At 63.5% G+C, this 54,179-nt stretch carries 49 protein-coding genes; 10 read left to right on the top strand and 39 right to left on the bottom strand.

Annotation, left to right across the window (positions count from 1 at the left end; translation table 11 throughout):
* Positions 1 to 448 precede the first annotated feature (448 nt).
* The gene (locus F6X59_RS17000) at positions 449 to 3,379 is read left to right on the top strand and encodes an aminotransferase (protein WP_152957222.1); all 2,931 of its coding nucleotides are present in this window, start codon (positions 449 to 451) and stop codon (positions 3,377 to 3,379) included.
* A 3-nt stretch (positions 3,380 to 3,382) separates the two neighbouring features.
* On the opposite strand, the gene F6X59_RS16995 is transcribed toward F6X59_RS17000, so the two are convergent.
* Positions 3,383 to 4,642: an NAD(P)/FAD-dependent oxidoreductase gene (locus F6X59_RS16995; RefSeq protein ID WP_152957221.1), complete on the bottom strand. Its 1,260-nt coding sequence runs from the start codon at positions 4,640 to 4,642 to the stop codon at positions 3,383 to 3,385.
* Positions 4,643 to 4,695: 53 nt separating this feature from the next.
* Here F6X59_RS16995 and F6X59_RS16990 point away from each other — a divergent pair, with 53 nt between their 5' ends.
* The gene (locus F6X59_RS16990) at positions 4,696 to 5,601 is read left to right on the top strand and encodes a LysR family transcriptional regulator (RefSeq protein ID WP_152957220.1); all 906 of its coding nucleotides are present in this window, start codon (positions 4,696 to 4,698) and stop codon (positions 5,599 to 5,601) included.
* Positions 5,602 to 5,604: 3 nt separating this feature from the next.
* Here F6X59_RS16990 and F6X59_RS16985 read toward each other — a convergent pair whose 3' ends face one another.
* From F6X59_RS16985 to F6X59_RS16920, 14 genes are all read right to left on the bottom strand, one after another.
* Positions 5,605 to 6,300, bottom strand: coding sequence for a response regulator (locus F6X59_RS16985; protein WP_152957219.1), 696 nt, complete (start codon positions 6,298 to 6,300; stop codon positions 5,605 to 5,607).
* On the bottom strand, positions 6,297 to 8,951 hold the full coding sequence (locus F6X59_RS16980) for a sensor histidine kinase KdpD (protein ID WP_152957218.1): 2,655 nt from the start codon (positions 8,949 to 8,951) through the stop codon (positions 6,297 to 6,299). Before F6X59_RS16980 ends, F6X59_RS16985 begins: the two co-directional genes overlap by 4 nt.
* A gap of 59 nt (positions 8,952 to 9,010) precedes the next feature.
* Positions 9,011 to 9,556 (bottom strand): potassium-transporting ATPase subunit KdpC, encoded by a 546-nt coding sequence (kdpC, locus tag F6X59_RS16975; protein WP_152957217.1) that lies wholly within the window; start codon positions 9,554 to 9,556, stop codon positions 9,011 to 9,013.
* 10 nt (positions 9,557 to 9,566) lie between these two features.
* Positions 9,567 to 11,621 carry a potassium-transporting ATPase subunit KdpB gene (gene kdpB / locus F6X59_RS16970; protein ID WP_152957216.1) on the bottom strand — a complete coding sequence of 685 codons (2,055 nt, stop codon included), beginning with the start codon at positions 11,619 to 11,621 and terminating at the stop codon, positions 9,567 to 9,569.
* A gap of 10 nt (positions 11,622 to 11,631) precedes the next feature.
* Positions 11,632 to 13,326 carry a potassium-transporting ATPase subunit KdpA gene (kdpA, locus tag F6X59_RS16965; protein ID WP_152957215.1) on the bottom strand — a complete coding sequence of 565 codons (1,695 nt, stop codon included), beginning with the start codon at positions 13,324 to 13,326 and terminating at the stop codon, positions 11,632 to 11,634.
* A 9-nt stretch (positions 13,327 to 13,335) separates the two neighbouring features.
* A complete protein-coding gene (gene kdpF, locus F6X59_RS16960; protein WP_033696222.1) occupies positions 13,336 to 13,425 on the bottom strand; it encodes a K(+)-transporting ATPase subunit F in 90 nt (29 codons plus the stop codon).
* A gap of 174 nt (positions 13,426 to 13,599) precedes the next feature.
* Positions 13,600 to 14,652, bottom strand: coding sequence for an AI-2E family transporter (locus F6X59_RS16955; RefSeq protein ID WP_152957214.1), 1,053 nt, complete (start codon positions 14,650 to 14,652; stop codon positions 13,600 to 13,602).
* Positions 14,653 to 14,664: 12 nt separating this feature from the next.
* Positions 14,665 to 15,459, bottom strand: coding sequence for a DUF4892 domain-containing protein (locus F6X59_RS16950; protein ID WP_152957213.1), 795 nt, complete (start codon positions 15,457 to 15,459; stop codon positions 14,665 to 14,667).
* A gap of 109 nt (positions 15,460 to 15,568) precedes the next feature.
* Positions 15,569 to 16,423, bottom strand: a complete 855-nt coding sequence (locus F6X59_RS16945; protein WP_152957212.1) for an alpha/beta hydrolase — start codon at positions 16,421 to 16,423, stop codon at positions 15,569 to 15,571.
* A complete protein-coding gene (locus tag F6X59_RS16940) occupies positions 16,420 to 17,208 on the bottom strand; it encodes an alpha/beta fold hydrolase (RefSeq protein ID WP_152957211.1) in 789 nt (262 codons plus the stop codon). Before F6X59_RS16940 ends, F6X59_RS16945 begins: the two co-directional genes overlap by 4 nt.
* Positions 17,209 to 17,301: 93 nt before the next feature.
* Complete coding sequence (locus F6X59_RS16935; RefSeq protein WP_152957210.1) at positions 17,302 to 17,676, bottom strand: hypothetical protein; 375 nt, start codon at positions 17,674 to 17,676, stop codon at positions 17,302 to 17,304.
* Positions 17,677 to 17,786: 110 nt separating this feature from the next.
* Entirely contained in the window at positions 17,787 to 18,245 is a 459-nt protein-coding gene (gene sixA, locus F6X59_RS16930) for a phosphohistidine phosphatase SixA (RefSeq protein ID WP_346653778.1), read from the bottom strand.
* A complete protein-coding gene (locus F6X59_RS16925) occupies positions 18,242 to 18,589 on the bottom strand; it encodes a DUF4389 domain-containing protein (protein WP_152957209.1) in 348 nt (115 codons plus the stop codon). Before F6X59_RS16925 ends, sixA begins: the two co-directional genes overlap by 4 nt.
* A 15-nt stretch (positions 18,590 to 18,604) precedes the next feature.
* Entirely contained in the window at positions 18,605 to 19,630 is a 1,026-nt protein-coding gene (locus F6X59_RS16920; protein ID WP_079228990.1) for an NAD(P)H-dependent glycerol-3-phosphate dehydrogenase, read from the bottom strand.
* A 131-nt stretch (positions 19,631 to 19,761) separates the two neighbouring features.
* On the opposite strand from F6X59_RS16920, the gene F6X59_RS16915 reads away from it, so the two are divergent.
* From F6X59_RS16915 to fabB, 5 genes are all read left to right on the top strand, one after another.
* Positions 19,762 to 21,909 carry a TonB-dependent siderophore receptor gene (locus tag F6X59_RS16915; RefSeq protein ID WP_152957208.1) on the top strand — a complete coding sequence of 716 codons (2,148 nt, stop codon included), beginning with the start codon at positions 19,762 to 19,764 and terminating at the stop codon, positions 21,907 to 21,909.
* Positions 21,909 to 22,799, top strand: coding sequence for an ABC transporter substrate-binding protein (locus tag F6X59_RS16910; protein ID WP_152957207.1), 891 nt, complete (start codon positions 21,909 to 21,911; stop codon positions 22,797 to 22,799). The genes F6X59_RS16915 and F6X59_RS16910 overlap by 1 nt, the downstream gene beginning before the upstream one ends.
* Entirely contained in the window at positions 22,796 to 24,739 is a 1,944-nt protein-coding gene (locus F6X59_RS16905) for an ATP-binding protein (protein ID WP_152957206.1), read from the top strand. Before F6X59_RS16910 ends, F6X59_RS16905 begins: the two co-directional genes overlap by 4 nt.
* A 203-nt stretch (positions 24,740 to 24,942) precedes the next feature.
* Entirely contained in the window at positions 24,943 to 25,458 is a 516-nt protein-coding gene (fabA, locus tag F6X59_RS16900; RefSeq protein ID WP_012315334.1) for a 3-hydroxyacyl-[acyl-carrier-protein] dehydratase FabA, read from the top strand.
* A gap of 11 nt (positions 25,459 to 25,469) precedes the next feature.
* Positions 25,470 to 26,687, top strand: a complete 1,218-nt coding sequence (fabB, locus tag F6X59_RS16895) for a beta-ketoacyl-ACP synthase I (RefSeq protein WP_152957205.1) — start codon at positions 25,470 to 25,472, stop codon at positions 26,685 to 26,687.
* Positions 26,688 to 26,758: 71 nt separating this feature from the next.
* Here fabB and F6X59_RS16890 read toward each other — a convergent pair whose 3' ends face one another.
* The gene (locus F6X59_RS16890; protein ID WP_152957204.1) at positions 26,759 to 27,766 is read right to left on the bottom strand and encodes an amidohydrolase family protein; all 1,008 of its coding nucleotides are present in this window, start codon (positions 27,764 to 27,766) and stop codon (positions 26,759 to 26,761) included.
* Between the two features lie 115 nt (positions 27,767 to 27,881).
* Between F6X59_RS16890 and F6X59_RS16885 the strand changes: the two genes are divergently transcribed.
* Entirely contained in the window at positions 27,882 to 28,745 is an 864-nt protein-coding gene (locus F6X59_RS16885) for a pirin family protein (RefSeq protein ID WP_152957203.1), read from the top strand.
* 71 nt (positions 28,746 to 28,816) lie between these two features.
* On the opposite strand, the gene F6X59_RS16880 is transcribed toward F6X59_RS16885, so the two are convergent.
* The 4 genes from F6X59_RS16880 to F6X59_RS16865 all read right to left on the bottom strand — a co-directional run bounded on the left by F6X59_RS16880 (position 28,817) and on the right by F6X59_RS16865 (position 32,538).
* Positions 28,817 to 29,542 (bottom strand): dienelactone hydrolase family protein, encoded by a 726-nt coding sequence (locus F6X59_RS16880; protein WP_152957202.1) that lies wholly within the window; start codon positions 29,540 to 29,542, stop codon positions 28,817 to 28,819.
* Between the two features lie 63 nt (positions 29,543 to 29,605).
* On the bottom strand, positions 29,606 to 31,513 hold the full coding sequence (gene htpG / locus F6X59_RS16875; RefSeq protein ID WP_152957201.1) for a molecular chaperone HtpG: 1,908 nt from the start codon (positions 31,511 to 31,513) through the stop codon (positions 29,606 to 29,608).
* A 69-nt stretch (positions 31,514 to 31,582) separates the two neighbouring features.
* The gene (locus F6X59_RS16870; RefSeq protein WP_152957200.1) at positions 31,583 to 32,065 is read right to left on the bottom strand and encodes a PaaI family thioesterase; all 483 of its coding nucleotides are present in this window, start codon (positions 32,063 to 32,065) and stop codon (positions 31,583 to 31,585) included.
* On the bottom strand, positions 32,062 to 32,538 hold the full coding sequence (locus F6X59_RS16865) for a PaaI family thioesterase (RefSeq protein WP_152957199.1): 477 nt from the start codon (positions 32,536 to 32,538) through the stop codon (positions 32,062 to 32,064). Before F6X59_RS16865 ends, F6X59_RS16870 begins: the two co-directional genes overlap by 4 nt.
* Before the next feature lie 154 nt (positions 32,539 to 32,692).
* Between F6X59_RS16865 and F6X59_RS16860 the strand changes: the two genes are divergently transcribed.
* On the top strand, positions 32,693 to 32,977 hold the full coding sequence (locus F6X59_RS16860) for a hypothetical protein (protein ID WP_152957198.1): 285 nt from the start codon (positions 32,693 to 32,695) through the stop codon (positions 32,975 to 32,977).
* Between the two features lie 67 nt (positions 32,978 to 33,044).
* Here F6X59_RS16860 and F6X59_RS16855 read toward each other — a convergent pair whose 3' ends face one another.
* The 11 genes from F6X59_RS16855 to sdhC form a co-directional block, all read right to left on the bottom strand.
* Positions 33,045 to 33,794, bottom strand: a complete 750-nt coding sequence (locus tag F6X59_RS16855) for a DUF599 domain-containing protein (RefSeq protein WP_152957197.1) — start codon at positions 33,792 to 33,794, stop codon at positions 33,045 to 33,047.
* A gap of 187 nt (positions 33,795 to 33,981) precedes the next feature.
* Positions 33,982 to 35,295, bottom strand: a complete 1,314-nt coding sequence (brnQ, locus tag F6X59_RS16850) for a branched-chain amino acid transport system II carrier protein (protein ID WP_152957196.1) — start codon at positions 35,293 to 35,295, stop codon at positions 33,982 to 33,984.
* Between the two features lie 373 nt (positions 35,296 to 35,668).
* Complete coding sequence (gene sucD, locus F6X59_RS16845) at positions 35,669 to 36,553, bottom strand: succinate--CoA ligase subunit alpha (RefSeq protein WP_016393102.1); 885 nt, start codon at positions 36,551 to 36,553, stop codon at positions 35,669 to 35,671.
* Positions 36,553 to 37,719, bottom strand: coding sequence for an ADP-forming succinate--CoA ligase subunit beta (gene sucC, locus F6X59_RS16840; RefSeq protein ID WP_028632226.1), 1,167 nt, complete (start codon positions 37,717 to 37,719; stop codon positions 36,553 to 36,555). Before sucC ends, sucD begins: the two co-directional genes overlap by 1 nt.
* A 172-nt stretch (positions 37,720 to 37,891) precedes the next feature.
* Positions 37,892 to 39,328, bottom strand: coding sequence for a dihydrolipoyl dehydrogenase (lpdA, locus tag F6X59_RS16835; RefSeq protein WP_152957195.1), 1,437 nt, complete (start codon positions 39,326 to 39,328; stop codon positions 37,892 to 37,894).
* Between the two features lie 93 nt (positions 39,329 to 39,421).
* Positions 39,422 to 40,639, bottom strand: coding sequence for a 2-oxoglutarate dehydrogenase complex dihydrolipoyllysine-residue succinyltransferase (odhB, locus tag F6X59_RS16830; protein ID WP_152957194.1), 1,218 nt, complete (start codon positions 40,637 to 40,639; stop codon positions 39,422 to 39,424).
* Positions 40,640 to 40,681: 42 nt separating this feature from the next.
* Complete coding sequence (locus F6X59_RS16825; protein WP_152957193.1) at positions 40,682 to 43,513, bottom strand: 2-oxoglutarate dehydrogenase E1 component; 2,832 nt, start codon at positions 43,511 to 43,513, stop codon at positions 40,682 to 40,684.
* A 246-nt stretch (positions 43,514 to 43,759) separates the two neighbouring features.
* A complete protein-coding gene (locus F6X59_RS16820) occupies positions 43,760 to 44,464 on the bottom strand; it encodes a succinate dehydrogenase iron-sulfur subunit (RefSeq protein WP_152957192.1) in 705 nt (234 codons plus the stop codon).
* Between the two features lie 11 nt (positions 44,465 to 44,475).
* A complete protein-coding gene (sdhA, locus tag F6X59_RS16815) occupies positions 44,476 to 46,248 on the bottom strand; it encodes a succinate dehydrogenase flavoprotein subunit (protein ID WP_060512814.1) in 1,773 nt (590 codons plus the stop codon).
* A gap of 3 nt (positions 46,249 to 46,251) precedes the next feature.
* A complete protein-coding gene (sdhD, locus tag F6X59_RS16810) occupies positions 46,252 to 46,620 on the bottom strand; it encodes a succinate dehydrogenase, hydrophobic membrane anchor protein (RefSeq protein WP_027921320.1) in 369 nt (122 codons plus the stop codon).
* Positions 46,614 to 47,000 carry a succinate dehydrogenase, cytochrome b556 subunit gene (gene sdhC / locus F6X59_RS16805; RefSeq protein WP_012315350.1) on the bottom strand — a complete coding sequence of 129 codons (387 nt, stop codon included), beginning with the start codon at positions 46,998 to 47,000 and terminating at the stop codon, positions 46,614 to 46,616. Before sdhC ends, sdhD begins: the two co-directional genes overlap by 7 nt.
* Positions 47,001 to 47,351: 351 nt before the next feature.
* Here sdhC and gltA point away from each other — a divergent pair, with 351 nt between their 5' ends.
* Positions 47,352 to 48,641 carry a citrate synthase gene (gene gltA / locus F6X59_RS16800; RefSeq protein ID WP_054884059.1) on the top strand — a complete coding sequence of 430 codons (1,290 nt, stop codon included), beginning with the start codon at positions 47,352 to 47,354 and terminating at the stop codon, positions 48,639 to 48,641.
* Positions 48,642 to 48,706: 65 nt separating this feature from the next.
* Here the strand turns inward: gltA and F6X59_RS16795 are convergent, their stop codons facing one another.
* The 8 genes from F6X59_RS16795 to F6X59_RS16760 all read right to left on the bottom strand — a co-directional run.
* On the bottom strand, positions 48,707 to 49,312 hold the full coding sequence (locus tag F6X59_RS16795; RefSeq protein WP_152957224.1) for an START domain-containing protein: 606 nt from the start codon (positions 49,310 to 49,312) through the stop codon (positions 48,707 to 48,709).
* 33 nt (positions 49,313 to 49,345) lie between these two features.
* Positions 49,346 to 49,600, bottom strand: coding sequence for a YkgJ family cysteine cluster protein (locus F6X59_RS16790; protein WP_152957191.1), 255 nt, complete (start codon positions 49,598 to 49,600; stop codon positions 49,346 to 49,348).
* Positions 49,601 to 49,724: 124 nt separating this feature from the next.
* Positions 49,725 to 50,201 carry a hypothetical protein gene (locus F6X59_RS16785; protein ID WP_152957190.1) on the bottom strand — a complete coding sequence of 159 codons (477 nt, stop codon included), beginning with the start codon at positions 50,199 to 50,201 and terminating at the stop codon, positions 49,725 to 49,727.
* A gap of 68 nt (positions 50,202 to 50,269) precedes the next feature.
* Positions 50,270 to 51,712, bottom strand: a complete 1,443-nt coding sequence (locus tag F6X59_RS16780; protein WP_152957189.1) for a PLP-dependent aminotransferase family protein — start codon at positions 51,710 to 51,712, stop codon at positions 50,270 to 50,272.
* Between the two features lie 193 nt (positions 51,713 to 51,905).
* The gene (locus tag F6X59_RS16775) at positions 51,906 to 52,718 is read right to left on the bottom strand and encodes an OmpA family protein (RefSeq protein ID WP_152957188.1); all 813 of its coding nucleotides are present in this window, start codon (positions 52,716 to 52,718) and stop codon (positions 51,906 to 51,908) included.
* A complete protein-coding gene (locus tag F6X59_RS16770; RefSeq protein WP_372240422.1) occupies positions 52,715 to 53,068 on the bottom strand; it encodes a DUF4398 domain-containing protein in 354 nt (117 codons plus the stop codon). Before F6X59_RS16770 ends, F6X59_RS16775 begins: the two co-directional genes overlap by 4 nt.
* A gap of 9 nt (positions 53,069 to 53,077) precedes the next feature.
* On the bottom strand, positions 53,078 to 53,899 hold the full coding sequence (locus tag F6X59_RS16765; protein ID WP_152957187.1) for an ABC transporter substrate-binding protein: 822 nt from the start codon (positions 53,897 to 53,899) through the stop codon (positions 53,078 to 53,080).
* Positions 53,900 to 53,979: 80 nt separating this feature from the next.
* Positions 53,980 to 54,179: FAD-binding protein (locus F6X59_RS16760; RefSeq protein WP_218572253.1), on the bottom strand; the 200-nt coding region annotated here is incomplete at its 5' end.

The following is a 54,179-nucleotide window of genomic DNA, read 5'->3' as shown; positions in this document are numbered from 1 at the left end:
GCGCCTGTGAGATCGAGCGCCGCCCGCGCGGCGCATCGCGAGCAAGCTCGCTCCTACATCTGTTTCGGGCCAGTCTCTCCTGTACCGCCAACAGGGCCCGCCTTGGTGCATGACTGCAGAGAGATGGAGCGGCATCAGCGCCCACCGAGATGTATTGCCATGCCAACAGGGCGGTCCCTGTTGGCTTCACAGGAATGATTGGCCCGAAACAGATGTAGGAGCGAGCTTGCTCGCGATGCGCCGCGCGGGCGGCGCTCGATTTCAGCCCCACTGCAAAAACCAACTCATACACCTGTCAGCCCTGCTGCGATTCCACGACAGTCCCGCTCACCTGACCTAAGCCCAAGCACACCAATCATCAGAAATTCTGATCACGATCGTCTTTCATCATCAGCCAGACAGGGAATAGATTCTCCTCAGTCAACTCCAGCAACAACGGTAGAGCCCCATGCCCAGCCAACAACAAAAACCCGCCTCCCCTGCCCTCGCTACGCTGATCCAGCGCTCCGCCCTGCCCAGCCCTGCGCTCAGCGAAGCCCAGGCGCATGCGCTGCTGCAGACGCACTACGGCCTGGATGGCGACTTGACGGCGCTGGGCAGCCAGCAAGACCTGAACTTCCGTGTGGACGCGGCGCAAGGGCGCTTCGTGCTCAAGGCCTGCCACGGCAGCTACGCCCAGATCGAACTGCAGGCGCAACATGCCGCCCTGGCCTTCTTGCGCGAGCAGAGCCTGCCAGTACCCGCCGTGCAAGCTGCGCAAAGTGGCGAAACCTTGCTGGCGGTGAACATCGACGGGCAACCCCTGCGGGTGCGCCTGCTCGACTACATCGACGGCCAGCCCGTGACCCGCCTCAAACACATGCCGCCACGCCTGATGGCTGAACTGGGCAGGCTGTGCGCACGGCTCGACAAGGCCTTGGCCGACTTCGACCACCCAGGCCTTGTACGCACCCTGCAATGGGACCCGCAACATGCCCAGGCACTGATCGAGCACCTGCTGCAGGTGCTGCAGGACGCCGGGCAACGCACCCGCATCGAGCAGGCCACGCGCCTGGCCAGCGAGCGCCTGGCCCCCTTGGCCGAGCGGCTGCCGACTCAGGCCGTGCACCTGGACATCACCGACGACAACACCGTGTGGGCCCGCGACGACCAGCGCCAATGGCAACTGCAAGGTGTGATCGACTTCGGCGACCTGTCGCGCACCTGGCGCATCGCCGACCTTTCGGTGACCTGTGCCGCGCTGCTGCACCATGCCGAAGGTGACCCACTGCGCATCCTGCCAGCGGTCAGCGCCTACCAGGCCCTCAACCCGCTGACCGAGGCCGAGCTGCGTGCCTTGTGGCCGTTGGTACTCAACCGTGCAGCGGTGCTGGTGCTGAGCAGCGCGCAGCAATTGGCCGTGGACCCGGACAACCAGTACACCCGCGACAACGTCGCCCATGAATGGGAAATCTTCGATACCGCCACGGCCGTACCGTTCGCCTTGATGGAGGCGGCCATTCTGCAGGCGGCCGGCCTGCCAACCGATGCAGCCGACCTGTCTGGCTGTGCGCCGCTGCTCCCCGAGTTGGCCGGGCAGCCGGTCAAGCGCGTCGACCTGGGCGTGCTCAGCGCGCACTGCGAAGCCGGCAACTGGGAACAGCCGGGCTTCGACCAGCACCTGCTGAGCGCGCAACCGGCGCCGGCCTGCAGCCTGCACGGCCAGTATCGCCTGTCACAAACCCATGTCGATCGCCCCGAAGAACCGGCGACCTGCGCGCTGGGCGTAGAGCTGCATGTGCCCAATGGCAGCCCGCTTCAGGCGCCCGAAGCGGGCATCTGGCAACGTCACGGCGACGGCCGCGGCTGCCTGCGCACGCCACGCTGGGCCTTGTGGCTGCAAGGCCTGGAAGATGCCCCGGCGGATGGCCAGGCCGTGGCCCAAGGGCGATCCCTGGGCAGCAGCTGCGGCTTCCTTGGGGTCCAGCTGTGCCTGGACACCGGCATCCAGCCGCCATTGTTCGCCAAACCGTCCCAGGCTGCCGCGTGGCTGGCCCTGTGCCCGTCGCCCGCCGCGCTGCTGGGCTTCGATTGCGATGCCGAACCGTTGCCCGACCCGCAGGCCCTGCTGGCCCGTCGCGACGCCAGCTTCGCTCGCTCGCAGAAGCACTACTACGCGCAACCGCCGCAGATCGAGCGCGGCTGGCGCAACTACCTGATCGACCTGCAAGGCCGTTCGTACCTGGACATGCTCAACAACGTCGCCGTGCTCGGCCACGGCCACCCGCGCATGGCTGCCGAATCGGCACGCCAGTGGTCGCTGCTCAACACCAACTCACGCTTCCATTACGCCGCCATCACCGAGTTCTCCGAGCGCCTGCTCGACCTCGCGCCCGAGGGTTTCGACCGGGTATTCATGGTCAACAGCGGCACCGAAGCCAACGACCTGGCCATCCGCCTGGCCTGGGCCTACAGCGGTGGCCGCGACCTGCTCAGTGTGCTGGAGGCCTACCACGGCTGGTCGGTGGCCACCGATGCCATTTCCACCTCCATCGCCGACAACCCGCAGGCCCTGGAAACCCGCCCTGACTGGGTGCACCCGGTGGAGGCGCCGAACACCTTCCGCGGCCGCTTCCGGGGGGCCGACACGGCCGCCGACTACCTGCGCGACGTCGACGCCAAGCTGGCCGACCTCGATGCCCGAGGCCGCCAGCTGGCCGGCATCATCTGCGAGCCGGTGTACGGCAATGCCGGGGGCATCTCGCTGCCGGCCGGTTACCTGCGCCAAGCCTATGCCAAGGTCCGCGCCCGCGGTGGCGTGTGCATCGCCGACGAGGTGCAGGTCGGTTATGGCCGCCTGGGCGAATACTTCTGGGGCTTCGAGGAACAGGGCGTGGTGCCCGACATCATCACCATGGCCAAGGGCATGGGCAACGGCCAGCCGTTGGGTGTGGTGATCACTCGGCGTGAGATCGCCGAGGCCCTGGAAGCCGAGGGCTACTTCTTCTCCTCGGCCGGCGGCAGCCCGGTCAGCTGCCGTATCGGCATGGCGGTGCTGGACGTGATGCAGGAGGAAGGGCTGTGGGACAACGCCCGCGACACCGGGCGCTATTTCAAGGCGCGCCTGCAGGCGCTGGTCGACAAGCACCCGCTGGCTGGGGCGGCGCATGGTTCGGGCTTCTACCTGGGGCTGGAGCTGGTGCGCAACCGTGACACCCTGGAGCCGGCCAGCGAAGAAACCATGCTGCTGTGCGACCGCCTGCGCGAACTGGGCATTTTCATGCAACCGACCGGCGACTACCTGAACATCCTCAAGATCAAGCCGCCGATGTGCACCACCCGGGCCAGCGTCGACTACTTTGTCGACAGCATCGACCGGGTGCTTGGCGAAGGGCTGTAACTATCAAGGTGTGGGCCCCAGCGCTGCGGCCCACGCCTGTAACGCCTCGCAGGCAGCCATGGCGATCTGCTCGTCGGTGCGCCCGGTGAACTGCCGCTCGATTGCATCGGCGGCAATCAACCCGGCAATGGTGGGCTTGCCCACCGCGTCGGTCAGATCCAGCCACTCCCCCCAACTGGCAGGCTCGTCGTACCAGCGCAGGTAACCCGAGGGTGAGCGCGGCCACCAGCGCTCATCGAATTGCAGAATCACCTTTTCCAGCTTGCCCATGGCCAGATGTGCCAGCGCTTGTTGCTGTGTGTCGGGTAGCGCAGGGTTGAAACGCAGCGTTCTCAACACGCCCACGGGGACTGTGCAAATGCAGAAATCACACAGCTGGTCATTGACCACAACCTTCGCGCCTGACCAGTCGATGGACGTTACCGGACTGTTCAGGCGGATATCCAGCCCCTGCGCCAGGCAATCTACAAGTTCGCTGTAGCCACCGGGCAGCATGCGATCTCCATGCCCGACACCCTCTTCGTCCAGAGCGCAGACCGACAACTGCGCCACGGGCAGGCACGCTTCCAGTACCAGGTTGCCGTCGATGGCGAATTGCGTCGCGCGTACGTGCGCGGGATCGAGGCTGGCCATGTAGCGGGCGATGGCATCAGACAAGGAGAACCGCCGATCGATAGTTTCAGTCAGGGCCAACCAAGCGCCGTCGATGTCAGGCAGCACCCCGCCGCGTGCAGCAGCGAGCGGGTTGGCGAAGTCAGTTTCGACGCAAGCCAGCCCCTGTTGCAGGGCAAGGGTGGCCAATGGGTTGTCGGCGAAATGCTGGAGCCATGCGGCACCTTCATCTGCCCTCACGCCACCCAGTTCGACGGTGTGCGTGCGCCCACCCGTTCGCCCCCTGGCTTCCATAACGACGCATTGGATACCTTGCTCATGCAAGGACCGCGCAGCCGCCAGCCCCGCGCAACCAGCACCGATCACGATCACCTTGCTAGCGCCGGCATGCAAAGCCGCCTCGGCAGCACGCAGGCCATCGTCCCATGCTCCATGGGTCATCGCCGGAGCAGTGGCGCTACAGGCCTCCCCGGCGATGACCAGCCGCTTCTCCAGCACCTGGCCGAGGATTGCCCGGTGCTGCCCGGTACCCCCTGGCAGCAACGCGCTGTAGGCACCGAGGCTGAACGGGTCTGCACTCCAGTGGGTGACATGCCAGGCGGTGGGTTTATGCACGTTGTTGTCCTTGGTGGGATTGTCCAGTCCGTGCATTAATGTTCATAATTTCCAACCACAAAAGACAATTATCATCAGGTTCACTGACAATGGCGTTTACCAGCGACTCCCTGGCCATTTTCCTTGCTGTCATGGATGCCGGGTCGTTCTCAGCAGCGGCTCGCAAGCTGGGGCGTGTACCGTCGGCCGTGAGCATGGCGATCGCGCAACTGGAGGCCGAGCTGGACCTGGCCCTGTTCGACCGGGCCACACGCAAAGCCGTTCCCACCAGCGCCGCCCTGGCCCTGGAACCGCAGGCGCGGCAGGTAATCTGCCAGCTCAACCTGCTCGACGCCCAGGCCCTGCAACTGCACCAGGGGCTGGAAAAGCGCCTGACCATCGCCATGGCCCCGGAGCTGCAGACCGGCCGCTGGAGCCAGCCGCTGGAAACCCTGGCGAAGGAGTTTCCCAGCCTGGAGATCGAAGTACGCTCGGCGACCCAGACCGAGGCGGTGCGCTTGCTGCATGAAGGCAGCGTGCAACTGGCGCTGGTGTTCGAGCGCCCTGGGATCGATGAGCGCGAGTCCTTTCTCGAAGCCGGCAGCCAGCTGTTGGTGGCCGTCGCTTCACCGCGCCACCCCGCCAGCAGCAACAGTGGCACGCCGCTGCCTGAGGAAGCGTTTGCCGAACAACGGCAGATCATCGTGGCCTCGGGCAAGGCCACTGGGTCGGACCCGCGCATGGTGCTTTCGCGGCGGATATGGTTGACCGACAGCTACCTGGCGACGCTCGATCTGGTGCAGTCCGGCCTGGGCTGGGCCTACTTGCCGCAGCCGCTGGTGGAGCCGTTGATTGCCTCGGGTGCGCTGGCCGAGGTGCGCTTTGACAACATGGCCAGCCGCTTGCGGCTGTGGGTCGACATCATCTGGCTGAAGCCACGACCGTTGGGGCTGGGCGCCAGGCGCTATCTGGAAGTGATGCGCCAGCTGTTCGACAAAGAACCACCCAGGGCTTGAGCTCTAGTGCCCCGGCGCCACCAACCGATACCCCACCCCGGCCTCGGTAATGATAAACCGCGGCGCTGTCGGGTCATCGCCAAGCTTCTGCCGTAAATGCCCCACCACGATCCGCAGGTAATGGGTGTCGTCGACATGGGTCGGCCCCCAGATGTCCTTGAGCAATTGCTGCTGGGTAATCACCCGCCCTGGATGCCCCGCCAACTGCGCCAGCAGTGCGTACTCCTTGCGCGTCAGCGCGATCTCCACACCCTCCAGGGTCACTTTGCGGAAGGCAAAATCCACCACCAGCGGCCCGAAGCTCGCCGTCACTTCGCTACCACCCGACTGCGGCACCTGGCGCAACAGCGCGCGCACCCGGGCAAGGAACTCCTGGATGCCGAAAGGCTTGGTCACATAGTCATTGGCGCCGCCATCCAGCGCGTCGACCTTCTGCACCTCGCTAGCCCGCACCGACAGCACCAGCACCGGCACCGCGCTCCACTCGCGCAACTCGCGCAGTACCTGCTGGCCATCCATGTCGGGCAGGCCGAGGTCGAGCACCACCAGGTCAGGCTTGGCCAGCGCGGCCTGGGCCAGGCCTTCGCTGCCGGTGGCGGCCTCGATCACCTTGTAGCCCTGAGAAGCAAGGCTGATGCGCAGGAACTTGCGGATCTGTGGTTCGTCGTCAATGACCAACAGGGTGGCGGACTGGCTCATGGAGTTTCGCTTTCGGCTTCAGGTTGCTGGGGCAGCGGCAAGCATAGAGTGATGCAGGTGCCGTGGCCATCGATGCCTTCGCCGACCAGGATCTGCCCGCCATGGGCACCAATCATGCCCTGGCAGATCGCCAGGCCCAGGCCGGTGCCCTGCCCGCCCCGGTCACCGCGGGCGGCGGTGTAGAACATGTCGAAGATCTTCTCGCGCTCGGCCACCGGGATGCCGGGGCCTTGGTCACTGACAGCGAAGTGCAACTGCTCGCCATGCACCGCTACCTGCAACGCCAGGCGGCCTTGCGCGGGGGAAAAGCGTGCGGCGTTTTCCAGTACGTTGATCAGCGCCTGCTCGATCAGTGCGGCGTGCACGAACAGCAGTGGCAGGTCAGCGGGCACATCAGTGTGCACACGCAACGGCGCCAGTACCGCGCGCAAACGGTTGAGGGCACTGCCGACAATGTCGGCCGGCGCCACCCAGTCGCGGGCAAGCTTGAGGCCGCCGTGGCCGAGGCGGGTCATGTCGAGCAGGTTCTGGATGTAACGGTCCAGGCGCTCGGCTTCGTTGCGCGTGCCTTCAAGCAGCTCGCGGCGGTCTTCGACGGGGATCGCTTCGCCCAGCGCCAGCAGGCTGTCGATGCTGCCGCGCATGGCCGTCAGCGGGGTGCGCAGGTCGTGGGACACCGAGGCCAGCAAGGCGCTGCGCAATTGCTCGGTTTCGCCGTGCAGGCGGGCGGCCTCGAGTTGCTCGGCCAGCCGGGCACGGGCCAGGGCCTGGGCCAGGGGTTGGCCGAGGGCCATCAGCAGGCGCCGGCGCTGGGCGCTCAGTGGCTCGCCGGAACGCGGGCGCACGCCGAGCAGGGCCAGGGGCTGGTCATCAACCGCCAACGGCCACCACCACCAGCGGCCATTGGGCAAGGTATCGCTGCCGTGGCCAGCAGCCTGGCCATGCTGCCAGGCCCATTCGGCGGCGGCCCGTTCGTTGTCGCTCAAGGCCTGGGCTTCGCCGCTCGCCAGCTCCAGCAGCCCTTCGCTGTTGCGCTCGAGCAGGCATACCTGCACATCCTTCCAGCCATTGAGGTGCCGCCCGGCGGCGTTGAACACAGCCTGGCGGTCGGCGGCCACGGTCAGCCGGCGCGACAGGTCGAGCAATTGGTTGGTCTGCGCCTGGGTTTCGCGCAGGGCCTGCAGCTGGCTGCGCTGGCGGGCCGCGAGGTTACCGGTGAGGGCCGCCATGAGCAGGAAGAACACCAGCGTCAGCACGTCTTCCTCGCGCTGGATGCTGAACGAGAAGTTCGGCGGGATGAACAGGAAGTCGTAGGTCAGGAACGACAGCGCCGCACAGGCCAGCGCCGGGCCCAGGCTGCTGCGCACGGCCACCAGCAGCACGGCGGCAAGGAACACCAGCGAGATGTTGGGCAGCGCCAGCACGCTCGACACGCCCCAGGCCAGGCCGGCGGCCAGCACCGTGGCCACCAGCGCCAGCAGGTAATGGCGCCAGACCCACACCCGGCTGACTGCTGCACGTGCCGGGCGTGCCTGGCTGTCGCGGTCGAGCACGTTGATCTCCAGGCCATGGCTTTCGCGCAGCAGCCGGGCGGCGACACCGGCACCCAACAGGCGCCGGCGCAGCCGGTCACGGGATTGCCCGACCAGCACCAGGCTGGCACGACGCTCGCTGGCGTGCTGGATCAAGGTTCGCGCCACCTCGCCGGCGCGAAGCACCACCACCTCGCCCCCCAGCCGCTCGGCCAGTTGCTGGGCCGCCTGCAGGCGCTGGCGGGCGGCTTCGTCACGCAACCGGCCGTTGTCGACATGCACCAGGCTCCACGGCAGGTGGCGACGCTGGGCAACGCGGCTGGCGTGGCGCACCAGGCGCTCGGCCTGCTCATCGCCATCCACGCCCACCAGCAGGCGCCCGCGCAAAGCCGGCGCCGCTTCGCCACGCAGGCGGTAACCGTGGGCCAGGTCGGCATCGACCTGGGCGGCGGCGGTCTGCATGGCCAGCTCGCGCAGGGCGGTGAGGTTGGTCTGCGAGAAGTACGCGTCGATGGCGGCCCGCGCCTGCTCCGGCACATACACCTTGCCTTCGCGCAGGCGTTCGAGCAGCTCGCGCGGCGGCAGGTCGATCAGCACCAGCTCGAAGGCTTCCTGCAGCACCCAGTCCGGCAGGGTTTCACGCACCTGTACGCCGGTAATGCCGCGGACCTTGTCGTTGAGGCTTTCCAGGTGCTGGACGTTGACCGTGGTGTACACGTCGATGCCAGCGGCAAGCAGCTCCTGCACGTCCTGCCAGCGTTTGGCGTGGCGGCTGCCAGGGGCGTTGGTGTGGGCCAGTTCGTCGACCAGGGCCAGGGTCGGGGCCGCCTTGAGCAGGCCGTCGAGGTCCATTTCCTCAAGGGTGACACCACGATACTCGCTGCGCAGCAGGGGCTGCTGGAGCAGGCCGCCGAGCAGCGCTTCGGTCTCGCTGCGGCCGTGGGTTTCGACCACCGCGGCCAACACTTGCACGCCCTGGCGCTGCTGGGCGTGGGCGGCCTGGAGCATGGCGAAGGTCTTGCCCACGCCTGGGGCGGCGCCGAGGAAGACCTTGAGCCGGCCGCGACCGCTGCGTGGGAGGGTGGCCAACAGCGCGTCTGCGCGGGTGGAGTCACTCATGTTTCATCCTTCAGAAATTGCAGTGTTCCCTGAATCCTGGGCCGCCTTGCGGCCCCTTCTCAGAGGTGCTCAAGCGCCTGGTTCAAGGCCAGCACATTGACCACTGGTGGCCCGATCAATGGGTGGAGGGTGGCCTCTTCCAGCAAGGCTTGCAAGCGCTCCACCGGCACCTGCCGCGCCGCCGCTACCCGAGGAATCTGGTAGGCCACGGCTTGCGGTGGCAAGTGCGGGTCCAGGCCGCTGCCCGACGTGGTCAGCAGCGCCTGGGGCACCGGCCCCAGCTGCGCCTGGTACAGCGCCGCAGCATCGCCCTTGACCCGCTCGGCCAGCGCCGGGTTGCTCGGTGCCAGGTTGCTCGCGCTGCTGGCCACGGTAGCAAAAGCACCCGCCGAAGGCCGTGAATGGAACCAGCCATCGCCCTGGAAATCCTGGGCGATCAAGGCCGAACCCCGCACCTGCCCGCGCTCATCGCGCACCAGGCTGCCATTGGCCTGCTCGGGGAACGCCAGCTGGGCAACCCCAGTCACCGCCAGCGGGTAAAGTGCGCCAGTGACCGCGGTCATCAGCAGGATCAGGCTCAACGCCGGGCGTACGTAACGGTTCATGATGGCCTCCTCAGACCAGGTGCAGGGCATTGAGCAGCAGGTCGATCAGCTTGATCCCGGCAAACGGCACGACGATGCCGCCCAGCCCGTAGATCAGCAGGTTGCGCCGCAACAGGTGCGCCGCGCTCGCCGCCTGCACGCGCACACCGCGCAGTGCCAGCGGGATCAGCACGATGATGATCAGCGCGTTGAACACGATCGCCGAGAGAATCGCGCTCTGCGGGCTGGCCAGGTGCATCAGGTTGAGCACGCCGAGCTGCGGGTAGATGGCGGCGAACAGCGCCGGCAGGATGGCGAAGTACTTGGCCACGTCGTTGGCGATGGAGAAGGTGGTCAGCGCGCCGCGGGTCACCAGCAGCTCCTTGCCCACCTGCACCACGTCCAGCAGCTTGGTCGGGTCGCTGTCCAGGTCGACCATGTTGGCCGCCTCGCGCGCCGCCTGGGTGCCATCGTTCATGGCCATGCCGACGTCCGCCTGGGCCAGCGCCGGGGCGTCGTTGGCGCCGTCGCCGCACATCGCCACCAGGCGGCCGTCATTCTGCTCCTGGCGGATGCGTGCCAGCTTCTTCTCCGGCGTGGCTTCGGCGAGCACATCATCGACGCCGGCCTCGGCAGCGATGGCTGCGGCGGTCAGCGGGTTGTCACCGGTCACCATCACGGTGCGGATGCCCAGCTTGCGCAGCTCGGCGAAACGCTCACGGATCCCCGGCTTGACCACGTCCTTGAGGTGGATCACACCGAGCAGGCGCTTGTCCAGGCACACCAGCAGCGGGGTGCCACCGCTCTGGGCGATGCGCTCCACCTCACGGGCCAACGCGGCGGGCAGGTCAAGGCGCTGCATGCCGACAAAGGCCAGCACCGCATCGACGGCACCCTTGCGGTAGCGGTGCTGCTGGAAGTCGATACCCGACAGGCGTGTCTCGGCGCTGAAGGCAATCGCCTGGTACTGCTCAGGTGACGGTTCGATGAAGTCGTGCAATTGGCGCAGGTACTCGACGATCGACTTGCCCTCCGCGGTGTCGTCGGCCAGCGAGGCGAGCAAGGCGCCCTCCCCCAGCTCCTTGGCGGTCACACCCTGGGCCGCGTGCAGGGCACTGCAGCGGCGGTTGCCGAAAGTGATGGTGCCGGTCTTGTCGAGCATCAAGGTATGGACGTCGCCGGCCGCCTCCACTGCGCGGCCGGAGCGGGCGATCACATTCAGGCGTACCAGGCGGTCCATGCCGGCAATGCCGATGGCCGAGAGCAGGCCACCGATGGTGGTGGGAATCAGCGTCACCAGCAGCGCGGCGAGGAAGATCAGCGGCAGGCTGCCACCCGCAAAATGGGCGAACGGTTGCAGGGTCACCACCACGATCAGGAAGATCAGGGTCAGGCCGATCAGCAGGATGTCGAGGGCGATTTCGTTGGGGGTCTTCTGCCGCTTGGCGCCCTCGACCAGGGCGATCATGCGGTCCAGGGTCGACTCGCCGGGGTTGCTGGTGATGCGGATCAGCAACCAGTCGGACACCAGCCGGGTGTTGCCAGTGACGGCCGAGCGGTCGCCACCGGATTCGCGGATGACCGGTGCGGACTCGCCGGTGATGGCCGCTTCGTTGACCGCCGCGATGCCTTCGAGCACCTCACCGTCACCGGGGATCATCTCGCCAGCCACCACGCGCACCACATCATCCTTGCGCAGTGCCGTGGCCGCGACGCTTTCGAAACTGCCATCGCGTTTGCGGCGCTGCGCCGTCAGCCCTTGGCTACCGGCCTTGAGGCTGTCGGCACGGGCCTTGCCACGGCCTTCGGCAAGGGCCTCGGCGAAGTTGGCGAACAGTACGGTGAACCACAGCCAAAGGGCAATCTGCGCGGCGACGCCAGTACTGACGCCGTTGCCAGGCGCGAAACACAGCGCGGTGGTGAGGACCGCCGTCAGGGCGACCACCAGCATCACCGGCGCCCGTTTGAGCTGACGCGGGTCGAGCTTGACGAAGGCCTGCACCAGCGCCGGGCGCCACAGGGCCGCGAAGCGGGTCTGGTCCTTGGCGCTGTGTGAGGCTTTCACTTCAGGAATGGGCATGTTCATGGATGATTCCTCAGAAACCCAGGCTCAGTTGTTCGGCGATCGGCCCAAGGGCCAGGGTCGGCAGGAAGGTCAGGCCACCGACCAGCAGGATGGTCACCAGCAACAGGCAGGCGAACAACGGGCCGTGGGTGGGGAAGCTGTCGGTGCCCTGGGGCGCGCTCTTCTTCGCCGCCAGGCTGCCGGCCAGGGCCAGGATCGGCAGGATGTAGCCGAAGCGGCCGATCAGCATGGCCAAGCCAATCATCAGGTTGTGGAACACCGTGTTGGCGCCAAAGCCGGCAAACGCCGAGCCGTTGTTGGCGGTGCCTGAGGTGTAGGCGTACAACAGCTGGCTGAAGCCGTGGGCGCCCGGGTTGCTCACCGCACCTGCCGGGCCTGGCAGGCTGGCAGCGATGGCACCCAGCACCAGCACGCCGACCGGCATCACCAGCAGGGTCGCCACCAGCAGTTGCACTTCCCGCGCTTGCAGCTTCTTGCCCAGGTATTCCGGCGTGCGGCCGATCATCAACCCGGCCAGGAACACGGCAATCAGCACGAACAGCAACATGCCGTAGAGCCCGGCGCCGACACCGCCGAAGATCACTTCACCGACCATCATGTTGACCATCGCGACCATGCCGGTCAGCGGGTTGAGGCTGTCGTGCATGGCGTTGACCGAGCCATTGGAGGCTGACGTGGTGGTCACGGTCCACAGCACCGAGGCGGTGGTGCCGAAGCGGCTCTCCTTGCCCTCCATGGGCGCGCTCTGCTGCACCTGGGCGCTTTCCAGCGCCGGGTTCGGCTGGTACTCCGACCACAGCGCCGTCGCGCCACCCAGCAGGAACAGGCCAAGCATGCAGGCGATGATGGCGCGGCTCTGGCGCAGGTCCTTGACGTAGTGACCAAAGGTGAACACCAGGGCTACCGGGATCAGGATGATCGAGGCCACCTCGAACAGGTTGCTCCAGGCGGTAGGGTTTTCGAATGGGTGCGCCGAGTTGACACCGAAGAAGCCGCCACCGTTGGTGCCCAGTTGCTTGATGGCGATCTGGCTGGCGGCTGGGCCCAGCGGGATGGTCTGGTCGGCGCCTTGCAGGGTCACGGCGTGGGCGTAGTCGGCGAAGGTCTGCGGCACGCCCTGCCATACCAGCAGCAGCGCCAGCAGCAGGCACAGCGGCAGCAGGCCGTAGAGAGTGGCGCGGGTCATATCGACCCAGAAGTTGCCCAGGCTGGTGGTGGAACGGCGAGCGATGCCGCGGCACAGCGCAACCAGCACGGCCAGGCCAGTGGCGGCGCTGACGAAGTTCTGCACGGTCAGGCCGAGCATCTGGCTCAGGTAGCTGACCGAAGCCTCACCGCTGTAGGCCTGCCAGTTGGTGTTGGTGACGAAACTCACCGCCGTATTGAATGCCAGCGACCACTCCTGGCCGGGCAGGTGCTGCGGGTTGAGTGGCAGGTAGCCTTGCAACAGAAGCACGCTGAACAGCAGCAGGAAGCCAGCCAGGTTGAAGGCCAGCAGAGCCAGGCTGTACTGCTTCCAGTTCTGCTCCTGGTCGGCGCGTACGCCGGCCAGGCGGTAACAGCCACGCTCCACCGGCCCAAGCACGGGGGTCAGCCAGGTACGCTGGCCTTCCATGACCTTGTAGTAGAAGCGTCCGAGCCAGGGCGCCGGCAACAGCACGATGGCGAAGAAGGCCAGCAGCAAAAGGTAATCGTAACTGTGCATGGCCGCTCCCTAGCTGCGATCGGCGCGCAGCAGCGCTACCAGCAGGTAAACCGCCAAGGCCACTGCCAGCAGCAGTGACAACCCATCGAGCATGTACATGAGTGAAACTCCCCTTTTTGCGGCTTGTACCGCTTTGGGGGAATTGTCCGAGGGGTAGGCGTAAAGGGGCGAGATCGGGGGGCAGGCGTGGAAATAAAGAATGCGTAAAAATCAAAGCAGCGGCGTTGCAGTGCCGGCCTCTTCGCGGCATTGCGGCGAAGAGGCCAGAGCAGGTTATTGCTGAGGAGTCTGTTGTCCGGCGTTACGGCTCCAGTCGAGCAACAGGCTGTAACCGACCGCCAGCAAGGTCGGCCCGATGAACAGGCCGATGAAGCCAAAGGCTAGCAAGCCACCGAACACACCCAGCAGCACGATCACCAGCGGCAGGTTACCGCCGCGGCTGATCAGGTAGGGCTTGAGCACGTTGTCCACGCCGCTGATGACGAACGTGCCCCAGATCCCCAGGAACACGGCCATGCCGTACTCGCCCTTCCACACCAGCCAGCCGGTCGCCGGGATCCACGCCAACGGTGGCCCCATCGGGATCAGGCTGAGCATGAAGGTCACCAGCCCCAGCACGATCGCCCCGGGCACCCCGGCGATCAGGAAGCCGATCAGCGCCAGCAGGCCCTGGGCGGCCGCCGTGCCGATCACGCCGTTGACCACCCGCTGCACGGTGCCTGCCACCAGCTCCAGGTAGTACTCGGCCCGCTCGCCCACCAGCCGGTTCAGCAGCCGCAGCACGAAGGCCGACAGGCGCGGCCCGTCACGGTAGAAGAAGAACACGAATACCAGGCTCAGGGTCAGCTCCAGCACACCGCTGCCGATCTGCGCACTGCGCGCCAGCAACCAGTTGCCGACCTGGCCGAGGTAAGGCTTGAGCGACGCCAGCAGGGCCGCGCCTTGCTGATCGAGGGATTGCCACCAACTGACCAGGCGCTCGCCGACAAAGGGAATGCCGCGCAGCCAGTCAGGTGCATCAGGCAGGCCATCGACCTGTACATCGCGCACAAAGGCAGTGGCGTCGCGGATGTGGTCGGCCAGGTTGAAGCCCAGCCATACCAGCGGCAAGGCCACGATCAGGATCCAGGCCGCAGTCAGCAGGCTGGCGGCGAGGGTTTCACGCCCACCCAGCACACGCGTCAGCAGGCGCATCAGCGGCCAGCTGGCGAACGCCAGGATGGCCCCCCACAACAACGCGGAAATGAAGGGTGCCATGACCCACAGGGCGGCACCCAGCAACGCCAGCAGCAGAATCTGGATCAGCAGGCGGTCATTGTTGGCCATGGTGACGCTCACTCAACGGATCAGTTCCAGGTGCAGGCCATCGGTGGGTGCGTTGCCGACTTCGAGCCGGCCATCACGCACGCCAGCCTTGACCAGTTGCTCGCGCCAGGCCTCGGCCTGGGCGCCACTGAGGCTTGCGCGCAAGGTGCTGTCGAGGTTCAGGCTGCGCGCCAGCAAGCTCACCCAGCTTTCCTGTGGCGCAGCCAGGTCAGGGTAGTCGAGCTTGCCGGTATCGCGCATTTCCCGCAGTACGGTGGCGGCGGTGGGGAGTATTTCGCCCAGCGGGCTGCTGGCGACGAATTCTTCCACATGCAGATAGGCGCGGCGGTTGCCACGGGTGACGCTGTACAGCGCGACCAGGGTGTCGGCCTCTTCGGCCGAGCGGCGCAGGAGGATGAACGCCTGCTGCTCGTCGCCGCCGTTCAACCGGGCATTGGCAAACACGTCGTTGGCCCACAGGCTGCCCTCGCCGCAATCGCGGCCCTGGCACCAGAACAACGGATAGCCGCCGTCATGCTGCAGCGCCTCGCGGGCGCTGGTGAAGGCTTCGCGGGCACTGCGCTCGACCGGCAGCTCGTAGGTGACCGAGCTGACCTGGCCGCGGCTCTCGATCTGGGCCTCGACGCGCAGGCGGCCACTGATCTTGCGCAGCGGGCCCATGGGGTAGACGCGTTCCTGCTCCACGGCCGGGCGCTGGTCGACCACCTTGGCGTCCGCCGGCACGGGCAAGCTGCCGGCCCACAGCACGGGGCTGGCCAGCACGAGGCAGGCGGCGAAAGCGGTACGGATGGAAACGGGCGCGCTCATCCGCGACCCATGCGGCGCAGCGCGCCGGGTTCAAGCTCCAGGATGTCTGGCAATTGCATGGTTGTCTCCCTGTTCAACCCGCCAAGCCTCGACACTTGTCCGGTGCAAGTCAAGCAAAGCCAAAGAAGCGATTGAAACAGTCTGCGACAAGGGCCGCGCCTTGTTCGTCGTTAAGGTGCAAGTGATGCCCGCCAGGCAGCACCGTCTGCTCAAAGGGTAGCTGCTCCAGCAGCTCGGTGTGACGCACCAGCATGCCGTCGGCCGCCACCACCAGGCTCGCCGGGCAACTCACCCGGCGCACGTAGGCCATGGCCTGGGCCTGGCTCAGGCGCACTGGCGATGGCAGGGTCAGGCGGCTGTCGCTGCGCCAGCTGTAACCACCGGGCACCGGCATCAGGCCACGCTGGGCCAGCCGCTCGGCGGCTTCGCGGCTGACCGCGACCATGCCCTTCATGCGCGCTTGCACGCCCTGCGCCAGGGTCGGGTAAACCGATTTGCGCTTGCCATCGAGGCGCAGCTGGGCCTGCAGGGCCATGCCCAGGCGCTCGGCGGCATCCTGCTCGGCGCCGGTCGGGGGAATGACACCGTCGATCAAGGCCAGATGGCTGACCCGGTCAGGCAAGGCACCGGCCAGCTGCACCGAAATGATCGCGCCCAACGAATGCCCGAGCAGGGCAAAACGCTGCCAGCCCAGCTGTTCGGCAACCCGCAGCACATCGTGGGCGTAATCGGCCAAGGCATACCCCGCGCCCAAGGGGCGGTGTTCGGAATAACCGTGCCCGGCCAGATCGAGGGCGACGATGCGCAGGCCCTTCAACAGCGGGGCCAGGCGCGAGAAGCTGTTGGCGTTGTCCAGCCAGCCGTGCAGGGCGATCACCGGCAGGCCATCCGCGGGGCCGAACAGGTGCGCGGCGAGCTCGATATGGCCCAGGCTCAGGCGCACTTCCTCGACCTGCGCGCTCATGCCTGGCTCCAGCGGTCGAACAGGCCCTTGATCAGGCTGGCCGTGTCGGTTGGCCGCTCCAACGGGAACATGTGCCCGCCCGGCACACTGTGGTATTCGCCCCGAGCCATGCCGCGCACCGCCAGCGCATGGTGACGGCGGATGACATTGCTGCGCTCGCCACGCACCATTGCCAACGGCACCTGCAACTGGCGCGCGGGCGCCGGGCTGGCGTGCGGGATGCTGCGGTAGATGCTGATTTCGGTGGCCGGGTCGAAGCGCAGGCGCAAGCCCTGCTCGGCCGCCTGCAGGCCATGCTCGAGGTAGGCTTCCAGGCAATCCGGGTCGAAGTGGCGGAACAGCGACTTGCTGGCGAAGTAGTCACGTGCGCTGTCACGGTCGGCAAACGCTTCACGCCGCCCGAGGGTACGGCCAGCCGGGGTGATGCGGTCGATGAAGCCGAATCGCTTGGCGGTGCGCAGCAGCCATTGGTCAGCACGGGTCAATACCGGCGAGTCGAGCATCACCACGCCAAGGTACAGCTCGGGCCGGCGCAACGCGGCATGCAGGTGCAACACGCCACCCAGCGAATGGCCAACCCCCCACACCGGCGCCGGCTGCTGCGCCAGGTGATGCAGCAGTTCGTCGACCAGGTTCTGCCAGTTGTCGTTCACCGGAAAGCGCGGGTCATGGGCATGCTGGGCCAGGTGACTGACCTGATAATCCGGCCCCAGGGCGGCGAACAGCTTGCCGTAGGTGGCCGAGGGAAAACCGTTGGCGTGGGCGAAGAAGATCTGCTGCGACATGGCGCCTGGTCCGGACGGGGAATGATGGCCCATTGTCGGCATCGCGCCGGCACTCGGCAACGTCTGTAAATGTCATCGCCAAGGGCAATCAGGTCACGCCGAGTCGTCGAAACTCGCCAGCGAGCGGCGCAGGCAGGCTTGCATGTAGGCGATCTGGCTCTCCAGCGCCTCACGGGCCAGGCGTTGCTCCTGAACATCGAGTTGCAGCCGGCGCAAGGCCAGGCAGCTGGTTTGCAGCAGGTGAGACATGCGCGCGCAGGACTGCTGCAGTTCGTGCAGGTCCTGCTCGACCAGCAGGTTGTCCATGGGGTGCTGCTCGAGCTTGTGACGCACGTTGCCCATCAGGTGATAGAGCTTGGCGTCGGCGGCCTCGCGCAGCAGGGCGTACTGGGCAAAATCGAGACGGTTGTCACGCTGTACGGCTTCAATCGTGGGCTGCAGATCCAGAGAGCGTAACAGCTCGTGCATCACCCCGCTCATTCAACGCTCCCTGCCCTGTCATCTGCTGAACCACCTGGCGCCAAGCATCCGTTGGATGCAAATGGCTGGCAACTGGCAAAAATGCCAGTTGCTCTCGCTCACTCAGGCGAACTAAGCGCGCGCAACGTCATCAGCCCTGCCAGCGGCCAGTCGCCTTCCAGCTCCGCCAGGCTGGCGGTGCTCATGGGTGCCGGCTGCTGCACATGGCCGTGCTCGAGCATGCCGACCAGCGACCCTACCAGTGGCTGGTGGCTGACCAGCAACACGTGTTCCAGGCCCAGGCGCTCGATCTCGCCGATCACCTGCCGCACATCGCTGTCAGGTGTCAGCCACGGCACGGTGCGCACGGGCTCGGCGAAGCCCAGGGTGTCATGCACCAGGGCCGCCGTCTGTTGTGCGCGTACATACGGGCTGGCAATGATCGCCTGCAACGGCTGGCCAAGCAGCCGGGCTGCACTGTGCAGCACCTGCTCACGGCCATGGCCGGTCAGGCACCGCTCAGCGTCGGTATTGGCGCGCGGCTGCGCCTCGCCGTGGCGCAGCACCCACAGCCTCACAGCTTGGGCTCCTCGTCGCGCACCGGGTGCGGCGCCGCAGCCACGGCGTGGGGCGCCTCACCTTCCGGGGCACGCGCTGCCGGCCAGTCGGCGAACGGCCAAGGCTTCTGGTCGGTGTGGAAGGTACCGAAACGGCCGATCTGCGCCAGGTACTGGCTCAGGCTGTCACCGAAGTTCATCAGGCTGGCGCTCGGGGCACCATAGACCAGGCGGTAGATCAGTTGCACCAGCACCAGGCCGCCGAGCAGCAGCTCGGCGAGTTGCCAGACCACCAGGAACACCAGCATCCACAGCACCCGCAGGATGATCGACTCGCGCTGGGCGCGCTCGGGTGTATCGTTCATGTGCTGCTCCTTCGCTTAGTTGAAACCACTGATGGAAATGAAATCGACGTCGGTCTTTGGCTCGGCGCGCATCAGGTGCTCGATCACCTGGTTCAGCGTGCGGCCTTCGAACAGAATGGCGTGCAGGCCGGCCACCAGCGGCATGTACACTTGCACTTCCTGGGCCTTGGCTTTAAGCACCTTGAGCGTATTGACCCCTTCGGCCACTTCGCCCAGGCGGCTGACGGCCTGCTCCAGGCTCAGGCCCTGGCCCAGGGCGTGACCGACTTGGTAGTTGCGGCTCTTGGGCGAGGAGCAGGTGACGATCAGGTCACCGACACCGGCCAGGCCAAGGAACGTCATGGGGTTGGCCCCCTGGCTGACGGCAAAGCGGGTCATCTCGGCCAGCGCACGGGTGATCAGCATGCTCTTGGTGTTCTCGCCCATGCCCAGGGCTACGGCCATGCCGGCGATGATGGCGTAGACGTTCTTCAGCGCGCCGCCCAGTTCGACGCCGAAGCGGTCGCTGCTGGCGTATACCCGGAAGGTGCGCCCGTGCAGCACCGCCTGCACCCGCTGGCACAGTTGTTCGTCTTCGCTGGCAACCACGGTGGCGGTCAGCGCATGCTCGGCAATTTCGCGGGCCAGGTTGGGGCCGGAGAGCACACCAATGCGGGCCTCGGGGGCGATTTCTTCGAGGATCTGGCTCATCAGCTTGAAGCTTTGCGCCTCGATGCCCTTGGTCAGGCTGACCAGGTACTTGCCGCGCAGCAGCTCGGCATGGGGTGCCAGCACGCTGCGCAGGGCGCTCGACGGCAGCGCGACGAAGATCAGGTCGCTGGCTTGCAAGGTGGCCAGCAGGTCGTTGACCGGCTCGACACCGTCCTGCAGGCGGATGCCCTTGAGGTAGCGCGGGTTCTCGCGGTTGACCCGCATCGCCTCGGCCTGCTCGGGGTCGCGCATCCATTGACGCACCGGCACGCCATTTTCGGCCAGCAGGTTCGCCACGGCGGTGCCGAAGCTGCCGCCTCCCAGAACTGCAACAGGTTGCTGTTCAGTCATAATCAATCCGTTAAAGCCATTAAGTTAAGTGGCGACCCGCTCATTATACGGCGCGCCTGCGACAGAACCAGTGTCAGAACCCACCAGAATCGGGCCTCAGGTGACTGGCAAAACCTTCTGGGTCAGTTACCATGCCTGTTTCAATCCTGAGACAAGGCTGTCCTGTGTTCTACGGCCCGCCCCCCTACCCTCGACTGCTGCTGCTGACTGCCCTGCTCGGCGGCTCGGCCATGGCCGACGATTTGTTCATCGACAACTCCGACCTGCCGCAGGTTCTGACCGCCACGCGCCTGAAACAATCCCCGGCGGCAGTGCCGGGCAGCATGACCGTGCTCGACAACGAGCTGATCCGCGCCAGCGGTGCCCGCGACATCCCCGAACTGCTGCGCCTGGTACCGGGCATGATGATCGGCTACGGCGCCGGCAACCAGCCCACCGTCAACTACCACGGCAGCAACGTCAACGATGCAAGGCGCATGCAGGTGCTGATCGACGGCCGCTCGGTGTACCGCGCCGGCCTGGCCACGGTGGACTGGAGCGACATCCCGGTCGCCATCGAGGACATCGAGCGCATCGAGGTGTTCCGCGGCCCCAACACCGTCAGTTACGGCGCTAATGCACTGATGGCGGTGGTCAACATCCTCACCCGCAACCCGGCCGACAGCCACGGCACGCGGATGAAACTGACCCGCGGCCAGGATGGCATCAACGACTATTACCTCAGCCACGGCTTCGGCTGGGACGGTGGCGACATGCGCCTGTCGGTGTCTGGCCAGCAGGACGATGGCTTCGACGAGAACCAGTTCGGCCAGGACTACCGCGACAGCCGCCGCCTGAACCGTTTCAACCTCAGTGTCAGCCACGTTCTGGCGCCCGACCAGACCCTGGAATGGCAACTGGCGGCCAAGGAAGGCAGCAACCAGCGGCCGTATACCTATCGGCCGGTGTTCCCCTACGTCACCCAGACCGGCGACAACGCCGACGTCAATGCCAAGGACTATGCCGGTTCGGTACGCTGGAACATCGATTTCAACCCCGAGCACAGCTTGTATGTGCAGGGTTCGGCCCAGCTTTTCGACCGCCAGCAGGTCTGGCGCGCCTGTGATGCAGCGCTATCGTTCAGCCCCGAGCTGACCCGCTTGTGGCAGATGAACCCCGATTTCGCCGAAAAGGTCGCCCGCGGGGCCAACAACCCGCCGAGCAGCAGCAACCCCGAAGAACAGGCGCTGGTCGATGCGATCAAGGACCAGTGGGACAACCAGGGCGGCAAGAATGTGGTTTGCGGCGATGTTGACCAAAGTACCCGCGAGACCCGTTATGACCTGGAGGTACAGGACACCCTGAGCCTGACCGACAGCCTGCGCCTGCTCAGCGGCATGAACTACCGCTATGATCGCGCCGATTCGCAGACCTACTTCAACGGCAGTATCGACGACCAGACCTGGCGCCTGTTCGGCCAGCTGGAATGGCGCGCCGACGAGCACTGGATTGTCCAGGGCGGCGCGATGTTCGAGGATTCGCGCCTGTCCGGCAGCTCGCTGACCCCACGCATGGCGGTCAACTACCTGATCACACCGCGCCACGGCCTGCGCGCGGTGTACTCCGAGGCCGTGCGTTCGCCGGACATGTTCGAGAACAACGTCAACTGGAGCTACACGGTCAAGAACCTGAGCCCCGCCGCCTTCGGCCAGCGCAATGCCGAGTACTTCGTCAAGACCCGCGGCCCTGGCGACCTCGAACAGGAGCGCATGCGCTCGCGTGAGCTGGGCTATAACGGCTACTTCAGCGACTTCGACCTGAACATGGATGTGAAGCTGTTCTACGACGAGATCACCGGAATGATCAGCGAACCCCTGAAGAACAACCAGTACATCGCCAGCAACGCCAACAAGGCCCGTTTCAGCGGTAGCGAGGCGCAATTCGACTGGCGCCTGGCACCACGCGACCGGCTGCGCCTGACCTATGCCTACGTCGATGCCTGGGCCAGCAACCCTGCCGACCGTCGCCTCAGCGCACGCAACAGCGGCTCGGCCGGGTGGATGCGCGAATGGGGTGAGGGTTGGTCGAGCGCGCTGTTCTATTACGGCGACGACGCACTCAACACGTACCGCTATGAACGCGTCGACCTGCGCGTGGCCAAGCGTTTCCGTATCCAGGGCAGCACCCTGGAACTGGCCGCGCTGTGGCAGCAACGCCTGGACGACCAACCCACCACCGTGGAGCAAAACCGTTATGACAGCCGCCACCGCCTGAGCGTCAGCGCGGAGCTGGAGTTCTGATGGCCCGGCTGCTGCGCCTGCTGCTGTTCTGCCTGTGGCCACTGGGTACGCTGTCCGCCAGCGAAATCCTGCTGGTCGGCGGCGACGAACAGCCCGGCTTTCGCAGCTTCGTCGAAGCCCTGCAAGGCCGCCGCAGCCATGACCAGGTGCGCTTCCAAAGCACCGCCACGTTGCCCCGCCCCGCTCAGCTCAAGGCTGACGTGCGCCTGATACTGCTCGACAACAGCGCGCTGGAGTGGCGCCTGAGCGACAACAGCGGGCCACCTGCACTGGCCATGCGCATCAGCCGGGTACAGGCTGAACAACGCCTGGGAAAGTCGCGCCCTGCTTACCTGACCCTGCTGTGGAGCGACCCGCCGCTGGCGCGGCAGCTGCGCCTGAGCCGCTACCTGTTGCCACAGGCCCAGCGCATCGGTGTGCTGTATGGTGAGCACAGCCACTTCCTGCTCGACGAGCTGCGCCAGGCGGCACGCCCGCTGGGCCTGGAGATCGTCGCTCAGGACTGGCCGGACCAACGCGACAGCCGCCCGCTGCAGCACCTGCTGGCCAACAGCGACGTGCTGTTGGGCCTCGATGACCCCGACCTGTACAACTCCAAGACGGCGAAGAACCTGTTGCTCAGCAGCTACGGCCGGCAGATGGCATTGATCGGGCCGAACGCGGGCTTCGTCCGCGCGGGCGCCCTGGCCAGCACCTACAGCGACCAGGACGACTGGCTGGCAGTGCTCGACCAGTTGCTCAATCAGCCGCCGGCGCACTGGCCACGCAGCCTGTATCCGGCGCGCTATGGCGTCAGCGGCAACCAGCAGGTGGCCCGCGCCCTGGGCCTTGAGCCGATCGATCCGAACGCCTCTGCCAAGGCCCTGGCCGAAGGAGAACCCACCCCATGAGCAAACGCCTGAGTTGGGACATCCACACCCGCACGCAGATCATCAGCCTGGGCCCGGCTTTGTTGCTGACCTTGCTGTTGATCAGCTTTTTCACCTTCGTGCGCATCCAGGATTTGCGTCAGGAGCTCAACCATACCGGGCAGTTGATTGCCAACCAGCTGGCACCGGCTTCGGAGTACGGCGTCATCTCCGGTAACAATGAAGTTCTCGAAGGCCTGATGCGCGCCACCCTGAGCATCCCGCACGTGCGCTTCCTCGAGGTGCAGGACAGCCGCAACCACATCCTGGTGTACGTCGAGCAGCAGGACGAGAGCAACAACCGGGCGCAACAGGTGGAGGTGTTCCAGGCGCCGATCCGCCTGCAGCAGATCCGCCTGGACAGCGACTTCCTGCAACAAGGCAAGGCGCCAGCACCGGCCATCGGTGACGACTACCTGGGCCGGGTGATCGTCGGCATGTCGGACGACGCCTTCAGCCAGCGCCAGCAGGAAATCGTGATCAAGGCCGGCATCCTCGCGCTGTTCGCCCTGCTGTTCACCTTCCTCCTGGCGCGCCGCCTGGCCATGAGCCTGGCCAAGCCGATCAGCGACATGGGCCATGCGGTCAAGGCCATCCAGCAGGGTGAATACAACGCGCCTCTGCCGGTGGTCGACGACAGCGAACTCGGCCACCTGGCGCGCCACATCAACAACCTCGCCAACGCCCTGGAGCAGGCCAGCGCCGAGCAGAAACAGGCCATCGCCCAGCTGATCCAGGCGCGCGAGGAAGCCGAGCAGGCCAACGGCGCCAAGTCGGAATTCCTGGCGATGATGAGCCACGAACTGCGCACGCCCATGAACGGCGTGCTGGGCATGCTGCAACTGCTGGAGACCACCCAGCTGACCAGTGAGCAGGCCGATTACGCGGCCGTGGCCAGCGAGTCCACCGGGCACTTGCTGAAGGTCATCAATGACATCCTCGACTTCTCGCGCATCGAACGCACTGCGCTGGCGCTGGAGCACATCGACTTCAACCTGGGTGAGCTGATCACCAGCAGCGTACAGTCGTTCCAGCACAGCGCTCAGCAGCGCGGCCTGGAACTGCACCTGCAATTGCCGGCAGACGGCGCACAGCCACAGGTGATCGGCGACCCGACGCGCATCCGCCAGATCCTCCTCAACCTGATCGGCAACGCCCTGAAATTCACCGAGCGCGGCCAGGTTCAGGTCGAAGCGCGCTGGCAGCTGCTGGATCGGCAATTGCTGTGGTTCACTTGCAGCGTGCGCGACACCGGCATCGGCATCGACAGCGAACGCCTGGAAATGATGTTCGTCGCCTTCCAGCAGGCCGACAGCTCGATTTCGCGGCGCTATGGCGGCACCGGCCTGGGCCTGTCGATCGCCCGCACCCTGGCCGAACGCATGGGTGGCAAGCTACGCGGTGAAAGCCGCGAGGGGCTGGGCTCGACCTTTACCCTGGAAATGCCGCTGCCGCTGGCCAGTACCGCGCCAGCAACACTGCCCGGCAGCGCGGGGGCCAGCGCGCCCCTTGAGGTTGGCAAGCGCATCCTGCTGGTGGAGGACAACCCGGTCAATCAGAGCGTCATCGAAGCCATGTTGCGCAGCCTGGGGATGGAAGTCAGCGTGGCCCACGACGGGCTTCAGGCGGTGGATCAGGTCAGCCAGCAGGCGTTCGCCGCCGTGTTGATGGATTGCCGCCTGCCGCAGATGGATGGCTACGAAGCGACCCGGCGCATCCGCCTGTTGCCGGCCTGCGGCCATTTGCCGATCATCGCCCTGACCGCCAATGCCCTGCAGGGCGACCGCGAGCGTTGCATGGCCGCCGGCATGAATGATTACCTGAGCAAACCGTTCCGCCGCACCGAGTTGCAGCGGGTTTTGCAGCGCTGGTTGCCGGGGCGGACAGCAGCGACTGGCGATGCGACTGGCGATAAATGCTAAAGTGCGGCAGTCTTAAGTACTGGACAGGACCTTGCTCGGACCTGAAAATAGACGTTTCAGTGCACACCTGTACTTCTTTCGCCGGGTGCACTGTGACTTTCACCACAACGCAATAGTCTACCTGTAGGCTGCCGCCCCAGAAGCTAAGAAGGGTCGGCCGGGAAGATTCATCCCCTGCCACAGGGGGTTATTGAGGAGCTCGCATGACCAAACAACACGCCTTTACTCGGGAAGACCTGCTGCGCTGCAGTCGCGGTGAGCTGTTCGGCCCAGGTAATGCGCAACTGCCCGCGCCGAACATGCTGATGGTCGATCGCATCACCCATATCAGCGAAGAAGGCGGCAAGTACGGCAAAGGTGAATTGGTCGCCGAGCTGGATATCACCCCGGACCTGTGGTTCTTCGCCTGCCACTTCGAAGGCGACCCGGTGATGCCGGGCTGCCTGGGCCTCGACGCCATGTGGCAGCTGGTCGGCTTCTTCCTCGGCTGGCAGGGCCTGCCGGGCCGTGGCCGTGCGCTGGGTTCGGGCGAAGTGAAATTCTTCGGCCAGGTACTGCCTACCGCCAAGAAAGTCACCTACAACATTCACATCAAGCGCGTCCTGAAGGGTAAGCTGAACATGGCCATCGCCGATGGCTCGGTCAGCGTCGACGGTCGCGAGATCTACACCGCCGAAGCCCTGCGGGTCGGCGTGTTCACCTCCACTGACAATTTCTAAGGGTTATTCGCATGCGCCGCGTCGTTATCACTGGTCTGGGCATCGTATCGTGCCTGGGCAATGACAAAGCTACCGTCACCGAAAACCTGCGCAACAGCCGTCCGGGTATCCGTTACAACCCGGAATACAAGGAAATGGGGCTGCGTAGCCAGGTTTCCGGGTCCATCGACCTCAACCTCGAAGAACTGATCGACCGCAAGGTCTACCGCTTCGTCGGCCACGCCGCTGCCTACGCCTACCTGGCGATGCAGGACGCGATCAAGGACTCCGGCCTGACCGAAGAGCAGATCTCCAACCCGCGTACTGGCCTGGTAGCCGGCTCGGGCGGTGCCTCGACCCTGAACCAGATGGAAGCGCTGGATACCCTGCGCGAAAAAGGCGTCAAGCGCGTCGGCCCGTACCGCGTCACCCGCACCATGGGCAGCACCGTTTCGGCGTGCCTGGCCACCCCGTTCAAGATCAAGGGCATCAACTACTCGATCTCGTCGGCCTGCGCCACTTCGGCACACTGCATCGGTACCGCTCTGGAGCAGATCCAGTGGGGCAAGCAGGACATCGTCTTTGCCGGTGGCGGTGAAGAAGAGCACTGGAGCCAGTCGTTCCTGTTCGATGCCATGGGCGCCCTGTCGACCAAGCGCAACGACACCCCGGAACTGGCTTCGCGCGCCTACGACGCCGACCGTGACGGCTTCGTCATCGCTGGCGGCGGCGGCATGGTGGTGGTCGAGGAGCTGGAGCACGCGCTGGCTCGCGGCGCCAAGATCTACGCCGAAATCGTCGGCTACGGTGCCACTTCCGATGGCTACGACATGGTCGCACCAAGCGGCGAAGGCGCTATCCGCTGCATGCAGCAGGCGCTGTCCACCGTCGACACCCCGATCGACTACCTGAACACCCACGGCACCTCGACCCCGGTCGGTGACGTTGCGGAAATGAAAGGTGTGCGTGAAGTGTTCGGCGACAAGGCACCGAAGATCAGCTCGACCAAAAGCCTGTCGGGCCACTCGCTGGGCGCCGCTGGCGTGCACGAGGCGATCTACTGCCTGCTGATGATGGAAAACAACTTCATTGCCGGCTCCGCCAACATCGATGAGCTGGACCCGGAAGTTGCGGACCTGCCAATCGTGCGCAAGACCGAAGACGCCAAGCTCACCACCGTGATGAGCAACAGCTTCGGCTTCGGCGGCACCAACGCCACCCTGGTGCTCAAGCGCTGGGAAGGCAAGTAAGACGCTGCTGCGGTAAGTGAAACGCCCCGACTGGTTCGGGGCGTTTTCATTTGTGTTGCCTGCACGGGCAACTACTTCTTCCCCTTGGGCAACACCGCCAGGAAGTTATCCCGAGCCACCTTGTTGGCCACGTCTTCAGGCAGCGCATCCAGGAACGGCCTGAAGCCGTGCATCTGCTCGCCAAGGCTGCCAAACCGCCCCACCACATCCGACCCCAGCATGAACCGGTCCGGATACCGCTCGACCAGCGCAACCCATTCCTGGCGCGGTACGCCCTGCTCGTCCAGCAGATAGGGCTCCAGCACACTCCACGACAAATCCACATACAAATTTGGATAGTCCACCAGCAAGCGCGTCAACACGGGCAACAGAAAGTCCATCTGGGTCTGGTGCCGATGGATCTCCGCGCTGCTCCCCGCATGTGCCCAGATGAACCGGGTATGCGGATGATTGCGTAATGGCTCTTCGATCTCAGCGAGGTACAGCGGATTGCGCTCACGCTTGGAAGTGATGTTCGAATGCAGCAACACCGGCATATCGCGCTCGGCCGCCAGGTGATAGATGCGGGTCATCGCTTCGTTGTTGGCCCGCGGCGTATCGCCGCTGGTCAGCGCGGTCAGGTCGTCATGCCGGGTGAACACCTCACCAATCCCCTGCCAGAGCCCCGGGTTCAGTTCGAGCATGCGCTCGATATGGCTGACGGCATTCTTGTCCACCGGATTGAAACCACTCAGAAACGGATGGAAACGCTTTCGCTGCTCGGCCGGTAGTTTTTCCAACGCGGCAGCTACGTAGGTATCGGTCGCGCTGTACCAATAGGCATCGGCATCGTCGCCAGCGTAGTAGCGTGGGCGCTTGGGTTCGTCTTCATGCCATTTCTTGGCCACCGGAATGCCGGAAATCATCGAATGCTCGACACCAGCATCATCCATGGCCTTGATCAGCGCCGGCATGCCTTCGGTTTCCTGAAAGAAATCCACGTAGTGCAGATGAGCATCGCTGAAGCGATAGTCACGGGCCTGGGCCGCCAGGCATAGCCAGCCAGACAACAGCATGCAGGCCAGCGTTCTGGCAATCATGGGCAACCTCCTTTTGCGGGCATCAGCAGGGTAGACCGGGCCGCCAGCGCAACGGTTCAGCATTGCGCGGCAAACCGCTATGCTTGGGGCAATTCCACCTCGCCTGGAGCCCGCCATGAGCAGCCCCCTGATCATCCGCCCCCGCGCCGAATCGGTCGAGGGCCAGCCGATCCTGCGCCCGCTGCCCTCGGCCCAATGCCGCAGCGTCGGCCCGTTCGTGTTCTTCGACCATATGCTTGAGACCGACTATGCACCGGGCCATGGCATGGATATCCGCCAGCATCCGCATATCGGCCTCTCCACCCTCACCTACCTGTTCGAAGGCGCGATCCTGCACAAGGACAGCCTGGGCTCGGAGCAGCGCGTGCTGCCTGGAGACGTGAGCTGGATGACCGCTGGCAAAGGTGTGGCGCATGTCGAGCGCACGCCGGAGGACGCCTGGGTCCATGGCTCACGCCTGCATGGGCTGCAGGTATGGCTGGCTTCACCCCAGGCGCTCGAACAGGGCGAGCCGAGCTACAGCCACCATCCCGCGGCGAGCCTGCCGGTCAGTGACAACCTGGGCGTGCGCATCTGCATGATTGCCGGCAGCGGGTTCTGCCTGGAATCACCGGTGCCGGTACTCTCCCCTACCCTCTATGCGCATGTGCAGATGCAGCCGGCCACCACGCTGGTGGTGCCTGTCGAACATGTGCAGCGGGCGTTGTATCTGCTCGATGGTGAGTTGCTCATGGATGGCGAACAGGTTGAGGCCTGCAGCCTGATCGTGCTGCCGGAGGGCGAAGAGGTCACGCTGTATGCCGAGGAAGAATGCCAGCTGGTGCTGATTGGCGGCGAGCCGCTGGATGGGCCGCGGCGGATGAACTGGAATTTTGTGGCCAGTGATGTGGATTTGATTGAGCGGGCCAGGTCCAAGTGGGCTGCTGGGGATTGGCCGACGGTGCCTGGGGAAACTTCGAGGATCGAGTTGCCGCGATAATTTGGGGCTGCTTTGCAGCCCATCGCCGGCAAGCGCGGCTCCCACAGGAGTCCGCGCCCCCCCCTGCGATGTCAGCGCTGGAACACTTCGGTGAGCAGGTTGTGCATCGAGCGGAACGCCCGCTCCGAGGTGCGACGGTCGTACTGCATCTTGCCCGGCACATTGGCATTCGGGTCGGTGAACGAGTGCACCGCGCCACCGTAGCTCAGCAGCTGCCAGTCCACCTTGGCAGCGTTCATCTCATCTTCGAACGCTGGCAACTGCTCCTTCGGCACCAACGGGTCGGAAGCGCCGTGCAGCACCAGTACCGAGCCCTTGATGCGCTTGGCATCTTCCGGGTTCGGGGTGTCCAGCGTGCCGTGGAACGACACCGCCGCCCGCAAGTCGGCACCGGTACGGGCCAGCTCCAGGGCACAGCAGCCACCGAAGCAGAAACCGAAGGTGGCCACCTTGCCCGGCTCCAGCAGCGCCTTGGACTGCCCCAGCAACTGATCCAGGGCCTCTTTCATGCGCTTGCGCAGCTCGCCACGGTCGTTCTTCAGCGGCATCATCGCCGCCCCAGCCTCCTCGGCATTGGAGGGACGCACCGACTGCCCATACAGGTCGGCAATCAGCACCACGTAGCCCTTCTCGGCCACTTCCTTGGCGATACGCTCGGCACCTTCGCCGATGCCCATCCAGTTCGGCGCCATCACCAGACCCGGGCGGCCCAGAACACCTGGCTCGTAGACCAGGCGGCTTTCATAGGCCTTGCCGGACAGGTGATAGACCAGCGATTCGACGATTACCTTGCTCATCAAGCACTCCTTAGGCACTCACTAAAAAAAAGCCCGCCGAAGCGGGCTTTCCTGTGCATCAACTCAAGCAGACAGCTCGACCAGTAGCTTGTTCAGGCGACGAACGTAAGCTGCCGGGTCCTTCAGGCTGTCACCCGCCGCCAGCGCGGCCTGATCGAAGAGAATGTGCGACAGTTCGGCGAAGCGGTCTTCGCTCTGCTCGTTGTCGAGCTTCTCGATCAGTGGGTGAGTCGGGTTGAACTCGAAGATCGGCTTCGAATCCGGCACCTTCTGGCCGCTGGCTTCGAGGATCTGGCGCATCTGCAGGCCAAGGTCCTGTTCGCCGATGGCGAGGATCGCCGGCGAATCGGTCAGGCGATGCGAGACACGCACCTCGGCGACGCTGTCACCCAGCGCCCCTTTCAGGCGCTCGACCAGGCCTTCCTTGCCCTTGGCCACTTCTTCCTGGGCCTTCTTGTCCTCTTCCGAGTCCAGCTTGCCCAGGTCCAGGTCGCCACGGGCGACGTCGACGAATGCCTTGCCATCGAACTCGCTGAGGTAGCTCATCAGCCACTCGTCGATACGGTCGGTCAGCAGCAGGACCTCGATGCCTTTCTTGCGGAAGACTTCCAGGTGCGGGCTGTTCTTGACCTGCGCGTAGGACTCGCCGGTGAGGTAGTAGATCTTGTCCTGGCCGTCCTTGGCGCGCGCCAGGTAATCGGCCAGGGCAACGCTCTGCTCGCCGCTGTCGTCCTGGGTGGAAGCGAAGCGCAGCAGGCCGGCGATCTTTTCCTTGTTGGCGAAGTCTTCAGCCGGGCCTTCCTTCAGCACCTGGCCGAAGTTTTTCCAGAAGCCCTTGTACTGCTCAGGCTCGTTCTTCGCCAGCTTCTCCAGTATGTCCAGCACGCGCTTGGTCAGCGCGGTCTTCATCGAGTCGATGATCGGGTCTTTCTGCAAGATCTCGCGGGACACGTTCAGCGACAGGTCGTTGGAGTCCACCACGCCTTTGATGAAGCGCAGGTACAGCGGCAGGAACGACTCGGCCTGGTCCATGATGAACACGCGCTGCACGTACAGCTTCAGGCCGCGTGGCGCTTCGCGCTGGTACAGGTCGAACGGTGCACGGGCCGGCACGTACAGCAGCGAGTTGTATTCGAGCTTGCCTTCGACCTTGTTGTGGCTCCAGGCCAGCGGGTTCTCGAAGTCATGGCCGATGTGCTTGTAGAACTCCTGGTACTCCTCGTCCTTCACCTCGGAGCGCGAACGGGTCCACAGGGCGCTGGCGCGGTTGACGGTTTCCCACTCCTGCGCCGGCTTTTCTTGGCCTTCGGCGGCTTCGGCCTGCTCCTTGGGCAGCTCGATCGGCAGGGCGATGTGGTCGGAGTATTTCTTGACCACGTTGCGCAGGCGCCAACCATCGGCGAACTCCTGCTCGCCCTTCTTCAGGTGCAGGACAATGCGGGTGCCGCGCTGCGGCTTGTCGATGGTCGCAACTTCGAACTCACCTTCGCCCTTCGACGACCAGTGCACGCCTTCGCTGGCCGGCTGGCCGGCACGGCGGCTGTACACATCGACCTTGTCGGCAACGATGAAGGCCGAGTAGAAGCCCACGCCGAACTGACCGATCAGGTGCGAGTCCTTCTTCTGGTCACCGGTGAGGTTCTTCATGAAGTCGGCGGTGCCGGACTTGGCGATGGTGCCCAGGTGGGCGATCACATCTTCGCGGCTCATGCCGATGCCGTTGTCCTCAAGGGTCACGGTACCGGCGTCCTTGTCGAAGCTCAGGCGAATCTTCAGGTCGGCGTCGCCCTCGAGCAGCTCTGGCTTGGCCAGGGCCTCGAAGCGCAGCTTGTCGGCGGCGTCGGAGGCGTTGGAGATCAGTTCACGCAGGAAGATTTCCTTGTTCGAGTACAAGGAGTGAATCATGAGGTGCAGCAGCTGCTTTACCTCGGTCTGGAAGCCTAGTGTTTCCTTTTGAGCCTCAACACTCATGGTCTTCAAAACTCCGATCTGATGGCAGTGACGCCGGGCGGCCGATGTGGCCTGCTTTAACGGCGGATGTCATGCAGATGGGGGCTGCCCGGACGATTTCAAGGGCTTTTCCGGTTCGATCTTGAAATGCGCGCGGGCGGTGGCGATCGGCGACTGCCGGTCAGCCTGCCAGGCGGTGATTGCCACGTTGGTCACGCGCCGCCCCTGACGCCAGAGCTGGCACTGGGCGTAAGTGTCGCGAAAATGCCCGGCGCGCAGGTAGTCGATGGAGAAATCGATGATCTTCGGGATGCTCGCGCTCTCGCTGTAGATCAGCAGGTACAGGGCCGCGGAAAGCTCCATGAAGCCGGCGATGACGCCACCATGGATGGCCGGCAGCAACGGGTTGCCGATGTTGTCCTGGCTGGCCGGCAGGCGGAACAACAGGTCGTCGCCCTCGCGCTGGCACTCGATGCCGATCAGGCCGGCGTAAGGAATCAAGGCCAGCAAGGGGCCGTAGTCGCCAACCGCGTGTGCCGCATTCAACTGCTGGCGAACCTGTTCAGGGATCATGCCCCGCCCTCCTTGAGGCTGTTGCCGAAACGGATGCCCCCCTTGATCTCCTGGCCCAGGCGCATGAAGGTCCCCACCACATGGCAGATTGGCTGGTCAGGGTCGTCCTGATAGGCCGTGCCACGGGTGAAGATCACATCGCGGGTCACCCGATAGCACTGGGCATGGCCGTAGATCGGTTTACCCGGAGCAGCGGTGTGCATGTAGTCGATACGCAGATCCAGCGTCGGGCACACCTCGAAACGTGGCAGCACGCACAAGGTGGCCGTGCCACAAGTGGTATCCATCAACGTGGTCAACGCCCCACCGTGTACCGCCCCGGTCTGTGGGTTACCGACAATCGCCGGCGACCAGGGCATGACCAGGGTCATGCCGGCGTTGTCGGCAAAGGCAACGCGCATCTGCAACCGTTGGCAATGTTTCAATGCCGAGAGAAAACGTTCGGCCATGGCCAACAAGCTTTGATCGTTCATAGGCGAGCTCCGTAAGCACTGCCACCGCTGCATAAAATCAATAAAAAGTCTATATAGAACGGGGCGTTATATATCTGTAACCTTTGCGGAACTTCTTCCGCGTGATTGAACTCGAAGGAACAAGTCAATTATTCCACCAAGGAGAAACACCCCCATGCGTAAACCTTTTGCTTTTGCTCTGATGCTGGCTGCTGCCATGGGCCTGGCTGCTTGCGATAAAGCGAGCGAAGACAAAGCCCAAGACGCACAGCAACACGCCGAGCAAGCCCAGGAAAAGATGGGCGAAGCTCAGGATAAAATGAACGAAGCCGCCAAGGAAAACGCCGAAGCCGCCAAAGATCAGGCCGAAGCCGAGCAGAAGGCTGCCGAAGAGGCCGCCCCGGCTACTCCGGCGCCGGAAACCGCGCCTGCCACTCCGGCCGAACCTGCCAAGCAGTAATCGACCGAAACAAAAAAACCCGACAATGTCGGGTTTTTTTGTGCCTGCCTTTACTGGATTAAACGTTTCAGTTAATGCTACTGGAACTTTCCTTGAGTACTTCTGTCGGCGCACTTTCAGTGGGCGTGAACACCATGACGTCCAATACATCGGAATGGAACTCACGGCGATACAGAACCAACACCACGCCGACACTCACGACCATGAACAGCCAGGGGCTTATGAACCAGGTCAGCATGGCCATGCCGAAGTAATAAGAGCGCAGGCCAAAGTTGAACTGGTTGGCCGCCAGCGACAGCACCCGCGCAGCACGCGAAGCAAAAGCCTTGCGCTCCAGTTCGTTGACCTGGCGCTCACCAATCATCGGCGCGGAGCCCACCAGCACCGCGGCAAAGTTGTACTGACGCATGCACCAGCTGAAGGTGAAGAAGGCGTAGACGAAGACCATCGCCAGGCACAACAGCTTGATCTCCGACATGCCCTGGGACGCCTGCTGCACCAGCGGCAGGTCCGCAAGCAGCGACAGGGCACGATCCGAAGCACCCAGTACGGTGAGAATGCCGGCGAGGATGATCAGGGTACTGGAGGCGAAAAACGAGGCGTTGCGCTCCAGGTTGCCGATCACGCTGGCATCGGCGATGCGGTTGTCACGCAGCAACATGCGGCGCATCCAGTCTTCCCGGTACAGGTGCAGCACGCTGGCCAGGCACGCGGTGTCGCGGCCTTTCCAGATGGCATAGCGGGTGTAGCCGCCCCAGCAGAGGGCGAACCAGCAGACGGCCAGAAGGTTGTGGAGGTTGCTTTGGATAAAGTTCATGCAGGGTTCCCGAGGGCCAGGTGCACAAAGGATAGTGACCGGGTTTCGACGCCTGCAAGTGGCAAAAGGCACACCCTGAAACGAAAAAGCCCCGCATCCTTGCGGATACGGGGCTTTCGAGTCTCCACCCTTGGCGAGCACCCTACGGCTTGTGGCCGGTGCCGCCCTCAGGCTTCAACCTGTGCCTTCAGGCCAACGCTTCGCGCGGCTTGCCGAGCATGCGGTCACAGGCCACGGCACCCATCAGCGTCACCACCGAAGGCACCAGCCAGGCCAGGCCTTGATCGCTCAACGGCAGGTGCGCCAGCACGTCTGGCAGCACATGGGCAATGTCGCTGCCCTTGATCGCATCGACGATACCGAACACCAGCGACACCAGCATCACCGGCGCCAGGATACGGGTCGGCGAATTCCACAGGTCCTTCACGAAGCTCAGGCCCACCACCACGATGCACGGCGGATAGATGGCGGTCAGCACCGGGATCGAGAACATGATCAGCTTGGTCAGGCCCAGGTTGGAGATCAGCAGCGAGAAGCCTGCCAGGATCACCACCAGGGCACGGTACGACAGTGGCAGGACCTGGCTGAAGTACTCGGCACAGGCGCAGGTCAGGCCCACCGCAGTCACCAGGCACGCCAGGGCGATCAGCACGGCGAGGAAGCCACTGCCCAGCGAGCCGAAGGTGTGCTGCACATAGGCGTGCAGAACGGCTGCACCGTTGGTGGCATCGGCGGCAATGTCGTGGCTGGTGGCGCCCAGGCGGAACAGGCTGATGTACACCAGGGCCAGACCGACACCGGCGATCAGGCCGGCGATGATGGCATAGCGAGTGATCAGCTTCGGCGACTCGACACCGCGCGAGCGGATGGCGTTGACGATGACGATACCGAATACCAGGGCACCGAGGGTGTCCATGGTCAGGTAGCCATCGGAGAAGCCTTTGGAGAAGGCGGCGGCGGCATAGGCCGGCTGCGCTTCACCAATGGTCCCGGCCGGCAGCGCAAAGGCAGCGATGCCCAGCGCCGCCAGCGCGATGATCTTCAGCGGCGCAAGGAAGCGGCCGACAGTGTCGAGCAGCTTGCCCGGATACATGGACACGGCCAGTACCACGGCGAAGTACACCAGGCTGTAGATGAACAACGCAGTCGGGCTTTCACCGGTCAGCGGTGCCACGCCCACTTCGAACGACACGGTCGCCGTACGCGGCGTCGCGAACAGCGGGCCGACCGACAGGTAGCACACGGCCGCCAGCAGGCCACCGAAGAACTTGCCGATCGGGCTGCTCAGGGCGTCCATGCCGCCACCGACCTTGGCCAGGGCGACCACGGTGATGACCGGCAGGCCTACCGCAGTGACCAGGAAGCCCAGGGCCGCCATCCATACGTGCGGGCCAGACTGCAGACCGACGATAGGCGGGAAGATGATGTTGCCAGCGCCTACGAAAAGCGCAAACGTCATAAAGCCAAGCGCCAGGATATCCTGGCCTTTGAGAACTTTCATTTAAGGTAGTACCACACTGCTGAAATCGGGATTCGAGAGGGGATTTCCCTTTTGGATGAGGGAAATGCTGCCCGGCTTGGTAGGCCAGACCCGTTTAGCGTGTCGTTCCCTTTTGGGGTACGGGCACAGAGTGAGCGCGTAGATTAACCGTTTTACCCGGCAAACGCACTGGCACAGTGCTGCTTGTCCGATGTGCGTACATGTTTGTCGTCTATGTGACCGGGGACAGTAGGAATTATCCTCTGATTGAAACATTCGTCTGCGCGAAAATTCCTATCAAATCTATCGAAAAACCTAACTGCCTGTTCCAACTGCAAAAACGACAAAGGCCACCCGAAGGTGGCCTCTGTGCGCGTGGGGGGTGTAGCAGGTATTACTTCTTGGCTTCCCAGCCAGTCAGCTCGGCCAGAGCCTTGCCGATGTCAGCCAGGGAACGCACGGTCTTCACACCAGCGTCCTGCAGCGCAGCGAATTTCTCGTCCGCAGTGCCCTTGCCGCCGGAGATGATGGCGCCAGCGTGGCCCATGCGCTTGCCCGCAGGTGCGGTAACACCGGCGATGTAGGAAACGACTGGCTTGGTGACGTTGGCCTTGATGTAGGCCGCAGCTTCTTCTTCAGCCGAACCGCCGATCTCACCGATCATGACGATCGCTTCGGTCTTCGGGTCTTCCTGGAACAGCTTCAGGATGTCGATGAAGTTGGAGCCTGGGATCGGGTCGCCACCGATACCCACGCAGGTCGACTGGCCGAAGCCGGCGTCGGTGGTCTGCTTGACCGCTTCGTAGGTCAGGGTGCCGGAACGCGAAACGATACCGACCTTGCCTGGCAGGTGGATGTGGCCTGGCATGATGCCGATCTTGCACTCGCCCGGAGTGATCACGCCTGGGCAGTTAGGGCCGATCAGGGTCACGCCCAGCTCGTCGCACTTGACCTTGGCATCCAGCATGTCCAGGGTAGGAATGCCTTCGGTGATGCAGACGATCAGCTTGATGCCGCCGAAGGCTGCTTCCAGGATCGAGTCCTTGCAGAAAGGAGCCGGAACGTAGATGACCGAAGCGTCAGCGCCGGTGGCTTCTACGGCTTCTTTCACAGTGTTGAACACTGGCAGGCCCAGGTGGGTGGTGCCACCCTTGCCTGGCGTAACGCCGCCGACCATCTTGGTGCCGTAGGCGATGGCTTGTTCGGAGTGGAAAGTACCCTGCGAGCCGGTGAAGCCCTGGCAGATGACTTTGGTATCTTTATTGATCAGGACGCTCATTACTTGCCCTCCGCAGCTTTGACAACTTGTTGAGCAGCGTCGGTCAGGCTGGTGGCCGCAATGATGTTCAAACCGCTTTCTGCCAGTACTTTAGCGCCCAGTTCGGCGTTGTTGCCTTCAAGGCGAACCACAACCGGAACTTTCACGCCGACTTCTTTCACTGCACCGATGATGCCTTCGGCAATCATGTCGCAGCGAACGATGCCGCCGAAGATGTTGACCAGAACGGCCGCGACATTGCTGTCGGACAGAATGATCTTGAACGCTTCGGTAACGCGCTCTTTGGTAGCGCCGCCGCCCACATCGAGGAAGTTGGCTGGCTTGCCGCCGTGCAGGTTGACGATGTCCATGGTACCCATGGCCAGGCCGGCACCGTTGACCATGCAGCCGATGTTGCCTTCGAGGGCAACGTAGTTCAGTTCGAACTTGGCAGCGTGGGCTTCACGGGCGTCGTCCTGCGACGGGTCGTGGAAAGTCTTCAGCTTAGGCTGACGGTACATGGCGTTGGCGTCGATGTTGATCTTGGCATCGAGGCAGTGCAGGTCGCCGTCGGCCTTGATCACCAGCGGGTTCACTTCCAGCAGGGCCAGATCGTGATCCTTGAACAGCTTGGCCAGGCCAACGAAGATCTTGGCGAACTGTTGAACTTGCTTGCCTTCCAGGCCCAGCTGGAACGCCAGCTCACGACCCTGGAACGGCTGAGCGCCAACCAGTGGGTCGATGGTAGCCTTGAGGATCTTCTCAGGAGTGTCGTGCGCGACTTTCTCGATGTCCACGCCACCTTCGGTGGAAGCCATGAACACGATACGGCGGCTCGAACGATCCACTACAGCGCCCAGGTACAGCTCTTTGGCGATGTCAGTGCAGGATTCGACCAGAATCTTGGAGACGGGTTGACCGTTGGCATCGGTCTGGTAGGTAACCAGATTCTTGCCCAACCACTGTGCAGCGAACGCCTTGGCGTCTTCCTTGCTGCGAACCAGCTTGACGCCGCCCGCTTTGCCGCGACCACCTGCGTGAACCTGGGCTTTTACGACCCACTCGTTCCCGCCGATCTTGTCGCAGGCTTCTGCTGCAGCTTCAGGGGTGTCGACTGCGAAACCCTTGGAAACTGGCAGGCCGTATTCAGCGAACAGCTGCTTACCCTGATACTCGTGAAGATTCATGCTTTTTACCGTCTTCGTTAGGTACTGCGCTTCGGCGCTGCGCCATTGCTGGCGCCGCACCACCTGTGACCATTGACCCCGGGTTTTCCCGTGTAGTCCGGTCCGGCGGACGTTCCGCGGTGAGTCATGCACGCAAGACTCACGACGGGCAGCCCGCCGTGGTTTCTTATAATTAACGCTTCTTACGGTTGGCCACGTGAATGGCGCCGCCATTCACTGCCAGCGCTGCTTCATGCAACGCTTCGGACAGGGTTGGATGGCTGAAGACCATCATGCCCAGATCCTCGGCACTGGTGCCGAATTCCATTGCGATTGCGCCCTGCTGTACCAGTTCGGCAGCCGATGGGCCAATCACGTGAACACCCAGGACACGGTCGGTCTTGGCGTCGGCGATGACCTTGACGAAACCACCGGTATCGTTGGCTGCCATCGCACGGCCGCTGGCCGCGAACGGGAAGGTGCCTACGTTAACCTCAACACCCTCGGCCTTCAAGGCTTGTTCGGTCTTGCCGACCCACGCGATTTCCGGGTGGGTGTAGATGACCGACGGAATCAGGTCGTAGTTCATCTGGGCCTTGTGGCCCTTGATGCGCTCGACGACCATGATGCCCTCTTCCGAGGCCTTGTGCGCCAGCATCATGCCGCGTACCACGTCACCGATGGCGAACACGCCCGGTACGCTGGTAGCGCAGTAGTCGTCGACGAAGATGTAGCCACGCTCGTCGATGGTCACGCCGCTGTCGGCAGCCAGCAGATCAGTGGTCACCGGACGACGGCCGACCGCAACGATCAGCTTGTCGAAGGTGATCTTCTGCTCGCCTTCGGCGTTGGTGTAGGTCACTTCGACTTCGTTGCCGTTGACTTTCGAGCCGGTGACGCGGGCGCCCAGCTTGATGTCCAGGCCTTGCTTGGTCAGGGTCTTCTGGGCTTCTTTCGACACGGCGGTGTCGGCAGCCATCAGGAAGGTGTCCAGGGCTTCCAGGACGGTGACTTCAGCACCCAGGCGAGCCCATACCGAGCCCAGTTCCAGACCGATCACGCCAGCACCGATCACGCCCAGGCGCTTAGGTACCGACTGGAATTCCAGGGCGCCGGTGGAGTCGACGATGACGTTCTGGTCGACCGGAGCCGGCGGAATGTCGATCGGACGCGAGCCGGAAGCGAGGATCACGTTCTCGGCTTCGATGACTTCGGTGGTGCCGTCAGCCTTGGTGACTTCGACCTTCTTGCCAGCCAGCAGCTTGCCGTGGCCCTGGATCGAGGTAACGCCGTTGGCCTTGAACAGGGTGGCAACGCCACCGGTCAGGTTCTTGACGATGCCAGCCTTGCGGCCAACCATCGCGGCGACGTCCATCTTCACTTCGCCAGTGGAGATACCGTGGACGTTGAAGCTCTCTTTGGCTTCCTTGTACTTCCAGGAGCTGTCCAGCAGCGCCTTGGACGGAATGCAGCCTACGTTCAGGCAGGTGCCGCCCAGGGCCAGCTTGCCCTCGGCGTCGGTGTACTTCTCGATACAGGCAGTCTTCAGACCAAGTTGTGCGGCCTTGATGGCAGCAACATAGCCGCCAGGACCTGCACCGATTACCACTACGTCGAATTTCTGGGTCATAAAAGATTCCTTATCAGCTACAAGCTACAGGCCGCGGACCGCGCGGCACGGCTTCTCGCGAAGCCAGGGCCGGCACGGTACGCAGCCAGAGGGTTAGATGTCCAGCAGCAGGCGAGACGGATCTTCCAGCAGGTTCTTGATGGTGACCAGGAAGGTTACCGCTTCCTTGCCATCGATCAGGCGGTGATCGTAGGACAGTGCCAGGTACATCATCGGGCGGATAACCACTTGGCCATTGATGGCCATCGGACGCTGGATGATGTTGTGCATGCCGAGGATAGCGGCCTGCGGCGGGTTGACGATCGGGGTCGACATCATCGAACCGAAAGTACCGCCGTTGGTGATGGTGAAGGTACCACCGGTCATCTCTTCGATCGACAGCTTGCCGTCACGGGCCTTCTTGCCGAAGGTGGCGATGCCGTTCTCGATTTCAGCCAGGCTCATCGACTCGGCGTTACGCAGTACCGGCACCACCAGACCACGGTCGCTGGACACGGCAACGCCGACGTCGGCGAAGCCGTGGTAGACGATGTCGTTGCCGTCGATCGAGGCGTTGACAGCCGGGAAGCGCTTCAGGGCTTCGGTGGCAGCCTTGACGAAGAACGACATGAAGCCCAGGCGTACGCCATTGTGGGTCTTCTCGAACAGGTCCTTGTACTTCGAACGCAGGGCCATGACTTCGGTCATGTCGACTTCGTTGAAAGTGGTCAGCATGGCCATGTTCGACTGGGCTTCGACCAGACGCTCGGCGATCTTGGCGCGCAGACGGGTCATCGGCACGCGCTTCTCGGTGCGGTCGCCAGCGGCAACGACAACCGGGGCAGCAGCGGCAGCAGCAGGCTTGGCAGCAGGCGCTGGAGCCGACTTCTTGTTGGCGACGGCGGCAACGACGTCTTCCTTGGTGATGCGACCACCTTTGCCGGTGCCGGCAACGGTAGCCAGGTCGATACCGCTTTCTTCGGCCAGCTTGCGAGCGGCAGGCGCAGCGATCGGGTCGTCTTCACCAGCGTCGGCGGCGGCGGCAGCCGGAGCAGCAGCGGCCGGGGCAGCAGCTGGAGCAGCAGCGGCAGCACCACCTTCAACGATCGAACCCAGCACTTCGTCGGACAGGACGGTGTCGCCCTCGCCCTTGACGATCGCGCCCAGCACGCCATCGGCGGTGGCCAGCACTTCCAGGACGACCTTGTCGGTCTCGATGTCGACGATCAGCTCGTCACGCTTGACGGCGTCGCCCGGCTGCTTGTGCCAGGTGGCAACGGTGCCATCGGCAACCGATTCCGGGAAGGTTGGGGCTTTGATCTCGATAGCCATTATCTGTGTTTCCTTAAATTCGGTTTCAGGTGCGCGAAGGCATTAAACAGTGAAGGCGTCTTGCAGCAGTTTTTCCTGCTGTTCGGCGTGCTTCGATGCGTAACCACAGGCTGGCGCGGCGGAAGCGTCGCGGCCGGCGTATTCCAGGACCAGTGCCTTGTTGTGGCGGCCCAGGATACGGCGCATGTGGTGCTGACTGCTGTACCAGGCGCCCTGGTTCATCGGTTCTTCCTGGCACCAGACCGCATGCTTGAGGTTGGTGTATTGCGCCAGGATTTCGACCAGGTCGTCCTCAGGGAACGGATACAGCTGTTCCAGACGCAGGATCGCGATGTCTTCGCGGCCTTCGGCACGGCGTTTTTCCAGCAGGTCGTAGTAGACCTTGCCACTGCACAGGACCAGGCGTTCGACCTTGGCCGGATCGAGGGTGTCGATTTCCGGGATCACGGTCTGGAACGAGCCTTCTGCCAGGTCTTCCAGGGTCGAGATGGCCAGCTTGTGGCGCAGCAGCGACTTCGGCGTCAGAACCACCAGCGGCTTGCGCAGCGGGCGAATGACCTGGCGACGCAGCAGGTGGTAGATCTGTGCCGGGGTGGTCGGTACGCAGACCTGGATGTTGTGCTCGGCGCACAGCTGCAGGTAACGCTCCAGACGCGCGGAGGAGTGCTCCGGCCCCTGCCCTTCATAACCGTGCGGCAGCAGCATGGTCAGACCACACAGGCGGCCCCACTTGTGCTCGCCGCTGGTGATGAACTGGTCGATCACTACCTGGGCACCGTTGGCGAAGTCGCCGAACTGGGCTTCCCAGATCACCAGCGCGTTCGGCGTGGTGGTCGAGTAACCGTATTCGAATGCCAGTACGGCCTCTTCCGACAGGAAGGAGTCGTACAGGTCGAAACGCGGCTGGCCCGGGAACAGGTTCTTCAGCGGTACGTAGGTGCTGGCGTCCTTCTGGTTGTGCAGCACCGCGTGACGGTGCGAGAAGGTGCCACGGCCGATGTCCTGGCCGGTCATGCGGATCGGGTGACCTTCGAACTGCAGGGTGGCGTACGCCATGGTCTCTGCATAACCCCAGTTGATCGGCAAGCCACCGGCCTGCATCTTCTGACGGTCTTCGTAGATCTTCGCGACCTGACGCTGGACGACGAAGCCTTCCGGCAGTTCCAGCAGCTTGGCCGACAGGTCCTGCAGGGTCTTGAGGTCGAAGCGGGTGTCGTGACGCGCGGTCCAGGCATGGCCCAGGTACGGACGCCAGTCGACGAACAGCTCGCGGTTCGGCTCCTTGACCAGGCTCTTCACCACGTGCAGGCCATTGTCCAGGGCGTTGCGGTACTCGTCGATCTTGGCCTGAGCACGCTCGGCGTCGATGCGACCGGCCTGGATCAGCGAATCGGCATACAGCTCACGGGTGGTGCGCTGCTTGGTGATCTGCTGGTACATCAAAGGCTGGGTGCCGTTCGGCTCGTCGGCCTCGTTGTGGCCGCGACGACGGTAGCAGACCAGGTCGATGACCACGTCACGCTTGAACTGCATGCGGTAATCGATGGCCAGCTGAGTCACGAACAGCACCGCTTCCGGATCGTCACCGTTGACGTGCAGGATCGGCGCCTGAATCATCTTGGCGACGTCGGTGGCGTACTCGGTGGAACGTGCGTCCAGCGGGTTGCTGATGGTGAAACCAACCTGGTTGTTGATCACGATGTGCACGGTACCGCCGGTCTTGAAACCGCGGGTCTGCGACATCTGGAAGGTTTCCATGACCACGCCCTGGCCGGCGAACGCAGCGTCGCCGTGGATCGAGATCGGCAGAACCTTGTCACCCACGGTGTCGTTGCGACGGTCCTGACGGGCGCGCACCGAACCTTCCACCACTGGCGAGACGATTTCCAGGTGGGACGGGTTGAACGCCATGGCCAGGTGAACTTCGCCACCCGGGGTCATCACGTTGGAGGAGAAGCCCTGGTGATACTTCACGTCACCGGAGCCCAGCTCGTTCATCTTCTTGCCTTCGAACTCGTCGAACAGCTCGCGCGGGTTCTTGCCGAAGGTGTTGACCAGCACGTTCAGACGGCCGCGGTGGGCCATGCCGATCACGACTTCCTTGGTGCCATAGGAGCCGGAGCGCTGAATCATCTCGTCCAGCATCGGGATCAGGCTTTCGCCGCCCTCGAGGCCGAAACGCTTGGTGCCTGGGTACTTGGTGCCCAGGTACTTCTCGAGGCCTTCACCGGCGGTCACACGCTCAAGCAGGTGCGTCTGCACGTCGACCGAGAATTCCGGACGGCCGCGCACGCTTTCCAGGCGCTGCTGGAACCAGCTGCGCTGCTCGGAATCGACGATATGGGTGAACTCGGCGCCAATGGTGCGACAATATGTCTTCTGGAGCGCCTCGAAGATCTCGCGTAGGCTCGCTTCCTCCTTGCCAATGAACAGGTCGCCGGCACGGAAGGTCGTATCAAGATCGGCATTGGTCAAGCCGTAGTGATTGATCGACAGGTCTACAGGCGCAGGTCGCTGCCACAACCCCAACGGGTCGAGCTTGGCAGCCTGATGGCCGCGCATACGATAGGCCTGGATCAGTCGCAGAACTTCAACCTGCTTCTTCTCGTGTTCTGTGCTCACGCTCCCGGCGGAAACCGGTTGGGCGCGGCGCTGGTTCTTTGCCAGCAGTACGAAATGGTCGCGGATCGTCGAGTGCGATACATCGGTAGCGGTGCTGCCGTCGGCTGGCAACTTCTGGAAGTAAGTGCGCCACTCTTCTGGCACAGCGTTAGGGTCGTGCAGGTAGAGCTCGTAGAGCTCTTCCACATATGCAGCGTTACCACCTGAAAGGTGGGCGCTATCCCACATGCGCTGCATCACGCTTTCTTGCATGCTTGGTCACCCTCGGTTAGGGGACTGATCGGCGAGAGCCACAGCAAACCTGGAAAAGTCCGAATAAAGCGACTGAACCACGCCACTTGGATCCTGCTGATTTTCCGGGTACCAGCCCGGAAAGCCCCTGCTGGTCTCATATCTTCATAGGTATCGAGCGCGGGCTTTGTGGGCCCTTGCTCAGGTTTTACCTCAGTGCGGGCTCACCACCCGCACCTCGGCTTACTGCAGTTACAACGCTTTGTATCAGGTGCCGCTTTGCAGCAGCATGTTACGTACGTGGCCGATTGCCTTGGTCGGGTTCAGACCCTTCGGGCAAACGTTGACGCAGTTCATGATCCCGCGGCAGCGGAATACGCTGAACGGGTCATCCAGGGACGCCAGGCGCTCCTGGGTCTTGGTATCACGGCTGTCGGCCAGGAAGCGGTAGGCCTGCAGCAGAGCAGCGGGGCCCAGGAACTTGTCCGGGTTCCACCAGAACGACGGGCAGGAGGTCGAGCAGCAAGCGCACAGGATGCACTCGTACAGGCCGTCCAGCTTGTCACGCTCTTCTGGCGACTGCAGACGCTCGATGGCCGGAGCCGGCGTGTCGTTCTGCAGGAATGGCTTCACCTTCTCGTACTGCTTGTAGAAGATGCTCATGTCGACCACCAGGTCACGAATGACCGGCAGGCCAGGCAGCGGGCGCAGAACCAGCTTGTTGCCCTTGACCACAGCCGACAGCGGAGTGATGCAGGCCAGGCCGTTCTTGCCGTTCATGTTCATGCCATCGGAACCGCAAACGCCTTCACGGCACGAGCGACGGTACGAGAAGCCCTCGTCCTTTTCCTTGATCAGCGCCAGCACGTCCAGAACCATCAGGTCCTTGCCGCCGGTATCGACGTCGAACGACTCCATCTTGGGGGCCGAGTCGGTGTCGGGGTTGTAGCGATAAACTTCGACTTTCAACATAGCAGCCACCCTTAGTAAGTCCGGATTTTTGGCTCGAAGGCCGGAACGGTCTTCGGCGCAAAGTTGACGCCACGCTTGGCAACGCGCTTCTCACCCGGGTAGTACAGGGTGTGGCACAGCCAGTTTTCGTCGTCACGGTCTTCGAAGTCTTCACGGGCGTGAGCGCCGCGGGACTCTTTACGGGCTTCGGCCGCAATGGCGGTAGCTTCGGCGACTTCCAGCAGGTTCTGCAGCTCCAGCGCTTCGATACGCGCGGTGTTGAAGGCCTGGGACTTGTCGTTGATCTTGACGTTGGCGATGCGCTCACGCAGGCCGGCCAGCTGCTCGATACCCTTCTGCATGTATTCGCCAGTACGGAATACACCGAAGTAGTTCTGCATGCAGCTCTGCAGCTCGCGCTTCAGGCTGGCAACGTCTTCACCGGAAGTACGCTCGTTGAGCTTGTTCAGGCGGTTCAGGGCAACATCGATGTCGGTGTCGCTGGCGTCGAGGTGCTCGATGCCGTCGCTCAGCGCCTTCTCCAGGTGCAGGCCGGCAGCACGGCCGAACACCACCAGGTCGAGCAGCGAGTTACCGCCCAGGCGGTTGGCGCCGTGGACCGATACGCACGCCACTTCACCTACGGCGAACAGGCCAGGAATGATGTGATCCTTGCCTTCTTCGTCCATGGTGATGGCCTGGCCATGAATGTTGGTGGCTACGCCGCCCATCATGTAGTGGCAGGTTGGAACGACCGGCACCGGCGCGACCACTGGGTCGACGTGGGCGAAGGTCTTGGACAGTTCGCAGATACCTGGCAGGCGGCTGTGCAGCACTTCCTCGCCCAGGTGGTCCAGCTTCAGCAGTACGTGGTCCTTGTTCGGGCCCACGCCATTGCCGGCGATGATTTCCTTGACCATGGAACGGGCAACCACGTCGCGGCCAGCCAGGTCTTTCGCGTTTGGCGCGTAACGCTCCATGAAGCGCTCACCATGGGCGTTGATCAGGTAACCACCTTCACCGCGGCAACCTTCGGTGACCAGTACACCAGCGCCGGCGATGCCGGTCGGGTGGAACTGCCACATCTCGATGTCCTGTACCGGCACGCCTGCACGCAGGGCCATGCCGATACCGTCACCGGTGTTGATCAGGGCGTTGGTGGTGGACGCGTAGATACGGCCCGCACCGCCAGTGGCCAGAACGGTGGCCTTGGACTTGATGTACATGGTTTCGCCGGTTTCGATGCAGATCGCGATCACACCGACGAAGGCGCCTTCCTGGTTCTTCACCAGGTCAACGGCGTAGTACTCGTTGAGGAAGGTGGTACCGGCTTTCAGGTTGCCCTGGTACAGGGTGTGCAGCAGCGCGTGACCGGTACGGTCGGAAGCGGCACAGGTACGGGCGGCCTGGCCACCTTTACCGAAGTCCTTGGACTGGCCACCGAACGGACGCTGGTAGATACGGCCGGTTTCGGTACGCGAGAACGGCAGGCCCATGTGGTCCAGCTCGAAGACCGCAGCCGGGCCTTCCTGACACATGTATTCGATAGCGTCCTGGTCACCGATGTAGTCGGAACCCTTGACGGTATCGTACATGTGCCAGCGCCAGTCGTCGTTCGGGTCGGCCGAGGCGATGGCGCAGGTGATGCCGCCCTGGGCGGACACCGTGTGCGAACGGGTCGGGAAGACCTTGGTGACTACGGCAGTCTTGTGACCGCCCTGGGCCAGCTGCAGCGCTGCGCGCATGCCGGCGCCGCCGCCACCGATGATGATGGCGTCGAAGGAAATGGTTGGAATGCTAGCCATGGATCAGATACCCCAGAGAATCTGCACACCCCAGACGAAGTAAGCGAACATCGCAACGCCGCATACCGCCTGGAACAGGAAACGAATCGCAGTCGCCGACTTGCCGAACGACATCGGCGTCAGGTAGTCGGTGGCGATGGTCCACATGCCGACCCAGGCGTGAGCGCCCAGGGCAACGAGGGCCAGCAGACTGAAGATCCGCATCGCGTTGTTGGAGAACAGACCATGCCACTGGGTGTAGTCGATGCCTGGGTGGCAGACCACGTAGCCGATCAGGAAAATGAAGTAAGCCGCGAGAACGACCGCCGATACGCGCTGCGCCATCCAGTCATAGAGGCCCGAACGCGACAGGTTCGTGACATTGGTTACCATACCCAAACTCCCACCAGAACGATCAGCACCACGGAGATGACGATCACGATTTTCGAGCCCAGCTTGCCGCCTTCCAGCGTCTCACCGATGCCCATGTCCATGATCAGGTGGCGTACACCTGCCACGAGGTGATAAAGCAGGGCGGACAACAGGCCCCAGGTCACGAACTTGGCCAGCGGGCTGGTCAGACACGCCTTCACCTCACCGAAGCCTTCCTCGGAACCCAGCGACTTGCCCAGTGCATAAAGCATGATGGCAAGACCGAGGAACAGGATGACGCCGGAGATACGGTGGAGAATGGACGTGTACGCAGTGACAGGAAGCTTGATGGTCCTTAGGTCTAGGTTTACAGGTCGTTGGCTTTTCACGGCTTTTTTCACACTGAAGAGCCCCTAGCGAATCAGGGCAAAGTTGTTGGTAAGTGTACTGGTCAGGTACCCACCACCCAGGGAACGGCGACCCCCAGCAGTTCGGGCTTGCAAGCCCCTGGGAGTCGGGTGCCGAGTATAGACAGTTAGGCTGCTTATGACAACGTGACGGGGTAGCCCAAATAGCGGATTGCCTTTAGCGAGCAAAAGGCGTAAATGGGCGAGAAATTCGTGAAAAATCAGCCCTTGAAGGCCGTTTCAACCAGCCTTTAGGCAAATTGACATTCGAATTTACTTCTCTATAGTGGTGCGGGCCCTGCGTGGGGGGCTGTCTGATGATTTCAAGCATTAATAGGAGGCCACATGGCTGACAAAAAAGCGCAGTTGGTCATCGAGGGCGCTGCCCCCGTCGAGCTGCCCATTTTAACCGGCACCGTTGGTCCTGATGTAATCGACGTCCGCGGGTTGGGGGCCACTGGTCACTTCACCTTCGACCCTGGTTTCATGGCGACCGCCTCGTGCGAGTCGAAGATCACCTACATCGACGGCGACAAGGGCGTGCTGCTGCACCGCGGCTACCCGATCGAACAGCTCGCCGAGCAATCGGATTACCTGGAAACCTGCTACCTGCTGCTCAACGGCGAACTGCCGAATGCCGAGCAAAAGGCCCAGTTCGTCAGCACCGTCAAGAACCACACCATGGTTCACGAGCAGCTGAAGTCCTTCTTCAACGGTTTCCGCCGCGACGCTCACCCGATGGCGGTGATGTGCGGTGTGGTTGGCGCCCTGTCGGCGTTCTACCACGACTCCCTGGACATCAATAACCCGCAACACCGCGAAATCTCCGCGGTGCGCCTGGTCGCCAAGATGCCGACCCTGGCCGCGATGGTTTACAAGTACTCCATGGGCCAGCCGATGATGTATCCGCGCAACGACCTGTCGTACGCGGAAAACTTCCTGCACATGATGTTCAACACCCCGTGCGAGATCAAACCGATCAGCCCGGTGCTGGCCAAGGCAATGGACCGGATCTTCATCCTCCACGCCGACCACGAGCAGAACGCCTCCACTTCCACCGTGCGCCTGGCAGGTTCTTCGGGTGCCAACCCGTTCGCCTGTATCGCTGCCGGTATCGCCGCACTGTGGGGCCCGGCCCACGGCGGTGCGAACGAAGCGGTGCTGACCATGCTCGATGAAATTGGCGATGTTTCGAACATCGACAAGTACATCGCCAAGGCCAAGGACAAGAACGACCCGTTCAAGCTGATGGGCTTCGGTCACCGTGTCTACAAGAACCGTGACCCGCGCGCCACCGTGATGAAGAAGACCTGCGACGAAGTGCTGGGCGAGCTGGGCATCAAGAACGATCCACAGCTGGAACTGGCCATGCGCCTGGAAGAGATCGCCCTGACCGATCCGTACTTCATCGAGCGCTCGCTGTACCCGAACGTCGACTTCTACTCGGGCATCATCCTGAAGGCGATCGGCATTCCGACCAGCATGTTCACCGTGATCTTCGCCCTGGCACGCACTGTCGGCTGGATCTCGCACTGGAAAGAAATGCTCTCCAGCCCGTACAAGATTGGCCGCCCTCGCCAGCTGTACACCGGCGAACTGCAGCGCGACATCGTCGAGCTGAAGGACCGCAAGTAAGCTTTACCAGCCGAACGCAAAAAGGCTGCCCCAGGGCAGCCTTTTTTATTGCCGGTGAGCCGAACTCAGTTGTTCTCGGCCCGCTCGCGCAACGCCTTGAGGGTATTGAACGGCGAATCGACCACGAACTTGTTGGCGATCATCGAGGGCACGCTGCCACCAGGCTCGGTGTGTACCTGATAGGTCACTTCGGTACTGTCACCCTTGGGCACCAGCTTCCAGAAACCCTCCACCTTCGCTACCCGGACAAAGCCCTTCTCTTCCGGGATATACGTTGGCAGTTCTTTGAGGCTTCGCGTCAGGCTGCCATCCGCGCCTTTGACCGTGGTCACGAGCAGCACCGAGTCCCGAGGCGTCACCGGCCACGGCGTATTGAACTGGGTGTAGGTCCAGCTCTGGTCGCCTTCCTGCTTGAGCAGTTTCTGCAACTTGCACTCGTGAATCCACTTGCAAGCCCCGACCGCGTCTTCCTGCAACGCCTGGACCTTGGCCAGCGGCGCCTTGATCAGGGTCACGCCCTGGTAGGCCTTGTACTTGGAGCCCGGCACCTCACTGAGCGAGACCTTGATCCCCTCCTCGTCCTTGGCCACCTGCCAGTTTTCGGCCCAGGCAGCCGGCGCCAGCAGGACACCCATGCCACACAGCAGTGCAATACGCTTGAACGATCTCATCATGTTTATCCTTGTTGTCGAAGATCCAGCCTCTCACGCCGCCGTTATCTGCTCCCACCAGCCAAGAATCCTGATCGCTTCGTCGCGGTCATTGCCGCACACCTCGATATCCGCCTTGAAACCGCCACACACCGCCGGCCGCTCGGGCTTGCCGAACAGGTCGCAGAGGTTTTGTGCAGTCAGGTGCAGACAGCGCTCGCCCGCCGGCTTGCCCTGAGGCATGCGCGGCATCGCCGAGCTGATGGACGGGGCAATGCAGCAGGCACCACACCCCTCACGACAATTCATGGCCAAATCAGGACCCCCTGGAACAAAACGGGACGATCGTCCCTGGATAGTAACCGCTCAAACATACGTTTGAAATTGCTGGCCCGATGAAATCTGCCGTGACCCAGCAGTCAGTTGAGCCTGCTCAATTGCGGAACTCGAACTCGATGGCCGCGCCTTCCACCTCACGGCGGCTTTCGTTGCGCAGTTGCAGCTGCATCTCGTTGCTGATCAAACGGCCGTTGAGTTGAAACGGACTGTCGCTGGTTTCCGGTTTTTCCGTGAACATGGCGGGCAGCAAAGGTTTGCGGCGAGTCGCAGGATCGCCCACTTCAGGCTCAAGACCCTTGACCATGTCGGCCGGCAGGCTCAGGTCGAGCTTGGCCTTGGGCAACGGCTGCGAGACCACCTTGCTGGCCGGCTTGGCTTTGGGCTTCGGCTTGGCTTTGGCCTTGCTGGCAGCCGGCTTGGCCTTTGCTGCCGGCGTTGCTGGCACCTTGCCTGCTGCCTTGTCATGCCCCGCCTGCACCTGGGTAGCAGGCTGCGCAGCGTAAGCCACACCACCAGGCAGGCAGAACGGGGCAATACAGATAATCAGGGCAGCAGTTCGCAACAGGTTCATGAACATCGACAGGCAGGCGGGGGCTGGAAAAGTGCGTATGCTCCCCGTTCCGCCCGCCGCTGGCAAGCCTACATAAGCGAGGGCTGCGATTCTCGGCATAATTGCTGGGCCAACAGGCCGAGCGTGATGACCGCCCGCTCTGCCTCCTTGTTCCAGGGAATGCCGCAGTTGAGCCGGATGCAGTGGTTGAACTGTTCGGTATTACTGAAGATCAGCCCGGGCGCGATACTGATGCCCTGCTCCAGTGCACGCACATGCAACTCCTGGGTATTGACCCGCCCCGGCAGGCTGACCCAAAGGATGAAACCGCCGGTCGGCCGGGTCATCTGAGTCCCTTCCGGGAAGTGCTGCTGTACCGCCAGTTGGTAGGCACTGAGGTTCTTGCGATACTCCTGGCGGATATAGCGCAGATGCCGGTCGTAGCCACCGTTCTCCAGGTACGCCGCCACGCCCATCTGCGTCACGCTGCACGCCGAGTGGGTGGTGAAGGTCTGCAGGCGCTGGATTTCATCCTGATAACGCCCCGCCACCATCCAGCCGACCCGCACGCCGGGTGAAAGGGTCTTGGAAAAGCTCGAACAATAGATAACCCGGTCCAGCCGGTCGAAGGCCTTGAGCGCCTTGGTCTTGCCCTGCTCGAACATCAACTCGCCGTAGATGTCGTCCTCGACGATCTGGATATCGAAGTCCGACGCCAGGCGCAACAGTTGCTTCTGACGCTCTTCAGGCACGGTGCCGCCCAGTGGATTGCTCAGGCGTGTGGTCAGCACCAAGGCCTTGATCGACCACTGGTTGGCGGCCAGCTGCAAAGCTTCAAGGCTGATGCCGGTAGACGGGTCACTGGGGATCTCGATCACCTTCAACCCCAGCAGGTCCGCCAACTGCAGGAGCCCGTAATAGGTCGGCGACTCGGCCGCGATCAGGTCACCCGGGCGGGTCAGCACCCGCAGCGACATCTGCAGGGCATCGACACAGCCATGGGTGACGATCACCTCACGCGGGTCGACCAGCACACCAGCGTCACGCATGCGGATCGCGATCTGCCGGCGCAGTGGCTCGAAACCAGGGCTGAACATGTAGCTGAAGGCACGCGGGCTGTGAAAGCGAGTGACCTTGGCGATCTGCTGGTGCAGGGCACGCACTGGCAGATAGTCGACGTGCGGCACAGCGGCGCCGAACGGGAACACGCCATCGCGACGCGCCTCGGTCAACACCTGCTGGATGATGCTGGCACGGGTGACCAGACCGGGGCGCTCGACCCGGGCGATATCCGGCGTCTGCGCGGTCAGGGCGGGCGTCTGATGCACGTAGTAGCCCGACTGTGGCCGGGCACGGATCAGCCCCTGATCCTCGAGATTGGCGTAGGCCTGCAACACCGTGGCATGGCTGACGTTGAGCTGGGCGCTCATCTTGCGCACAGACGGTACGCGCTCGCCTGGCTGGTAGACACCGCGACGGATGTCATCGGCCAGTTGCTGGGCGATACGCTGGTACAACAGCAGGTTGGTCATGGCGAAATCTCGACACGCGGCACGTTATTCTTGTACGACTCGTTGACGGTAGAGCATACCGTAACAGTTGCAAAGTGTACTGGGACAGATTGCAGGCCAATCAACAATACAGCTACGTGACACCGGTCGAAACGATTAATCCGTGCAGGCCGACGAAAAGCGGGGCTGCCTCACAGCCCCTTCTTCAATGACTTCAGCGCGCAGGTGCGAGTCGCCCCTTGTCGTCGGAGAACACGATTTCCACGCGGCGATTCTGCGCCCTGCCCCGCTCTGAAGCATTGGCCTCGATCGGATACTGGTCGCCATAGCCTTCGACCTGCAGGCGCTTTTCATCGATGCCCAGGTCAACCAGCATGTCAGCCACCGACTGGGCACGATCGCGTGACAGCGTGAGATTGTCCTCAGGCGTACCCGTGCTGTCGGTATAGCCTTCGATCCGCACCACGCGACGCGGATTAAGCTGGAGGAACTGCACCAGCTTGAGCACGGTGCGGCTGGCCGAGTTCTTCAGGTCGGCACTGCCGGTGTCGAACAGCACATCGCTCAGGGTCATCACCAGGCCTCGATCGGTCTGCTCCGAGGCCAGCGCGGCAATCTGGCTCTCTACCCATTTGCCCTGCTGCTGCACACTGGCCTGCTTGGCCTCACGCAGGGCCAGTTGCAGACGCTGGCGTTCGAGGTCGAGCTTGGCCCGACGCTCCTCGCTCAGCGCCAGCTTGGCATGTTCGCTGGCAATCTCGCTGTAGCGCTGGCTCAGGTAGGCATAATGGCGCACGTCGCTGCCGGTACCGATGTAGCCAGAAAGGCGCTCGGCACGGGACAGCGACTCACCGGCACGGATCACGTCACGCGGGGCGCTGCGCAGCACGTCGGCATCGTCCTTGACCTTCTGGAAGGCCGCGGTCGCGTCATCCAGCGCCGCCGAACTGCGCTGACTGGCACAACCCTGCAAGCCAGCCGTCAGCACCAACAGCGCCAGCGCGGCTTTCGCATTGAGGCGCATCATGGCTGCACCTCCAGTTGCTTGCGCAGGCGCTTGACCCGTGTCTGCAGCAACTGAAGCTGCTCTTCGCTCTTCTGGTTCAGCACCTGCGCCTCGGCCAGGCGGGCATCCAGCTCGGCCTGTTCAGCACGCATGCGGGCGTCGCGGTAGTCTTCGGTCAGCATGTTGGTCTTGGCCCGGGCGAACTTGTCTTCGGCCAGCTTCAGCGCCTCGACCTGGTCGGTGGCACCGACTGCCTTGGCCTGCTCCAGCGCCTGCTCGGAAATTCGCATCTGCTCATTGGGCGCCGGGTCGCTGGCGCAGCCAGCCAGGCCGAGCATGGCCACGGCCAGGATAAGGGATTGGGTTCTCACGCACTCTTCCTAATGTTTTGGGGCGTCCGCCTGCACTTGCATCTGCGCTTTCCAACGCTCGACATTACGTTGCAGCACGGCTTCGGACGCACCGGAGATCGGCAATTCTGTCAGCTTTTTCGACAATTGCCCACGCAACCAGGCGTCATTGCAAGCCGAATTGTGCGACACGGCCAGGTACAGGCCTGGGCGGTCAACCGGCAAGCCGCGGGCGATGAGGTTGTTGCTCATGCCCAGGCCTTGGGTCATGGCCATGCCCGAGTAACGCCCGGCCAATACATAATCGACCTGGCCCAGCACCAGTTTCTGGAAGGCCTGGGTGAGGTTCTGCGCTGGCACCAGCTTCAGCTGGGCCTTGGCGAAGGCAGTGAATGCCGGGGTCAGGCGCGCACGCTCGGACAGGCTGCCCTGGTACTTGGCCAGGTCGGCCGGGCCGTCGAACTCCAGCGTCGCGTCATGGCGCGTCCAGACCAGGTATTCATTGAGCTGCAAGGCCGGGTGGATGTAATCCAGCGCCGTCAGTTGCTCCACCTGCATGGGGGTGTCGAGCAGCACGTCCATGCGCCCACTGCGCACCTCCTCCAGCGCCTGATCGCGCCGACCGGCACTGAGCACCTCGACTTTCACGCCCAATTCGCCGAGGACCTGGCGCAACAGGTCGACATTGGCGCCGATCAGGTGTTTCGGGTCTTTCGGGTCCTGCCAGGAGTACGGCGGTGCGTCCGGGCTGCCAGTTGCCACCAGCCGCTCGCACTTGCCTGCCGCCATCACCACCGGCGAGAGCAACGCCACCATGCATGCCAGCACCCTGCCCGCTTCGCGCAACACCATCCTTCACTCCTTGCCCGGCAACAAAAAAAGCCCGGCCCTCAGTGCGAGGGCCGGGCTTCTTTATAAGTGAAGCAGGCAGATCAGACCAGCTTTTCCAGCTCTGGAACGGCCTCGAAGAGGTCGGCAACCAGGCCGTAGTCCGCTACCTGGAAGATCGGCGCTTCTTCGTCCTTGTTGATCGCCACGATCACTTTGGAATCCTTCATGCCGGCCAGGTGCTGGATCGCGCCGGAGATACCGACGGCGATGTACAGCTGTGGCGCAACGATCTTGCCGGTCT

The sequence above is a fragment of the Pseudomonas sp. MN1F genome (genome assembly GCF_009391885.1).
GTDB lineage: Bacteria > Pseudomonadota > Gammaproteobacteria > Pseudomonadales > Pseudomonadaceae > Aquipseudomonas.
The sequence above is the reverse complement of the archived record's forward strand: the minus strand, read 5'-3'. Positions and strand labels throughout refer to the sequence as shown.

Excerpts from the sequence above, each read along its gene's own strand:
- F6X59_RS16935 (WP_152957210.1), bottom strand. The coding sequence starts at position 17,676 with ATGCACGAGCTGTTACGCTCTCTGGATCTGCAGCCCACGATTGAAGCC.
- F6X59_RS16775 (WP_152957188.1), bottom strand. The coding sequence starts at position 52,718 with ATGATGCGCCTCAATGCGAAAGCCGCGCTGGCGCTGTTGGTGCTGACG.
- F6X59_RS16795 (WP_152957224.1), bottom strand. The coding sequence starts at position 49,312 with ATGAGATCGTTCAAGCGTATTGCACTGCTGTGTGGCATGGGTGTCCTG.
- lpdA (WP_152957195.1), bottom strand. The coding sequence starts at position 39,328 with ATGACCCAGAAATTCGACGTAGTGGTAATCGGTGCAGGTCCTGGCGGC.
- brnQ (WP_152957196.1), bottom strand. The coding sequence starts at position 35,295 with ATGAAAGTTCTCAAAGGCCAGGATATCCTGGCGCTTGGCTTTATGACG.
- kdpF (WP_033696222.1), bottom strand. The coding sequence starts at position 13,425 with ATGTACATGCTCGATGGGTTGTCACTGCTGCTGGCAGTGGCCTTGGCG.
- F6X59_RS16950 (WP_152957213.1), bottom strand. The coding sequence starts at position 15,459 with ATGAGCGCGCCCGTTTCCATCCGTACCGCTTTCGCCGCCTGCCTCGTG.
- F6X59_RS16945 (WP_152957212.1), bottom strand. The coding sequence starts at position 16,423 with ATGAGCGCGCAGGTCGAGGAAGTGCGCCTGAGCCTGGGCCATATCGAG.
- F6X59_RS16825 (WP_152957193.1), bottom strand. The coding sequence starts at position 43,513 with ATGCAAGAAAGCGTGATGCAGCGCATGTGGGATAGCGCCCACCTTTCA.
- kdpB (WP_152957216.1), bottom strand. The coding sequence starts at position 11,621 with ATGAACATGCCCATTCCTGAAGTGAAAGCCTCACACAGCGCCAAGGAC.
- kdpA (WP_152957215.1), bottom strand. The coding sequence starts at position 13,326 with ATGCACAGTTACGATTACCTTTTGCTGCTGGCCTTCTTCGCCATCGTG.
- F6X59_RS16955 (WP_152957214.1), bottom strand. The coding sequence starts at position 14,652 with ATGGCCAACAATGACCGCCTGCTGATCCAGATTCTGCTGCTGGCGTTG.
- F6X59_RS16910 (WP_152957207.1), top strand. The coding sequence starts at position 21,909 with ATGGCCCGGCTGCTGCGCCTGCTGCTGTTCTGCCTGTGGCCACTGGGT.
- sucC (WP_028632226.1), bottom strand. The coding sequence starts at position 37,719 with ATGAATCTTCACGAGTATCAGGGTAAGCAGCTGTTCGCTGAATACGGC.
- F6X59_RS16980 (WP_152957218.1), bottom strand. The coding sequence starts at position 8,951 with ATGAGTGACTCCACCCGCGCAGACGCGCTGTTGGCCACCCTCCCACGC.
- F6X59_RS16915 (WP_152957208.1), top strand. The coding sequence starts at position 19,762 with ATGCCTGTTTCAATCCTGAGACAAGGCTGTCCTGTGTTCTACGGCCCG.
- odhB (WP_152957194.1), bottom strand. The coding sequence starts at position 40,639 with ATGGCTATCGAGATCAAAGCCCCAACCTTCCCGGAATCGGTTGCCGAT.
- fabA (WP_012315334.1), top strand. The coding sequence starts at position 24,943 with ATGACCAAACAACACGCCTTTACTCGGGAAGACCTGCTGCGCTGCAGT.
- htpG (WP_152957201.1), bottom strand. The coding sequence starts at position 31,513 with ATGAGTGTTGAGGCTCAAAAGGAAACACTAGGCTTCCAGACCGAGGTA.
- F6X59_RS16785 (WP_152957190.1), bottom strand. The coding sequence starts at position 50,201 with ATGAACCTGTTGCGAACTGCTGCCCTGATTATCTGTATTGCCCCGTTC.
- F6X59_RS16885 (WP_152957203.1), top strand. The coding sequence starts at position 27,882 with ATGAGCAGCCCCCTGATCATCCGCCCCCGCGCCGAATCGGTCGAGGGC.
- F6X59_RS16865 (WP_152957199.1), bottom strand. The coding sequence starts at position 32,538 with ATGAACGATCAAAGCTTGTTGGCCATGGCCGAACGTTTTCTCTCGGCA.
- F6X59_RS16765 (WP_152957187.1), bottom strand. The coding sequence starts at position 53,899 with ATGGTGTTGCGCGAAGCGGGCAGGGTGCTGGCATGCATGGTGGCGTTG.
- kdpC (WP_152957217.1), bottom strand. The coding sequence starts at position 9,556 with ATGAACCGTTACGTACGCCCGGCGTTGAGCCTGATCCTGCTGATGACC.
- fabB (WP_152957205.1), top strand. The coding sequence starts at position 25,470 with ATGCGCCGCGTCGTTATCACTGGTCTGGGCATCGTATCGTGCCTGGGC.
- gltA (WP_054884059.1), top strand. The coding sequence starts at position 47,352 with ATGGCTGACAAAAAAGCGCAGTTGGTCATCGAGGGCGCTGCCCCCGTC.
- F6X59_RS16820 (WP_152957192.1), bottom strand. The coding sequence starts at position 44,464 with ATGTTGAAAGTCGAAGTTTATCGCTACAACCCCGACACCGACTCGGCC.
- sdhD (WP_027921320.1), bottom strand. The coding sequence starts at position 46,620 with ATGGTAACCAATGTCACGAACCTGTCGCGTTCGGGCCTCTATGACTGG.
- F6X59_RS16890 (WP_152957204.1), bottom strand. The coding sequence starts at position 27,766 with ATGATTGCCAGAACGCTGGCCTGCATGCTGTTGTCTGGCTGGCTATGC.
- F6X59_RS16995 (WP_152957221.1), bottom strand. The coding sequence starts at position 4,642 with ATGCACGGACTGGACAATCCCACCAAGGACAACAACGTGCATAAACCC.
- F6X59_RS16870 (WP_152957200.1), bottom strand. The coding sequence starts at position 32,065 with ATGATCCCTGAACAGGTTCGCCAGCAGTTGAATGCGGCACACGCGGTT.
- sucD (WP_016393102.1), bottom strand. The coding sequence starts at position 36,553 with ATGAGCGTCCTGATCAATAAAGATACCAAAGTCATCTGCCAGGGCTTC.
- F6X59_RS16790 (WP_152957191.1), bottom strand. The coding sequence starts at position 49,600 with ATGAATTGTCGTGAGGGGTGTGGTGCCTGCTGCATTGCCCCGTCCATC.
- F6X59_RS16920 (WP_079228990.1), bottom strand. The coding sequence starts at position 19,630 with ATGACTGAACAGCAACCTGTTGCAGTTCTGGGAGGCGGCAGCTTCGGC.
- F6X59_RS16940 (WP_152957211.1), bottom strand. The coding sequence starts at position 17,208 with ATGTCGCAGCAGATCTTCTTCGCCCACGCCAACGGTTTTCCCTCGGCC.
- F6X59_RS16925 (WP_152957209.1), bottom strand. The coding sequence starts at position 18,589 with ATGAACGATACACCCGAGCGCGCCCAGCGCGAGTCGATCATCCTGCGG.
- F6X59_RS17000 (WP_152957222.1), top strand. The coding sequence starts at position 449 with ATGCCCAGCCAACAACAAAAACCCGCCTCCCCTGCCCTCGCTACGCTG.
- F6X59_RS16860 (WP_152957198.1), top strand. The coding sequence starts at position 32,693 with ATGCGTAAACCTTTTGCTTTTGCTCTGATGCTGGCTGCTGCCATGGGC.
- F6X59_RS16855 (WP_152957197.1), bottom strand. The coding sequence starts at position 33,794 with ATGAACTTTATCCAAAGCAACCTCCACAACCTTCTGGCCGTCTGCTGG.
- F6X59_RS16985 (WP_152957219.1), bottom strand. The coding sequence starts at position 6,300 with ATGAGCCAGTCCGCCACCCTGTTGGTCATTGACGACGAACCACAGATC.
- F6X59_RS16780 (WP_152957189.1), bottom strand. The coding sequence starts at position 51,712 with ATGACCAACCTGCTGTTGTACCAGCGTATCGCCCAGCAACTGGCCGAT.
- F6X59_RS16880 (WP_152957202.1), bottom strand. The coding sequence starts at position 29,542 with ATGAGCAAGGTAATCGTCGAATCGCTGGTCTATCACCTGTCCGGCAAG.
- sdhA (WP_060512814.1), bottom strand. The coding sequence starts at position 46,248 with ATGGCTAGCATTCCAACCATTTCCTTCGACGCCATCATCATCGGTGGC.
- F6X59_RS16990 (WP_152957220.1), top strand. The coding sequence starts at position 4,696 with ATGGCGTTTACCAGCGACTCCCTGGCCATTTTCCTTGCTGTCATGGAT.
- F6X59_RS16905 (WP_152957206.1), top strand. The coding sequence starts at position 22,796 with ATGAGCAAACGCCTGAGTTGGGACATCCACACCCGCACGCAGATCATC.